The 57,671-nt window shown below is 73.0% G+C and carries 49 protein-coding genes (2 of these 49 cut by a window edge); 30 read left to right on the top strand and 19 right to left on the bottom strand.

The genetic code is table 11. The features are described 5' to 3' along the window. The 4 genes in view from AB0J40_RS04000 to AB0J40_RS03985 are tightly spaced (at most 14 nt apart) and all read right to left on the bottom strand, a layout consistent with a single transcriptional unit that may run on beyond the window. Positions 1-1,198, bottom strand: partial view of an MFS transporter gene (locus tag AB0J40_RS04000; protein WP_364447130.1) — the 5' portion only. The gene continues 137 nt to the left of window position 1, outside the view; only the first 1,198 of its 1,335 coding nucleotides appear in the window; it begins with the start codon at positions 1,196-1,198; its stop codon lies off the left edge, out of view. A 13-nt stretch (positions 1,199-1,211) separates the two neighbouring features. Further along, positions 1,212-2,309 carry an FAD-binding oxidoreductase gene (locus AB0J40_RS03995; RefSeq protein ID WP_364447127.1) on the bottom strand — a complete coding sequence of 366 codons (1,098 nt, stop codon included), beginning with the start codon at positions 2,307-2,309 and terminating at the stop codon, positions 1,212-1,214. Beyond that, on the bottom strand, positions 2,306-3,946 hold the full coding sequence (locus AB0J40_RS03990; protein ID WP_364447124.1) for a hydantoinase B/oxoprolinase family protein: 1,641 nt from the start codon (positions 3,944-3,946) through the stop codon (positions 2,306-2,308). Before AB0J40_RS03990 ends, AB0J40_RS03995 begins: the two co-directional genes overlap by 4 nt. Positions 3,947-3,960: 14 nt before the next feature. After that, positions 3,961-6,009 (bottom strand): hydantoinase/oxoprolinase family protein, encoded by a 2,049-nt coding sequence (locus tag AB0J40_RS03985; protein WP_364447121.1) that lies wholly within the window; start codon positions 6,007-6,009, stop codon positions 3,961-3,963. Between the two features lie 126 nt (positions 6,010-6,135). On the opposite strand from AB0J40_RS03985, the gene AB0J40_RS03980 reads away from it, so the two are divergent. Next, entirely contained in the window at positions 6,136-7,185 is a 1,050-nt protein-coding gene (locus tag AB0J40_RS03980) for a LacI family DNA-binding transcriptional regulator (RefSeq protein WP_364447119.1), read from the top strand. A gap of 4 nt (positions 7,186-7,189) precedes the next feature. Here the strand turns inward: AB0J40_RS03980 and AB0J40_RS03975 are convergent, their stop codons facing one another. After that, positions 7,190-8,491, bottom strand: coding sequence for an MFS transporter (locus tag AB0J40_RS03975; RefSeq protein WP_364447116.1), 1,302 nt, complete (start codon positions 8,489-8,491; stop codon positions 7,190-7,192). 118 nt (positions 8,492-8,609) lie between these two features. Between AB0J40_RS03975 and AB0J40_RS03970 the strand changes: the two genes are divergently transcribed. The 3 genes from AB0J40_RS03970 to AB0J40_RS03960 all read left to right on the top strand — a co-directional run bounded on the left by AB0J40_RS03970 (position 8,610) and on the right by AB0J40_RS03960 (position 11,721). Next, positions 8,610-9,461, top strand: coding sequence for a PaaX family transcriptional regulator C-terminal domain-containing protein (locus tag AB0J40_RS03970; protein ID WP_364447113.1), 852 nt, complete (start codon positions 8,610-8,612; stop codon positions 9,459-9,461). Positions 9,462-9,491: 30 nt separating this feature from the next. Then, positions 9,492-10,076, top strand: a complete 585-nt coding sequence (gene mug / locus AB0J40_RS03965) for a G/U mismatch-specific DNA glycosylase (protein ID WP_364447110.1) — start codon at positions 9,492-9,494, stop codon at positions 10,074-10,076. A 73-nt stretch (positions 10,077-10,149) separates the two neighbouring features. Further along, the gene (locus AB0J40_RS03960; protein WP_364447107.1) at positions 10,150-11,721 is read left to right on the top strand and encodes a long-chain-fatty-acid--CoA ligase; all 1,572 of its coding nucleotides are present in this window, start codon (positions 10,150-10,152) and stop codon (positions 11,719-11,721) included. Between the two features lies 1 nt (position 11,722). On the opposite strand, the gene AB0J40_RS03955 is transcribed toward AB0J40_RS03960, so the two are convergent. From AB0J40_RS03955 to AB0J40_RS03945, 3 genes are all read right to left on the bottom strand, one after another. Next, positions 11,723-12,445, bottom strand: coding sequence for a haloacid dehalogenase type II (locus tag AB0J40_RS03955; protein WP_364447104.1), 723 nt, complete (start codon positions 12,443-12,445; stop codon positions 11,723-11,725). A 25-nt stretch (positions 12,446-12,470) separates the two neighbouring features. Continuing rightward, the gene (locus tag AB0J40_RS03950) at positions 12,471-13,106 is read right to left on the bottom strand and encodes a GntR family transcriptional regulator (RefSeq protein ID WP_364447101.1); all 636 of its coding nucleotides are present in this window, start codon (positions 13,104-13,106) and stop codon (positions 12,471-12,473) included. A gap of 72 nt (positions 13,107-13,178) precedes the next feature. Then, positions 13,179-15,119: an NPCBM/NEW2 domain-containing protein gene (locus AB0J40_RS03945; protein WP_364447098.1), complete on the bottom strand. Its 1,941-nt coding sequence runs from the start codon at positions 15,117-15,119 to the stop codon at positions 13,179-13,181. 317 nt (positions 15,120-15,436) lie between these two features. Here AB0J40_RS03945 and AB0J40_RS03940 point away from each other — a divergent pair, with 317 nt between their 5' ends. Genes AB0J40_RS03940 through AB0J40_RS03930 form a run of 3 tightly spaced genes read left to right on the top strand, consistent with a single transcriptional unit; the run spans position 15,437 to position 19,269 of the window. After that, entirely contained in the window at positions 15,437-16,210 is a 774-nt protein-coding gene (locus AB0J40_RS03940; RefSeq protein ID WP_364447312.1) for an ABC transporter ATP-binding protein, read from the top strand. Between the two features lie 21 nt (positions 16,211-16,231). After that, on the top strand, positions 16,232-17,209 hold the full coding sequence (locus AB0J40_RS03935) for an iron-siderophore ABC transporter substrate-binding protein (protein ID WP_364447096.1): 978 nt from the start codon (positions 16,232-16,234) through the stop codon (positions 17,207-17,209). Then, a complete protein-coding gene (locus AB0J40_RS03930; RefSeq protein WP_364447093.1) occupies positions 17,209-19,269 on the top strand; it encodes an iron ABC transporter permease in 2,061 nt (686 codons plus the stop codon). The genes AB0J40_RS03935 and AB0J40_RS03930 overlap by 1 nt, the downstream gene beginning before the upstream one ends. A gap of 1 nt (position 19,270) precedes the next feature. Here AB0J40_RS03930 and AB0J40_RS03925 read toward each other — a convergent pair whose 3' ends face one another. After that, complete coding sequence (locus AB0J40_RS03925; protein WP_364447091.1) at positions 19,271-20,470, bottom strand: FAD-dependent monooxygenase; 1,200 nt, start codon at positions 20,468-20,470, stop codon at positions 19,271-19,273. 189 nt (positions 20,471-20,659) lie between these two features. On the opposite strand from AB0J40_RS03925, the gene AB0J40_RS03920 reads away from it, so the two are divergent. From AB0J40_RS03920 to AB0J40_RS03900, 5 genes are all read left to right on the top strand, one after another. Then, the gene (locus tag AB0J40_RS03920) at positions 20,660-21,232 is read left to right on the top strand and encodes a VOC family protein (protein ID WP_364447088.1); all 573 of its coding nucleotides are present in this window, start codon (positions 20,660-20,662) and stop codon (positions 21,230-21,232) included. Positions 21,233-21,265: 33 nt separating this feature from the next. Then, a complete protein-coding gene (locus tag AB0J40_RS03915; RefSeq protein WP_364447085.1) occupies positions 21,266-21,727 on the top strand; it encodes a hypothetical protein in 462 nt (153 codons plus the stop codon). Between the two features lie 70 nt (positions 21,728-21,797). Beyond that, on the top strand, positions 21,798-24,560 hold the full coding sequence (locus AB0J40_RS03910) for an AAA family ATPase (protein ID WP_364447083.1): 2,763 nt from the start codon (positions 21,798-21,800) through the stop codon (positions 24,558-24,560). Positions 24,561-24,660: 100 nt separating this feature from the next. Beyond that, the gene (locus AB0J40_RS03905) at positions 24,661-25,758 is read left to right on the top strand and encodes a ferredoxin reductase (protein ID WP_364447080.1); all 1,098 of its coding nucleotides are present in this window, start codon (positions 24,661-24,663) and stop codon (positions 25,756-25,758) included. A gap of 19 nt (positions 25,759-25,777) precedes the next feature. Then, on the top strand, positions 25,778-27,037 hold the full coding sequence (locus AB0J40_RS03900; protein WP_364447076.1) for an acyl-CoA desaturase: 1,260 nt from the start codon (positions 25,778-25,780) through the stop codon (positions 27,035-27,037). Positions 27,038-27,134: 97 nt separating this feature from the next. Here AB0J40_RS03900 and AB0J40_RS03895 read toward each other — a convergent pair whose 3' ends face one another. From AB0J40_RS03895 to AB0J40_RS03875, 5 genes are all read right to left on the bottom strand, one after another. Next, positions 27,135-29,390 (bottom strand): protein kinase, encoded by a 2,256-nt coding sequence (locus tag AB0J40_RS03895; RefSeq protein WP_364447074.1) that lies wholly within the window; start codon positions 29,388-29,390, stop codon positions 27,135-27,137. Between the two features lie 121 nt (positions 29,391-29,511). Beyond that, positions 29,512-30,306: an IclR family transcriptional regulator gene (locus AB0J40_RS03890; RefSeq protein WP_364447071.1), complete on the bottom strand. Its 795-nt coding sequence runs from the start codon at positions 30,304-30,306 to the stop codon at positions 29,512-29,514. Between the two features lie 21 nt (positions 30,307-30,327). Next, positions 30,328-31,269, bottom strand: coding sequence for a PDR/VanB family oxidoreductase (locus tag AB0J40_RS03885; protein WP_364447068.1), 942 nt, complete (start codon positions 31,267-31,269; stop codon positions 30,328-30,330). Further along, positions 31,266-31,445, bottom strand: coding sequence for a hypothetical protein (locus tag AB0J40_RS03880; protein ID WP_364447065.1), 180 nt, complete (start codon positions 31,443-31,445; stop codon positions 31,266-31,268). The genes AB0J40_RS03885 and AB0J40_RS03880 overlap by 4 nt, the downstream gene beginning before the upstream one ends. Continuing rightward, positions 31,442-32,467 carry an aromatic ring-hydroxylating dioxygenase subunit alpha gene (locus AB0J40_RS03875; RefSeq protein WP_364447062.1) on the bottom strand — a complete coding sequence of 342 codons (1,026 nt, stop codon included), beginning with the start codon at positions 32,465-32,467 and terminating at the stop codon, positions 31,442-31,444. The genes AB0J40_RS03880 and AB0J40_RS03875 overlap by 4 nt, the downstream gene beginning before the upstream one ends. A gap of 190 nt (positions 32,468-32,657) precedes the next feature. Between AB0J40_RS03875 and AB0J40_RS03870 the strand changes: the two genes are divergently transcribed. From AB0J40_RS03870 to AB0J40_RS03830, 9 genes are all read left to right on the top strand, one after another. Beyond that, a complete protein-coding gene (locus AB0J40_RS03870; RefSeq protein WP_364447060.1) occupies positions 32,658-33,131 on the top strand; it encodes a winged helix DNA-binding protein in 474 nt (157 codons plus the stop codon). A 70-nt stretch (positions 33,132-33,201) separates the two neighbouring features. Further along, positions 33,202-34,593: an MFS transporter gene (locus tag AB0J40_RS03865; RefSeq protein ID WP_364447057.1), complete on the top strand. Its 1,392-nt coding sequence runs from the start codon at positions 33,202-33,204 to the stop codon at positions 34,591-34,593. 20 nt (positions 34,594-34,613) lie between these two features. Beyond that, entirely contained in the window at positions 34,614-35,753 is a 1,140-nt protein-coding gene (locus AB0J40_RS03860; RefSeq protein WP_364447054.1) for a Xaa-Pro peptidase family protein, read from the top strand. Beyond that, a complete protein-coding gene (locus AB0J40_RS03855; RefSeq protein ID WP_364447051.1) occupies positions 35,750-36,793 on the top strand; it encodes an aminopeptidase P family N-terminal domain-containing protein in 1,044 nt (347 codons plus the stop codon). The genes AB0J40_RS03860 and AB0J40_RS03855 overlap by 4 nt, the downstream gene beginning before the upstream one ends. Further along, a complete protein-coding gene (locus AB0J40_RS03850) occupies positions 36,790-37,869 on the top strand; it encodes an ornithine cyclodeaminase family protein (protein WP_364447049.1) in 1,080 nt (359 codons plus the stop codon). Before AB0J40_RS03855 ends, AB0J40_RS03850 begins: the two co-directional genes overlap by 4 nt. A 44-nt stretch (positions 37,870-37,913) precedes the next feature. Beyond that, positions 37,914-38,426: a 3-isopropylmalate dehydratase gene (locus tag AB0J40_RS03845; RefSeq protein ID WP_364447047.1), complete on the top strand. Its 513-nt coding sequence runs from the start codon at positions 37,914-37,916 to the stop codon at positions 38,424-38,426. Then, positions 38,423-39,703, top strand: a complete 1,281-nt coding sequence (locus AB0J40_RS03840; RefSeq protein WP_364447044.1) for an aconitase/3-isopropylmalate dehydratase large subunit family protein — start codon at positions 38,423-38,425, stop codon at positions 39,701-39,703. The genes AB0J40_RS03845 and AB0J40_RS03840 overlap by 4 nt, the downstream gene beginning before the upstream one ends. Then, the gene (locus tag AB0J40_RS03835) at positions 39,700-40,947 is read left to right on the top strand and encodes an aconitase family protein (protein WP_364447041.1); all 1,248 of its coding nucleotides are present in this window, start codon (positions 39,700-39,702) and stop codon (positions 40,945-40,947) included. Before AB0J40_RS03840 ends, AB0J40_RS03835 begins: the two co-directional genes overlap by 4 nt. Continuing rightward, positions 40,944-41,441, top strand: a complete 498-nt coding sequence (locus AB0J40_RS03830) for a 3-isopropylmalate dehydratase (protein WP_364447039.1) — start codon at positions 40,944-40,946, stop codon at positions 41,439-41,441. Before AB0J40_RS03835 ends, AB0J40_RS03830 begins: the two co-directional genes overlap by 4 nt. 30 nt (positions 41,442-41,471) lie before the next feature. On the opposite strand, the gene AB0J40_RS03825 is transcribed toward AB0J40_RS03830, so the two are convergent. From AB0J40_RS03825 to AB0J40_RS03815, 3 genes are read right to left on the bottom strand one after another with little or no spacing between them, the layout of a single operon-like run. Further along, on the bottom strand, positions 41,472-41,735 hold the full coding sequence (locus AB0J40_RS03825; RefSeq protein ID WP_364447036.1) for a DUF6510 family protein: 264 nt from the start codon (positions 41,733-41,735) through the stop codon (positions 41,472-41,474). A 1-nt stretch (position 41,736) separates the two neighbouring features. Further along, entirely contained in the window at positions 41,737-42,468 is a 732-nt protein-coding gene (locus AB0J40_RS03820; RefSeq protein WP_364447033.1) for a ferredoxin reductase, read from the bottom strand. After that, complete coding sequence (locus tag AB0J40_RS03815; protein ID WP_364447030.1) at positions 42,438-43,034, bottom strand: sulfite oxidase-like oxidoreductase; 597 nt, start codon at positions 43,032-43,034, stop codon at positions 42,438-42,440. The genes AB0J40_RS03820 and AB0J40_RS03815 overlap by 31 nt, the downstream gene beginning before the upstream one ends. 79 nt (positions 43,035-43,113) lie before the next feature. Here AB0J40_RS03815 and AB0J40_RS03810 point away from each other — a divergent pair, with 79 nt between their 5' ends. The 6 genes from AB0J40_RS03810 to AB0J40_RS03785 all read left to right on the top strand — a co-directional run bounded on the left by AB0J40_RS03810 (position 43,114) and on the right by AB0J40_RS03785 (position 50,131). Further along, positions 43,114-44,058, top strand: a complete 945-nt coding sequence (locus AB0J40_RS03810; protein WP_364447027.1) for a LysR family transcriptional regulator — start codon at positions 43,114-43,116, stop codon at positions 44,056-44,058. Between the two features lie 71 nt (positions 44,059-44,129). Beyond that, on the top strand, positions 44,130-45,419 hold the full coding sequence (locus AB0J40_RS03805; RefSeq protein WP_364447024.1) for an FAD-dependent oxidoreductase: 1,290 nt from the start codon (positions 44,130-44,132) through the stop codon (positions 45,417-45,419). A gap of 14 nt (positions 45,420-45,433) precedes the next feature. Then, entirely contained in the window at positions 45,434-47,080 is a 1,647-nt protein-coding gene (gene ilvD / locus AB0J40_RS03800; RefSeq protein ID WP_364447022.1) for a dihydroxy-acid dehydratase, read from the top strand. A gap of 23 nt (positions 47,081-47,103) precedes the next feature. Continuing rightward, positions 47,104-48,444 (top strand): MFS transporter, encoded by a 1,341-nt coding sequence (locus tag AB0J40_RS03795; protein ID WP_364447019.1) that lies wholly within the window; start codon positions 47,104-47,106, stop codon positions 48,442-48,444. Beyond that, entirely contained in the window at positions 48,441-49,718 is a 1,278-nt protein-coding gene (locus AB0J40_RS03790; RefSeq protein WP_364447016.1) for an aconitase X catalytic domain-containing protein, read from the top strand. Before AB0J40_RS03795 ends, AB0J40_RS03790 begins: the two co-directional genes overlap by 4 nt. Then, positions 49,715-50,131 carry a DUF126 domain-containing protein gene (locus AB0J40_RS03785; RefSeq protein ID WP_364447014.1) on the top strand — a complete coding sequence of 139 codons (417 nt, stop codon included), beginning with the start codon at positions 49,715-49,717 and terminating at the stop codon, positions 50,129-50,131. The genes AB0J40_RS03790 and AB0J40_RS03785 overlap by 4 nt, the downstream gene beginning before the upstream one ends. On the opposite strand, the gene AB0J40_RS03780 is transcribed toward AB0J40_RS03785, so the two are convergent. Together AB0J40_RS03780 and sigJ are read right to left on the bottom strand one after the other, a co-directional pair. Continuing rightward, positions 50,125-51,282, bottom strand: a complete 1,158-nt coding sequence (locus AB0J40_RS03780) for an FAD-dependent oxidoreductase (protein WP_364447011.1) — start codon at positions 51,280-51,282, stop codon at positions 50,125-50,127. The genes AB0J40_RS03785 and AB0J40_RS03780 overlap by 7 nt on opposite strands. A gap of 87 nt (positions 51,283-51,369) precedes the next feature. After that, on the bottom strand, positions 51,370-52,314 hold the full coding sequence (gene sigJ / locus AB0J40_RS03775) for an RNA polymerase sigma factor SigJ (protein ID WP_364447008.1): 945 nt from the start codon (positions 52,312-52,314) through the stop codon (positions 51,370-51,372). Between the two features lie 91 nt (positions 52,315-52,405). Between sigJ and AB0J40_RS03770 the strand changes: the two genes are divergently transcribed. From AB0J40_RS03770 to AB0J40_RS03760, 3 genes are all read left to right on the top strand, one after another. Then, on the top strand, positions 52,406-54,511 hold the full coding sequence (locus AB0J40_RS03770; protein WP_364447007.1) for a hypothetical protein: 2,106 nt from the start codon (positions 52,406-52,408) through the stop codon (positions 54,509-54,511). Positions 54,512-54,594: 83 nt separating this feature from the next. Beyond that, on the top strand, positions 54,595-56,733 hold the full coding sequence (locus AB0J40_RS03765; protein ID WP_364447004.1) for an FUSC family protein: 2,139 nt from the start codon (positions 54,595-54,597) through the stop codon (positions 56,731-56,733). 144 nt (positions 56,734-56,877) lie between these two features. Further along, a protein-coding gene (locus AB0J40_RS03760; RefSeq protein ID WP_364447001.1) for a S8 family serine peptidase crosses the window boundary here: on the top strand, positions 56,878-57,671 show its 5' portion. The gene runs 2,902 nt beyond the window's last position; only the first 794 of its 3,696 coding nucleotides appear in the window; it begins with the start codon at positions 56,878-56,880; its stop codon lies off the right edge, out of view.

The following is a 57,671-nucleotide window of genomic DNA, read 5'->3' as shown; positions in this document are numbered from 1 at the left end:
GCCACACCGCGATCAGGCCGGCCGTCGAGCCCAGCGCCGTCGTGCCGATGTTGTAGTTCAGCGCCGACGCGCTCGCCCGCACCTCCGCCGGGAAGCTCATCACGTAGGCCGTCGTCAGCGGCGCGCCGACGAAGTTGTTGATGAACGTGAACGCCACCACCGCGACCACCGCCAGCAGGAGCGACCCCGAGCCGATGGCCAGGAACGTCGGGACGGTCAGCAGCACGAACAGCCCGTAGCCGACGACGAGCGGGATGCGCGCGCCGTAGCGGTCGGCGAGCTTGCCGCCCCAGATCGCCGGGATCGGGCCGACGGCGTAGGTCAGGATCGAGGCCAGCAGCGCGTTGGACTCGGCGAACCCGGCCTTCACCATCGCGGTGACGAAGTAGGCCTGGATCACGAACGACCCGACCCGCTGGCCGGCGCCCAGGCCGATCGCGCGCAGCATCGCGCCCCAGTGCTCGCGCACCGCGGTGCGGAACGGCTTCTGCTTGACCTTGCTGCGCTCGGCGAGCTCGGCCATCTCCTGGAACTGCGGGGTCTCCTCGACGTGCCGCCGGATGTAGATGCCGATCAGCGCCATCGGGATCGCCAGCAGGAACGGGATCCGCCAGCCCCAGCTGTTGAACGTCTCCGCCGGCATCGCCGTGATCACCAGGTAGGACACCAGGGTCGCCAGCAGCGGACCGACCGAAGTGGACGCCACGCTGAGCCCGGCGAGGTAGTTGCGGCGGTTGCCGCGCTCGTGCTCGAAGATGAAGTTCGCCGCCGTCGTGTACTCGACGCTGGCCCCGATCCCTTGCAGGATCCGGCAGAACAGCAGCACGATCGGGGCGGCGATGCCGATCGCGGCGTAGGTGGGCAGCAGGCCGATGCCCGCGGTGCCCACGCTCATCACGGCGATGGTGAGCAGCAGGACGAACCGCCGTCCTCTCAGGTCGGCGAGCGGCCCGAGGAACATCGCCGCCAGCGGCCGCAGCGCGTAGGAGAGCACGACGCCGGCGTAGGTCGACAGCAGCCCGGCCGTCGTGTCCCCGGCGGGGAAGAACTGCCGGGAGATGATCACGGCGAGGGTGCCGTAGAGGCCGAAGTCGTAGTACTCCACGACGTTGCCGAGCATCGCGGACAGGAGCACCCGCCGCCGGGACCGCAGGTCCGCCCCGGGCTCCGTCGTCCGGTGCACATCGTTACTGGTCACGGGTTCTCCTCGGTCAGGGCCGGAACCGGTCCGGGCGGAACGGCTCGAGCATCGGGTGCCGGGCACCGGTGCGGATTTCGTGGGACAGCAGTTCCCCGGCGATGAGCCCGAGCGTGGCGCCGGAGTGGGTGAAGCCGACGAAGCAGCCGGGGACCTCGGCGAGCTCGCCGAAGACCGGTTCGCCGTCGCCGGGAACCGGTTTGCGGCCGAGCTTCCAGGACGCCGCGGTCAGCTCGACGTCCCCGGCCAGGAGCGCCGCGGCCTCGGCGACCAGCTCCTTCACGACCGACTCGTCGATCGCGAACTCGCCGTCCGCGGTCTCGGAAATCCGGTCCTCGTACCAGGAGTGGTCCAGCGCCAGCGCGCCGCCGGGGTGCGGGCGCAGCGCGACGCGCGGGGTGTTCAGCACGCTCTTCACCCGCTGCCCGGCCGGTTCGGTCAGCACCAGCATGGCGGGCGGCGAGGCGTCCGGGATGTGCACGCCGAGCTCCGCGACGACCGCGGAGGTCGCCGCGCCGCACGCCAGGACGACGACGTCCGCGTCGAACCGGCGGCCGCCGTCGGTGACGACACCGGTGGCCCGGCCGCCCTCGACGACGACGTGGGCCCGCCCGGCCCCGGTGACGATCCGACCGGTGAGCTCGGCGGCGAGGTGCTCGATCAGGTGCGGCAGCGAAACCCAGCCCTCGCCCGGGTTGTGCACCGCGGGACCGGCGACGGCCTCCGCGGTGATCCCCGGCTCCCGGTCCGCCGCCTCGGCCGGGGTGAGGAGGTGGGACTCGTAGCCGTGCGCGATCTCGGCCCGGTGCCGTTCCGCCACTGTGGACCCGGTGGCCCAGTGCAGCCCGCCGTCGAAGCGCAGCCAGTCCCGGCCGGGATCGGCGGCGAAGAGCGTGCGGTAGCGGTCGATCCCGGCGACGCGGAGTGCGTGGTAGGCCGCGGATCGCGACCCGGCCGAGTTGAGCCAGGCCAGCGACCGCCCGGACGCGCCGTCCGCGAGCTCGCCCTCGGTCACCAGCACGACGTCGGCACCGTCGCGCCGCAGGTGGGCGGCGGTCGACACGCCGAGCACGCCCCCGCCCACCACGACGACCCGCTTGTCCGTGGTCATCGGTTCGACTCCCCTTCCAGATAGATCTCGCGGGCGCGCTCGGCGGAGATCCGGCCCTCGGCGACGTCGCGGCGCACCCGCTCCGGGTCGCGTTCGGACGGTGGTCCGTAGCCGCCCGCTCCCGCCGTCAGGATCGACACGCGATCGCCGGGCTGCAGCCGCGTATAACCGTGCGAAATCGGTTGCGCCCCTTCGGATAGCTCCACACCCGCCGACGCCCCCGGTCCGCCGCCGAACAGGCCCCACGGCCGGCTGCGCTGCCGCGAGGTGTCGAGCCAGAAGTGGACGTCGGAGTCCTCGACGCGGACCGTGCGCCGGATGCCCATCCCGCCGCGGGTGCGGCCGTCGCCGCCGGAGCCGTCGATGAGCGCGTACTCCTCGACCACCAGCGGGTACTCGGTCTCCAGGGCCTCGACCGGCAGGTTGCTGGTGTTGGTCATGTGCACCTGGACGCCGTCCAGGCCGTCCTTGCCGAGCCGGGCGCCGCAGCCGCCGCCGATCGTCTCCAGGTACACGAAGTACCGGCCGGTGCGGGAATCGACGCCGGAGAAGTGGACGCCGGTGTTGGCGCCGTTGCTCGCCGCGGTCACCGTCTCCGGCACGGCTTCGGCGAGCGCGCCGTGGATGAGGTCGACCACGCGCTGGCACGTTTCGCTGCGGCCGTTGACGGCGGCGGGCTCGGCGCAGTTGAGCACCGACGCCTCCGGCGCGGTGATGGTCACCGGCCGGTGCAGGCCGGCGTTGGCGATGATGTCCGGGTCCACCAGCGTCTTCAGCGAGTAGTAGACGGCGGCGTACAACGCCGTCCAGACCACGTTGACGCTCGCCCGCACCTGCGGCGGCGCGGTGAAGGCGAACGCGACCTCGTCGCCGCGCACGGTCACCGTGACGCCCAGGGTGAGTTCGTCGTCCAGTTCCGGGCAGTCGAAGCGGTCGGTGAACTCGTACACCCCGTCCGGCACCTTCGCGATGGCCGCGCGCGTCCGGCGTTCGGTGTAGTCCAGCAGCGCCTCCCCCGCGGCGACGAGGGTCTCCCGGCCGTACCGCCCGGCCAGCTCGGTGTACCGCGTGACGGCCAGCCGGTTGGCCGCGATCTGCGCCCGCAGGTCGGCCCGCCGCTCGTGCGGGACCTGGCAGTTGAGCAGGATCAGCTCGAACAGGTCCTGCTGCAGCTCGCCGCGGCGCAGCAGCCGCACCGGCGGGATGCGCAGGCCCTCCTGGAAGATGTGCGCGTGGCCGCGGTCGCCGAAGTCGGCGTGGTGCGCCAGGTTCGCGACCCACGCGGTGATCTCGCCGTCGAGGAACACCGGCGAAACCAGCACGATGTCCGGCAGGTGCGAACCGCCGCCGGTGAAGGGGTCGTTGCCGATGAAGGTGTCGCCTTCGTCGATCGTCCCGGCCGGGTACCGGCGGGTGATCTCGTCGACGACGCCCATCAGCGAACCGAGGTGCAGCGGCGAGCCGCCTTCGTCCTGCGCCAGCATCCGGCCCGCCGCGTCGAACACCGAAGCCGTGCAGTCACGGCGTTCCTTGATGTTCGTCGAGTAGGCGGCGCGCACCAGCGTCTCGCCCATCTCCTCCACGATGGACGACAGCGCGGAGCCGATCACCTCGATCAGCACGGGGTCCTGCGTCATGCGCTCCTCCTGGTTCATCGGCCGACCGCCACCACGAGGTTGCGGAGGCCGTCGACGGTCGCGACGTCGCCGGGCAGCAGCAGCGTGGTCGTGTCCATCTGCTCGATCACCGCCGGGCCCTCGACGCGGTGGCCGGGTTCGAGCCGGGCGCGGTCGTAGACCGGGCAGGGGGTGAACCCGCCGCTTTCCGGCAGGTAGACGTCCCGGGTGGCGCGCACGGCCGCGGCCGGGTCGGCGTCCCCGAGCGGCGCGCGGTGCAGCTCCGCCCGCGCGACCTCGCCGATCGCGCGCAGCCGGAAGGTGACGATCTGCACCTCCTCTTCGTGCGCCGAGTAGCCGTAGAGGCGTTCGTGCTCGGCGGCGAACAGCTTGGCCAGCTGGGCGACGGTCCCCGCGGTCACGCGGCCGTCGGGCACCTGGACCGGGAGTTCGTAGTTCTGGCCCGCGTACCGCATCTCCACCCACCGTTCGAGCCGGCGGCGCTCGGCGGGCACGTTCTCCTCGGCCAGCCAGGCTTCGGCGGCTTCGGTCAGTTCGGCGAACGCGTCCGCGACCGCTCGTTCCCCCGCCAGGCCCGTCATCCGGGTGCGCACGAAGTCCGCCCGGATGTCGGTCATCAGCAGGCCGGCGGCGCACTGCGCGCCCGGGGTCTCGGGGACCAGCACCGTGCGCATCCCGAGTTCCCTGGCCAGCCGGACCGCGTGCAGCGGGCCGGCCCCGCCGAAGGGCACCAGCGCGTAGTCGCGGGGGTCGTAGCCGCGCTGCACCGAGATGACCCGGATCGCGCGTGCCATGTTCGCGGTGATCACCCGGACGATGCCCTGCGCGGCGTCGAGCACGCTCATGCCGAGCGGATCGGCCACAGTGGACACCGCGCGGGCGGCCGCTGCGGCGTCGATCTTCATCTGCCCGTCCAGCAGGTGTTCGGGGTTCAGCACGCGCAGCACGACATTGGCGTCGGTGACCGTCGGCTCGGTGCCGCGCCCGTAGCACGCCGGCCCGGGGTCCGCGCCGGCGCTGCCCGGCCCGACCTTGAGCGCGCCGCCGGCGTCGATCCACGCGATCGAACCGCCGCCGGCGCCCACGGTGTGGATGTCGAGCATCGGCGCCCGGACCGGCCGGCCGTCGATCTCGGTGCCGTTGGCGATCTTCGGGACGCCGTCGCGCACCAGCGAGACGTCCGACGACGTACCGCCGACGTCGAAGGTGATGATGTCCGGGTAGCCCGCGGCGCGCGCGATCTCCGCCGCGCCGACGACGCCGGTGCTGGGTCCGGACAGGACCATGCGCGAGGGCATCCGCTCGGCCGCCTCGAACGGGATGATGCCGCCGTTGGACTGGGTCACGTACGGCGTCGCCGCCAGCCCGAGCCCGGCGAGCGTGCCGCGCAGCCGCGCGAGGTAGCGGGAGACGACCGGCCCGAGGTAGGCGTTGATGACCACTGTGGACAGCCGCTCGTACTCGCGGAACTCCGGGAGCACCGCCGAGGACACCGAAACGTGCACGCCGGGCAGTTCCTCGGCGAGGATCCCGGCCACGACCCGCTCGTGTTCCGGGTGCACGAAGCTGTAGAGCAGGCAGACCGCCACCGCCTCGACCCGCTGCTCCCGCAGCCGCCGCGCGAGCGCGCGGACCTGGGCCGGATCGATGGCCTTCTCGATCCGGCCGTCGTGCCGGACGCGCTCGTCGACGTCGAGCCGCAGGTCGCGGGGTACCAGCGGGGCGGGCTTGTCGGCCTGCAGGTCGTAGAGCGAAGGCCGCCGGCCGCGCCCGAGCTCCAGCAGGTCGCGGAAGCCCGCGGTGGTGAGCAGCCCGGTGCGGGCGCCGCGGTGCGTGAGCAGCGCGTTAGTGCCGACCGTGGTGCCGTGGGCGAAGTAGCCGACTTCGCCGAGGCCGCGGCCGCCGAGGTCGTCGAGCAGCCGCGACACGCCGGTCACGATCGCCCGGCCCGGGTCGTCGGGCGTGCTGGAGACCTTGCGGACGTGGAGCCTGCCGGTCCGCTCGTCGAGGGCGCAGACGTCGGTGAACGTGCCACCGGTGTCGACGCCGATCCGGAGTGTCATGTGCGGGACCTCGCCAGGGTAGTGAGAACGTTCTCGGTAAGCGGTCGATGAGAAGGTTCTCAGGCGGGAGTACGCTCGTCAAGACATCGCCGGAAAAGGGCGCGCGGAGCAGGGGGAGGCCGGGACGTGACAGGCAACGGACCGTCGCTGATCGACGTGGCCCGCGCGGCCGGCGTGGCCACGGCGACCGCCGGGCGGGCGCTCGGCGGGTACGGGCAGGTCAGCGCCCGCACCCGGGAACGGGTCCTGGCGGCCGCGGCGGAGCTGGGCTACCGCACGAACGGGCTGGCGCGCAGCATGATCACCGGCAGCACGCAGACGATCGGCGTGGTGGTCACCGACGTGGCGAACCCCTTCTTCGCGACGGCCCTGCGCGGCATCACCGACGTCACCCACCCGGCCGGCTTCGAGGTGCTGCTGGCCAACACCGGCGGCGACCTCGACGCCGAACGGCGGGCGATCACGGTCATGTCGGAGAAGCGGGTCGACGGGGTGATCGTCGCGGCGGCCCAGCCCGGCGAAGGCGCGCACCTCAAGAACGCGATCGGCGCCGGGGTGCCGGTGGTGCTGATCGACCGGCTGGTGCGCGGCGTGCCGGAGGCCGACACGGTGACGATCGACAACGAGCGGGCCGCGGCCGAGGCCGTCGCGCACCTGCTCGAGCTGGGCCACCGGCGGATCGGCGTGATCACCGAGGCGGGCGCGCCCGTCCGCGGTCCGCGCCGGCGCGGCCTGTTCCCCAGCGCCGTCCGCCTGCGCGGCTACGCCGACGCCCTCCGCGAGGCGGGCATCGAGCCCGACGAGGCACTGATCGGCGTGGCCCGCTACGACCGCGAGTCGGCTTACGACGCGACGCTCCGGCTGCTCGCGACGCCGGAGCCGCCGACGGCGGTGCTGTGCACGGACAACGTCCTCGCCACCGGCGCCTACCGCGCGGCCCAGGACCGCGGCCTGCGGATGCCGGAGGAGCTGTCCCTGATCGGCTTCGACGACGAGCCGTGGACGACGCTGGTCCGGCCGGAGCTCACGGTCGTCGAGCAGCCGACCTACGAGCTGGGCACCCGCGCGGGGCAGCAGCTGCTGGACCGGATCGCGGACGGGTCCGGAACGCGCCGGCCCCACCACGTGGAGCTGCGCGCGAAGCTCGTCGCGCGCGGCTCGACGCTCCCCCGCTGAGTCCTCAGCGTTCCGCCTTCACCGCAGGCACCTCCGCCGGCTCCGCGAGGTCGGCCCGGTGGCTCTCCCGCAGGATCAGCACGCACGCCACCGTGACCAGGCAGCACCCCGCGATCACCGCCGAGATCACGCCCGTCCCCGCGCCGGCGATCGAGGCGAACACCACCGGGCCGAGGCCCGCGCCGAGACCCGCGATCTGGTACCCCAGCGACGCTCCCGTGTAGCGGGTGCGCGTCGAGAACAGCTCGGTGTACAGCGCCGCGAGCGGCCCGTACATCGCCGGGTGCGCCACCGACTGGCCCAGCACCACCGCCAGCGTCAGCAGCGCCGCGTTGCCGGTGTCGATCAGCGGGAACAGCAGGAAGGCGACCACGCCGGTGGCCAGCGCTCCCGCGATGACGACCGGACGGCGCCCGATCCGGTCGGACAGCGCCGAGTAGCCGATGATGGCGACCACCGCGCCGACCGAGGACACCGTGATCGCGTTGAGCACGGTCTGGCGCGAGAACCCCGCGTGCACGGCGTAGGAAAGGACGTACGTCGTGAGCGTGCCCTGCGCGACGAACGCGCCGAACCCCACGCCGATCGCCAGCAGCAGGTTCTTCGGGTGGCGGCGCAGGACCTCCAGCAGCGGCGCGCCGGAGCGCTCTCCGGCGGCGGCGAACACCGGCGTCTCGTCGACCTTCAAGCGGATGAACAGGCCGATCGCGAGCAGCACGACGCTGAGCAGGAACGGCACGCGCCAGCCCCACGCGAGGAACTGCGCGTCGGTGGTCACCGCGCCCATCAGCGTCAGCAGCAGCGTCGAGACCACCATCCCGCTGGGTGCCCCGGCGTTGGTGAAGCTCGCCCACAGCCCGCGGCGGCTGGTCGCGTGCTCGGCCGACATCAGCACGGCGCCACCCCACTCGCCGCCGACCGCGATGCCCTGCAGCACCCGCAGGACGACCAGCAGGACCGGCGCCCACCCGCCGATCTGGGCGTAGGTCGGCAGGACGCCGATCAGCGTGCTCGCGACGCCCATCATCGTCATCGTGATGACGAGCATCCGCTTGCGCCCCAGCCGGTCGCCGAAGTGCCCGAAGATGATCCCGCCGATCGGCCGCGCCAGGTAGCCGGTGGTGAACGTGCCGAGGCTGGCGATCGTGCCGAGCACCGGGTCGAGGTTGGAGAAGAAGACCTTGGTGAACACCACGGCCGACGCCGTGGCGTAGAGCAGGAAGTCGTAGTACTCGATCACGCTGCCGAAGTAGCTGGAGAGCACCGCGCGGCGCAGTTGCGCCCGCGAGCGGAGGTTTTCTGCCATCGCGTCCTGCCTCGTCGCCGACCGCGCGTGACCCGCGTCACGCCGCGACGAACGTTAAGCACTTTGGTGACCACCGTCAAGACATTGCCCAATATCGGGCGGGGCCTATGCTCGCGCCGTGAGCGATCTGGCCGTCTCCGCCGCCGAGGGCATCGGCGCCGACACCCCGCGTCCGCAGACGCTGCTGCTCACGTTCTTCGGCGGCCACCTCCTCGACCGCGGGATCCACGTCGCCACCGCGAGCGTGCTCGACGTGCTCGACCGCGTCGGCGTCTCCGAGCACGCCACCCGGTCGACGCTGAGCCGGATGGCCCGGCGCGGCCTGCTCCACCGGGTGCGCCGCGGGCGGCACGTCTACGTCGGCCTCACCGAGCGGTCGCGGGCGATCCTGCACGACGGCGAGCGGCGCATCTGGCGGGCCGGGGCGGTCAACCGGCAGTGGGACGGCACCTGGACGCTGCTCGGGTTCTCGATGCCCGAGTCGTGGCAGCGCCAGCGGCACGCCCTGCGCTCCCGGCTGCTGTGGGCCGGCTTCGGCAGCCTGCAGGGCGGCCTGTGGATCGCACCGGGCGAGGTCGACCCGGTCCCGCTGCTCGACGGCCTCGGCGCCGACGGTCACGTCAAGGTCTTCCAGGCTCGCGCGCTGCCGCCGACCGAGGTCGCCGGGATCGTCCGGGAGGCGTGGGACATCGACCGCGTGGCCGGGCACTACCGGGCGTTCCTGGCCCGCTGGCAGGACCCGGCGGCCCAGGCACCGGACAGCCTCGCCCGCGACCTGCTCCTGGAGTCCGACTGGCTGCAGACCATCCGCACCGACCCGCGGCTGCCGCGGGAGCACCTGCCGGCGGACTGGCCGGCCGAACCGGCCCAGGAGCTGTTCTACGCCTTGAGCAGCGAACTGCGGCTTGCGGCCCGCGCCATCACCGCCGACCTGCTCGACTCGATCACCGACGAGCAGGCCGACGGCTGACGGCTCGCCGCGGCGGTGTTCGATGACGGGGTGCGAAAACCGGAACCGGGCGCCGTCCTGCCGGACGTGGTCGCCGAGGGGCTGCGGGTCCTGTTCGTCGGCATCAACCCCGGCCTCTCCTCGGCGGCGGCCGGCCACAGCTTCGCCACGCCGGGCAACCGGTTCTGGCCCGCCCTGCACCGCTCCGGGTTCACACCCCGAAGACTGAGCGCAGAGGAGGAAGGGCTGCTGCCCGGCTGGGGACTGGGCATCACCAGCATCGTGCGCCGCCCCACGGCCCGCGCCGCGCAGCTGACGCGTGAGGAGCTGGTGGCCGGCGGCCGGGACCTGGCCGAGCGGGTCCGGGCCCTCCGGCCGGACTGGCTGGCGATGCTGGGCGTCACCGGGTACCGGGCGGCGTTCGGGGCTCCCCGCGCCAGGCTCGGTCCCCAGGCCGGGACGATCGGCGGCGCCCGCGTGTGGATCGTGCCCAACCCCAGCGGCTTGAACGCGCACTACCCACCCGAAGCCCTCGCCGTCGAGTTCGCCCGGATGCGCGTCGCCGCCGGCGTCCCCGACCGCTCCGGCCTCCTCGGCGACGGCCCGTTCCCGGACCCCGCGATCGACGGCCCCTGACCCCTGGACCCGGCGGCGCGCACCGTGCTAGAAGTAGAACGTGTTTCACTTCTGACCGCATGGAGGTGCGCGGATGAGCGTCCCGACCGTGACCGAGCTCCTCCTGGCCCGCGCCGGCGACGACCGCCCCGGCCTGCGGTTCGAGGACGAAACCCGGTCGTGGGCCGAGCACGTCCGGGCTTCGGCGCGCTGCGCGGCCGGCCTCCGGGACGCGCTGGACCGGGAGAAACCCCCGCACGTCGGCGTGCTGGCCGACAACGTCCCCGCGTTCTCCGTCCTCCTGGGCGCCTGCGCGTTTGCCGGAGCGGTGCTCGTCGGGCTCAACCCCACCCGGCGCGGCGCGGCGCTCGCGCGGGACGTCCGGCTCGCCGACTGCCAGGTCGTCCTCGCCGAACCGAAGTACCGGCCCCTCCTGGCCGGGCTGGACCTCGGCGGGATCCCCGTGCGGGACCTGGGATCGTGGCCGCCGCCGGGCGATCCGATCGAGCCCGTCCCCGCCTCACCCGACGACCTGCTCATGCTGATCTTCACCTCCGGCACCAGCGGCGACCCGAAGGCCGTCCGCTGCACCCACGGCAAGATCGCCTTCCCCGGCGCGATGCTCGCCGAGCGCTTCCGGCTGTCCACATCGGACACCGTGTACGTCGCGATGCCGATGTTCCACTCCAACGCCATCATGGCCGGGTGGGCGGTCGGGCTCGCGGCGGGCGCGACAATCGCCCTGCGGCGCCGGTTCTCCGCGTCCGGCTTCCTGCCCGACGTGCGGAAGTTCGGCGTCACCTACGCGAACTACGTGGGCAAGCCACTGTCCTATGTGGTCGCCACGCCGCCGCGGCCGGACGACGCCGACAACCCCCTGCGTCTCGTCTACGGCAACGAAGGGGCCGCCGCCGACCTCGCCGCGTTCGAGCGGCGCTTCGGCTGCAAGGTCGTCGACGCGTTCGGCTCCACCGAAGGCGGCATCGGGTTCGCGCGCACCGACGACACCCCGCCCGGCTCGCTCGGCCGGCCGACGCCCGACGTCGCCATCCTGCACCCGCACACCGGACGCCCGTGCCCTCCGGCCGAATTCGACGCCGACGGCCGGCTGGTCAACGCCGGGGAAGCCGTCGGCGAGCTGGTCAACACCGCGGGCGCCGGCTGGTTCGCCGGGTACTACCGGGACCCCGAAGCCGACGCGGAGCGCCTGCGCGACGGCCGGTTCCACACCGGCGACCTCGCCTACGCCGACGCCGACGGGTTCTGCTACTTCGCCGGCCGGCTGGGCGACTGGCTCCGCGTCGACGGGGAGAACCTCGGCACGGCCCCGATCGAGCGGATCCTGCTGCGGCACCCCGCGATCACCGATGCCGCCGTCTACGCGGTGCCCGACCCGGTGACCGGAGACCAGGTGATGGCCGCCATCGTCACCGGCGGCACTCCCCTGGACCCCGCCGGGTTCGGCCGCTTCCTCGCCGGCCAGCCCGACCTCGGACCCAAGCAGGTGCCCAGGTACGTGCGCACGGTGCGGGAACTGCCGCGGACGTCGACGTTCAAGGTCCTCAAGCGGCGGCTTTCCGCCGAAGGCTTGGACTGTCCCGACATCGTGTGGGAGCGCACCGGACCGGACATCGCCTACACCGCTCTGTCCACTGTGGTCCGCTAGCTCAGGCGAAAGCCTTGTCGACGGCGTCCGCGAAGGCGCCCATCGACGGGAACTCCAGGTCGTACGACCAGTCGCCGCCCGGCTCGGGGGTGGCGCCCCAGCCCGGCCGGTCGTGGCGGCGGTTGATCCACACCGACGGCAGCCCTTCGCGCTTCGCGGGAACGTGGTCGTGGAACAGGCTTTGCGCCACGTGCAGCAGTTCCGCGCGGGCCACTCCCAAGGACGGCAAGGTCTCCTCCAGCGCGCGGAAGTGGTTCCCGGCCGGCTTGTAGGCGCCGACGTCCTCGGCCGTGATGATCGCGGCGAACCGGCCCCGCAGCCGCTTGTTGCTGCCCGCGAAGCCGTCGCGGTGCACATTGGACAGGATGATCAGCCGGTAGTGCTCGGCGAGCCGCGCCAGCGCGCCGGCCGAATCCGGGAACGCGGGCCAGTCCGGCACCGACTCGCCCAGGCGGCGGGCCCAGTCGTCGCTCACGCCCGCCCCGAGACCGGCTCCGGTGCGGCGGAACGCCTCCGCCAGCACCTCCGGGTACCGCGTCGCCGGCGCTTCCCGCTCGACAGCGGCCTCGTTGCCGGCGTAGGCGACCAGCAGGTCCTCGCCGGACACGTCGAGGCCGCGTTCTTCGGCCCACGGCGACAGGACGGCCGCGATGCCCGCCTCCCAGTCGATCAGGGTGCCGTAGCAGTCGAAGCTGAGCGCCTTGAAGCTCGTCAGGTCCGTCATGTGTATGACAGTATAACAATGGCCGTCAGCCGACCAGCCCGTCCAGCGCGTGCGCAAGGTGCTCGCGCATCGCCGTGACCGCGCGGTCCTCGTCGCCGGAGCGCACGGCGTCCAGCAGCGCCCGGTGCTCCGCCGCGAGGTCGCCCGCCCGCGGGTAGGAGTCGCTGAGCTGGGCCAGGCAGAGCTGCATCTCCTCCTGCATCGCCGGGTAGATCCGGTCGAGCCGCGGGCTGCCGGCGCAGCCGATCAGCGCGACGTGGAACTTCGTGTGCGCGTCGACCCGGTCGCCCCAGCTCGCGCTCGGCGCCAAGGCCTCCATCGCGGCGAGACCCGCTTCGGCGGCGTCGACCGGACGCCGCTCGGCGACGATGCGCCGGACCGCCTCCAGCTCGAGCGGCGTGCGGACGAAGAACAGGTCCCGGACGTCGTCCGCGGTGAACACCGGGACGCGCAGCGAGCGCCCCGCCGACCGCTCGGCGAGGTGCCGGGCCAGCAGCTCCTGCAGGGCCGAGCGCACGGTCGGGCGCGCGACGCCGAACATGCTCGCCAGGCCTACCTCGGTGAGCGGCTCCCCCGGCTTGAGATCGCCGCCGAGGATGTGCCGCCGGATCTCCGCGACGAGGGCGTCGCGCGTGCTGATGCCACGCAGAGGCACGGTCACGCGGTCCCCTTCCCAGTGCCGGGCCGAACAGGCCACCAGTCTGGCACGCGCCCGCCGGCCCGGCCGGGAAGGTCAGCAGGTGAGGTACGGCGACAGCCAGTCGCCCCAGTCGCCGGCCGAGCCGTCGCTGCCGTCGTCCACGGCGAGCGCCAGCACCTGCACGCCCGTCACCGGCACGACGAGGTGCTGCGCGGCGTCGCCGTGCCGCAGGTCGCCGGTCGCCTCCAGTTCGACGCCGTCGCCGATGACCCGGAACCCGAGTGTCCCGTTCGGACCGCGGTCGTCGACGCCGACGGTCGCGGTGAACTGCTTGCACTTGCCGCCGAGGTAGTACCGCACGACCGACGGCGCGTGCGTGCCCAGCCCGCCGTGCGCGTCGGTCTTGCCGTTGATCGTGAGCGGGTGGCCGTTGTCGATGCTGTCGCGCTCGACCGGGCCGAGGCCGTTCTCGGTGGAGATCCACGGCTGCGTGTTGAGCAATCCGTTGGTGTAGGGCGGATTCGGCGCGAGCATGAGCGGCGCCTCGGCCGACGCGGTCGCGGTCCGCGCGCCTTGCCCGGTCGTGTAGGTCACGGTCGCCGGCATCTTGAACGGCTGGGTGGCGGTCGAAACCGGGTGCAGCGTCACCTCCGTTTCCCAGGTGGCACCGGGTTCGACGGTGCCGGTGGTCGCCTCGGCGGCGCCGTCGAACTGCCATTCCGCCGGCGCGGTCAGCCGCAGGTGCGCGCCGGTGACCGGCGTCGAACCGGCGTTGGTGAACTTGACCGTGGCGGTCACCGGCTGGGCCGGCGGCACGGAGTCGGGCAGCTCGACGGTCAGCGACGTCCGCGGTGCGGCGGCCGCGGCGGTGGGCCACACGCGCAGCATGGTGGCGGCGTGCCGCCCGACGGTCCCGCCGAGCGCGCCGGTCGTCTCGGTCTCGTCGCCGGTCCAGAGGTCGCGCACGCGGTACCCGGCCGCGGCGGGGAGCCCGGCGTCGGCGACGGACGTCGTGATCGGCGCGGCCAGTTCGCCGCGGTTGAACAGGACGAGCACGGCCGAGCCGTCGGACATCGGCTTCGTCCACACCTCGGTCCAGCCGGTGTCGCGGACCTTGTGGCCGCCGACGCCCGCCCAGTCCCGGTCGACGGCGACGATGTCGGGGTTGTTCAGTTCGGCCGGGAGCGTGGCGTCGGCGGCCAGCGCCATGTCGGCCACCAGGGGCGCGTTGAGCACCGCCCACAGGCCGAGCTTGGCCTGGCGCTCGGCGGGGTCGAGGTAGCTGAAGGTGAAGGAGCCGGGCATGTTCCAGCCGCCCGGGCCGTTGTAGCCCTCCAGGCCGTACTGCTTGTCGAGGCTGCCGGCGGAGTAGCCGAAGTTGAAGGTGGCGTTCTTGTACGTGCGCCAGACCTGCGCGCCGGACGCCCGCGCCCACAGCCACGGGCTCTGGTTGCGGTCGTAGTCGTCGACCTCGAGCGTGATCTGCCGGCCGGTGCGCTTGAGCGCGTCGGCCATCTTCTTCACGCGCGCGGGCGCGTCGCCGTTGACGCTGTAACAGGTGTCGTAGCGCAGGTAATCCGCGCCCCAGGCCGCGAAGGTCCGGGCGTCGAGGTCCTCGTGGTCGAGCGAGCCGGCCGCCGGGTAGGCACTGCAGGTCTTCGCGCCGGTGCCGCTGTAGAACCCGATCTTGAGCCCGCGCTGGTGGATGTAGGCGACCAGCGCCGGGATGTCGGCGGAGAAGCCGGGGCGGGGCGTGAGCTTGCCGTCGGCGTCCCGCTGGGCGGCCTGCCAGCAGTCCCCGAGCATGACGTACTCGTAGCCGGCGTCCCGCAGCCCGGAGGAGACGAGCTGATCGGCGGCGGCCTTCACGGCGTCCTCGCCGAGCTGGTAGAGGCAGTAGGGATCCCCGGTGGCCCAGGTGATCCCCAGCGGAGGTCTTTCCCCGGGAACCGGATCCGGCGGCGTATCGGCCCGCGCGGGCACGGCGGTGACCGTCAGCAAAAGGGCGCAGAGGAGCACGAGGAGCCGTCGCATTTGTTCCCCCTCCGGGAAAAGCGGACAAGACTCCCAGGATTGCCTTGGTGGACGACGGAGGTCAAGACGGGCAAAAGTACCCTCCCCGAGCACGGGAGCAGGCCGGCGCGCCGAGGGGGAGGGGCGCGCCGGCCTGCTGCGGAGACGCTAACCCGGCCACGGCCGCTCCGCGCGTTGACCGCGCCGATGTGCTGTCCGCCACCTTGTTGGTTAGGTAAGCCTGCCCTTATCGTTCTCCCGTGTCCGTCGTCCCCCGCCGCGCCGATGCCGGTGTCCACGCCCGCGAGGTCGATGTCGCCTACGGGAGCGATGTCGTCGTGCGTGCCGCGTCCGTCTCCCTGCTCGCCGGGACCGTCACCGCGCTGATCGGGCCGAACGGCAGCGGGAAGTCGACGCTGCTGCGGGCACTCGCCCGGCTGCACCCGCCGGTCGCCGGGTCGGTCACCTTCGCCGACGGCGCCGACCTGCGGGCACTGTCCGGAAAGGACATCGCCAAGCGGATCACCCTGCTGTCGCAGCACCGGACCGCTCCCGGCGGGGTCAGCGTGCGGGAGCTGGTCGAGTTCGGCAGGCACCCGCACCGGTCCCGCTGGGGCGGCCGCGATCCCGACGGCCCCGCCGCCGTCGAACGGGCGCTGGCGCTGACGGGCCTCACGGCCCTCGCCGACCGGCCGGTGCAGGCCCTCTCCGGCGGGCAGGCGCAGCGCGTGTGGCTCGCGAGCTGCCTGGCCCAGGACACCGCGCTGCTGCTGCTCGACGAACCCACGACCTTCCTCGACCTGCGCTACCAGGTGGAGATCCTCGACGTCGTCCGCGACCTCGCCGACCGGCACGGCGTCGGGGTCGGCGTCGTGCTGCACGACCTCGACCAGGCCGCCGCGGTCGCCGATCGGGTGCTGCTGCTGGAGGACGGCCGGGTCACCGCCGACGGCTCCCCCGCCGACGTCCTGACCTCGGCGAACCTCAGCCGGGCCTACGGCATCCGCGTGGACGTCGCGGCCGACCCGGCCGACGGCCGGATCCACACCCGCGCCATCGGCCGCTTCAACGCCACCACGCCGGGCCGCTCCAACGACACAGCGCCGGTCTGACCCAGCGAAAACAGGAGAACCATGCGGATCACCAGGATGCTCCTCGGCCTGTCCGCGGCCGCCACGTTCTTCGTGGCCGCCTGCGGCACCACCGAGGAACCCGCCGGCGACACCGCCGCCCCGAGCGGCGGCGGCCCCGTCACGGTCGTCGACTCGCGGGGCAAGGAAGTGCAGCTGCCCCACCCGGCCAAGCGCGTCGCGGCGACCGAGTGGAACGCCGTCGAGCACCTGGTTTCGCTCGGCGTCATGCCGGTCGGCGTGGCCGACATCAAGGGCTACGGCCAGTGGGTGAGCGCCGCCCCGCTCGACGGCACCCCGAAGGACATCGGCACCCGCGGCGAACCCAGCCTCGACACGCTCGGCTCCCTCGGGCTGGACCTCGTGGTCGTCACCGACAGCGTGACCGAAGGGGCGCTCGAGCAGATCGAGGCGAAGGTGCCCGTCATCGTCATCACCGGCGGCGACGCCAAGGACCCGATCGCCGGGATGTACGCCGGCCTGGACGTCATCGCGAAGGCCACCGGCACCGAAACCCGGGCCGCGCAGCTGAAGTCCGAGTTCGAGCAGAAGCTCACCGCGGGCAAGGCCGAAGTGGCGAAGCTCGGCGCCGCCGGCCAGAAGGTCGCGTTCTCCGACGCCTACGTCACTTCCGGTTCGGTCGGTATCCGGCCTTACACCAAGGGTGCGCTGGTGTCGGCGGTGTTCGGGCGGCTCGGCCTGGAAACCGCGTGGACGATGGACGGCGACCCCGCCTACGGGCTCGCGCAGGCCGACGTCGAGGGCCTGACCCAGCTGCCCGACGTGCGGTTCTGGTACCTGGCCAACGACGCCGAGGGCGACCCCTACCAGCAGCAGCTGGCCGGCAACGCGATCTGGCGGAACCTCTCGTTCGTCAAGAGCGGCAAGGTGCACCGCTTCCCGGACTCCCTGTGGATGTTCGGCGGCCCGAAGTCCATGGCGCAGTTCGCCGACGCGGCCGTCGCCGCGCTGAAGGGCTAGTGGCCACCCTGACCGAGCCGCCCGCGGTCGCCGTCCGGCGGCCCGGGCGGCTCGCGCTGCTGGGCATCGGGCTCGCCGTCCTGCTCCTGCTGGGCTCGGCGGTGCACCTGACGCAGGGCACCGCGAACCTGGACCCGCTCGACGTGCTGCGGCTGGTGTTCGGCGGCGCGACGGGCGACACGACAGCCGTGGTCGTCGAGTCGCGGTTGCCGCGCCTGCTCGCGGCGCTGGTCGTCGGGGCCGCGCTCGGCGTGGCCGGTGCGGTGCTGCAGTCGGTCTCCCGCAACACCTTGGCGTCGCCGGACACCCTCGCCGTCAACGCGGGCGCGCACCTGGCGGTGGTCGCCGTCGCGGCGTTCGGCGTCTCGCTGCCGCTGCTCGGCGCGACCGGGGTCGCGTTCGCGGGCGGCCTCGCCGCGGCCGTGGTCGTGCTCGCGCTGGCCGGCACCGGCGGCACCGGGATCGTGCGGCTGGTGCTGGCGGGCACCGCGATCGCGCTGGCGCTGGTCTCGGTGACCCAGGTCCTGGTGTTGCTGTACGCGCAGGAAACCCGCGGCCTGTTCGCCTGGGGCGAGGGATCGCTGGAGCAGAACGGGCTCGGCGGCGTCCGCACGCTCGGTCCGGTCGTCGGCGTGGCGCTGGCCGCGCTGCTCCTGATGGCCCGGCGGCTCGACCTGATCCACGTCGGCGACGACCACGCCAGGACCCTCGGTGTCCACATCGGACGGACCCGCGGCGCGGCGATCGGGCTCGCCGTGCTCCTCGCCGCGGCGGCGGTGACCCTGGCGGGTCCCATCGGGTTCGTCGGCCTCGCCGCGCCGGCACTGGCCCGGCTGTCGGCGTCGGTGGTGCCGGGTCTGCACCGGCACCACGCGCTGCTCCCGTTCTCCGCGGCGCTGGGCGCGACGCTCCTGCTGGGCGCCGACGTGCTGCTCCGCACGATCGTCAGCCCGCAGCGAGCCCTGGAAGTGCCGTCGGGCGTGGTGACGACCATCCTCGGCGCACTGTTCCTCGTGGTCCTGGCCCGCGGCGCCCGGATCACCTCCGCGACCGCCGAACCCCCGGCGGCCGGAGCGCCCGCGCTCCGGTACGGCGTGGTCCTCGGCGTGCTGGCGCTCGTGGCGGTCGGCGTCGCCGTGGGAGCGGTGCTGCTCGGGGACGCGAAGCTGCTGCTGGGCGACGTCGTCAACTGGGTCACCGGTCAGGCGGGCCCGATCGTGTCCGGCGTGCTGGACACCCGCGTCCCCCGCGTGGTGGCCGCGCTCCTGGCGGGCGCGGCGCTGGCGCTGGGCGGCGCGCTCACCCAGGCGGTCGCCCGCAACCCGCTGGCCGAACCCGGGATGATCGGGGTCGTCGGCGGGGCGGGGCTCGGCGCGGTCACCGTGCTCACGCTGGTGTCCGGGGCCGGGTTCTGGACCCTCGCCGGGTCCGCGGGCCTGGGTGCCGCCGTGGCGATGGCCGTGGTCTTCGCCGTGGCCGCCCGCGGCGGGTTCACCAGCGAACGCCTGGTGCTGATCGGCTTCGGGGTGCACGCGGCGTCACAGGCGCTGGTGACGCTGCTGATCACGCTGACCGACCCGTGGAACGAAACCAAGGCGCTGACCTGGCTGGGCGGCTCCACCTACGGCCGCACGTTCACGCACCTGGTGCCGATGGCGCTGGCGGTGCTGCTGGTGGCGCCGGTGCTGGTCCGCCTGCGGCGCGAGCTCGACCTGCTGTCCCTGGACGAGGAGACACCGCGGGTGCTGGGCGTGCCGGTGGCGCGGTCGCGGTTGCTGCTGCTGTCGTGCGCTGTGCTCCTGACCGGCGCGGCGGTCGCGGGGATCGGGGTGCTGAGCTTCGTCGGCCTGGTCGCCCCGCACGCGGCCCGCGCGATCGTGGGCACCAGGCACGCCCGGCTGCTGCCGGCGGCAGCGCTGCTGGGCGCGATCCTGGTCTGCACGGCGGACACCGCGGGCCGCACGGTGATCGCCCCGGGCCAGCTCCCGGCCGGCCTGATGACGGCGATCATCGGAGCGCCGTACTTCGGGTGGCTCCTGTACCGGCACCGGACGCGGTGACCTACGAGGTGACCCGGGCTCCCGAGTCCGGCACCCCCGCGTAGTCCGGCAGCTCGACGCCGTTGATCGCGCGCTCGACCAGCGCCGTCAGCGCTTCCATGTCGGGCTCCGGGCTCGGCTCCGCGTCCGGGCCGGGGGCCCCGCGCATCCGCGCGTGCAGCCGGCCGATCTCCTGGTTCGCCTCGACGAACGGGCGCATCCGGCTCTCGTACGCGGCGAACGCCGGCCCGGGATCCCACCCGGCGGTGGCCAGCTCGCCGGCCAGCAGGTAGGCGCCGACCAGGGCCAGGCCGGTGCCCTGCCCGGACAGCGGCGACGAGCTGAACGCCGCGTCCCCGAGCAGCGCCACCCGGCCGCTCGACCAGCGGTCCAGCACCACCTGGGCGACCTGGTCGAGGTAGAAGTCGGGCGTGTCGTCCAGGTGCGCGAGGATCCGCGGCGTCAGCCAGCCCAGGCCGGCCACCCGCTCGCGCAGCAGGCGCTTCTGCCCCTCGACGTCCCGGTGGTCGACGGCGAAATCGGGCGAGACGAACGAGAACATGGCCATCGCCCGGGAGGCGTCCCCGATCGGTCGCAGCATCGCCGAGCGCCCCGGCTCCTGGTGCTCGATCAGCCAGCGGTCGAGCCCGAACTCGTTGGGCACGCTGTAGAAGGCCAGCACGTGCCCGAGGTGGCGGACGCACTCCTCGTGCGGCCCGAACACCATCGCCCGCAGCGCCGAGTGCAGCCCGTCCGCGCCGACCACGAGGTCGAAGCGCCGCCGGTCGCCGCCCGCGAAGACCACGTCGACGCCGTCGGCGTCCTGGGCGAGTTCGGCGATCCGGTCGCCGAAGACGTACTCGACACCGTCGCGGGTGTCGTCGTAGAGCACCCGGGAGAGGTCCCCGCGCAGGATCTCGATCTCCGAGATGTAGCCGTCGCCGCCGTCGTCCTCGGCGCGGAAGGTCTCCAGCACGGTCCCGTCCGCGGCCACGGTGTGCGCCCCGGCGGTCTCGGTGCGGGCCGCGCGCACGGCCGCGTCCAGCCCCATCCGCCGGATGACCTCCCTGGTCACACCGCGTGCGTCCACCGCCTGCCCACCGGGCCGCAGCCCGGGCGCCCGTTCCACGACGGTCACCTCGGCCCCGCGCCGCCGCAGCCAGTGGGCCAGCGCGGGTCCCGCGATGCTCGCTCCGGCCACCAACACCCTGGTCCCGCTCACTGCGCCCCCCCCTGCTCACCGGTCCTGCTCCGTGCCCGGATCGTAGCGGGACCCGGGGGCCCGGGGAGGGCGTTCCGGCGACCCGGGGGTCGGCCAGGGTGTCTCCCTGGGGCGACGGGGACCCGTGCGGAGCACTGTGGGTCCCAGAGCGGCGAACCCCGCCGCCCCCGCACCCCAGGAGTTCCGATCATGGACATGAAGCTCGAGGTCGTGGTCCTGCCCGTCACCGACGTCGACCGGACCAAGCACTTCTACAAGACCCTCGGCTGGCGCGAAGACGCCGACATCGACTTCGGCGCCTCCCGCGTCGTGCAGCTCACCCCGCCGGGCTCGGCGGCCTCGGTCCACTTCGGCACCGGCCTCACCGACGCCGCACCCGGGTCGGTCCGCGGCACCTACCTCGTCGTCGACGACATCGAAGCCGCCCGCAAGGAACTGACCGGCCACGGCGTCGACGTCAGCGAGGTCTTCCACCGCGACGACACCGGCGCCTTCGCCCCGGGCGTGCACCCCGACCGCGGCACCTACGGCTCGTTCGCCTCCTTCCACGACCCCGACGGCAACACCTGGCTGCTGCAGGAGATCACCACCCGCTTCCCCGGCCGCGTCGACGGCGTCGCCTACGGCACGACGCAGCAGCTCGAGCAGGCCCTGCGCGAAGCCGCCGCCGCGCACGGCGAACACGAGAAGGAAACCGGGCAGTACGACGAGAACTGGCCGGTCTGGTACGCGCGGTACATGACCGACCACCAAGGCGCCTGAAACCCCCTGCGAACCACCGAGGAGACCCCGAAGATGTCCACGATCCACCTCCGCCAGCCGACCACCGTGTCCCCCGAGCAGTTCGTCGCCGGGCTGACGGACTTCGGTCCGGAGCGCGAAAAGCTCTTCGGCCGCAGCGCGAACGAGTACCTGAAGGTGCACGACCGGGGCCCCGGCCACGCCGACGTCACCGAAGGATCCGGCGGCATCTGGGAGCGGCTGAGCTACGACTGGTCCGACCCCACCCGGGTGGTGATGCGGACGACCGACTCCAACACCTGGGGCGGCGCCTCGGGCCACACCTACACCTTCACCCGGCTGCCGGACGGCACCACCCAGGTCGACGCCGTGGTGGTGCGGGAAGGCAAGAACCTCAAGGGCCGGGTGCTCGGCGGCCTGCTCGGCGTGCTGGGCAAGCGGGTCCTCGGCGGGGAACTGGCGAAGACCGCCAAGGCCATCGAAGCGCGGTACGCGGGCACCCACGACGACGCGTGACGCGCCGGCCGGCTGCGCTAGGGTTCGGTGACCCGGCACGGTCGTCGCCGGCCGGTCGTGGGAGGTTCGCATGCCGGGGCGTGGGCCGGCGCTGATCGGCAGGCACAGCGAATGCGCCGCGCTCGACCGCCTTCTCGCCGGGGCCCGCGCGGGGCAGGGCCAGGTGCTCGTCCTGCGCGGCGAGGCCGGGATCGGCAAGACCGCGCTGCTGGAGTACGCGCACGCGCAGGCCCCGGGGTTCCGGGTCGCGCGCGCCGCCGGTGTCGAATCCGAGCAGGTGCTGGCCTACGCCGGGCTCCACCAGCTGTGCGCGCCGTTCTTCGACCGGCTCGACCGCCTGCCCGAGCCCCAGCGCGACGCGCTCGCCACGGCCTTCGGGCTGAGTGCCGGCGCGCGGCCGACCCGCTTCCTGGTCGGGCTGGCGGTGCTCACGCTGCTCGCCGACGTGGCCGAGGAGCAGCCGCTGCTCTGCCTGGTCGACGACGCGCAGTGGCTCGACCGGATGTCGGCGCTGGTCCTCGCCTTCGCGGCCCGCCGGCTCCTCGCCGAGCGGATCGCCGTGGTCTTCGCGGTGCGGGAACCCGGCCGCGAGCCCGACCTGGCCGGGCTGCCGGAGCTCCCGATCGGCGGCCTGGGCGAGGCCGACTCCGAAGCGCTGCTGGCCTCGGTGCTCAAGGGACCGGTGGACAGCCGCGTCCGCGCCCGGATCGTCGCCGAAACCCACGGCAACCCGCTGGCGCTGCTGGAGCTGCCCCGCGCCTGGACGGCCGATGGGCCGGCCGACGGTCTCGCCCCGCCCGGGGCGACGCCGCTCGCCGGGCGCATCGAGCAGTACTACGTCCAGCAGCTGGAGCCGCTGCCCGCCGACACGCGGCGGCTCCTGCTCATCGCCGCCGCCGAACCCCTCGGCGACGCCACCCTGCTGTGGGCCGCGGCCGGCGAGCTGGGGCTCGGCGCCGACCCCGCGGCCGCGGCCGAGGCGACCGGGCTGATCGAGTTCGGCCGCCGGATCCGGTTCCGCCACCCGCTGGTGCGGTCGGCGGTCTACCGGTCGGCCCCGCCCCAGGACCGCCAGGACGTGCACCGGGCACTGGCGGACGTGACCGACCCGGACCGCGACCCCGACCGCCGGGCCTGGCACCGCGGGCAGGCGACCGTCTCCCCCGACGAAGACGTCGCGGCCGACCTCGAACGCTCGGCCGGCCGGGCCCGGGCCCGCGGCGGCCTGGTCGCGGCGGCCGCGTTCCTCGAGCAGGCGGCGCTCCTGACCCCCGAACCCGACCGGCGCGCGCACCGCGAACTCGCGGCGGCCGCCGTCAAGCGCGACGCCGGCGCCCTGGAAGCGGCGCTCGGCCTCCTGGACTCGGTGGCGGCCGGACCGCCGGACGCCGGGCGCGCCGCCGAAGCCGAGCACCTGCGCGGGCAGATCGCGTTCGACCGGCGACGCGGCGGCGACGCGGCCCGGCTGCTGCTCCGCGCGGCCGAGCGGCTCTCCCCGCTCGACGCGAACCGGGCGCGCGAGACGTACCTGGAGGCGCTGGCGGCGGCTCTGTGGGCCGGTTCGGACCGGGCCGATCTCGTGGCGGTGGCCCAGGCGACCCGCGCCGCGCCCTCGGCGCCGGTACCGCCGCGCGCCGTCGACCTCGTCCTGGACGCGCTGGCCACCCGGCTCACCGGCGGTTACCCGGCCGCGGCGCCGCTGCTGGCCAAGGCGGTGGCGGCGGTCCACGCGCTGGACGTCGGCACCGAGGAGACCGGGCGGCTGCTCTGGCTGCTGGGCAACCGGGCCGGCGGCATGGTCGCCACCGAAGCGGCGGACTTCGCGGCGGCACGGGCGTTCGCCGCGCGCCAGGTCCAGCTCGCGCGGGACGCCGGCGCGCTCGTGCAGCTGCAGTTCGCGCTCAACTTCCTCGCCGTCAACGAGCTGCTCGCGGGCGAGCTGACCGCGGCGGCGGCCTCGGCCGAGGAGGACGGCGCGATCGCGGGCGCGACCGGCGACGCGCCGGTCGGCTACGCCGCGATGCTGCTCGCCGCGTTCCGCGGCCGGGAGACGCCGGCGGCGGAGCTGTTCGAGGACACCGCGCGGGACGCGTCGGCCCGCGGCCAGCTCCGGCTGGTGACCTTCGCCGACTACGGACGGGCGGTGCTGTACAACGGCCTCGGCCGCCACGACGCCGCGCTGGCCGCCGCCCGCCGGGTGTTCGACCACGACGTGGTGGGGTTCCAGGGCCTCGTCACCGCCGAGCTGGCCGAGGCGGCCTCCCGGACCGGGGACGAGGAGCGGCTCCGGGCCGCGGCCGCCCGGTCGGCGGAGCGCGCTTCGGCGGCCCGGACGGCCGAAGCGCTGGGGCTCGACGCCCGCGTGCGGGCGTTGTGCGCCACCGGGGCGGACGCCGACCGCGGCTACCGCGAGTCGATCGAGTACCTCGACGGGACCCCGCTGCGCGTGGACCTCGCCCGCGGCCACCTGCTCTACGGCGAATGGCTGCGCCGGGAAGGCCGCCGCGCGGACGCCCGCGCGCACCTGCACACGGCCCACGAGCAGTTGTCGGCCATGGGACTGGAGGCGTTCGCCGACCGGGCCCGGCGCGAGCTGCAGGCCACCGGGGAGACCGCGCGGAAGCGCACGGTGGAAACCACGGGCGAGCTGACCGCGCAGGAGTTCCGGATCGCCCGGCTCGCCGGGGAAGGCTATTCGAACCCCGAGATCGGCACCCGGCTGTTCCTCAGCCCGCGCACGGTCGAATGGCACCTGCGCAAGATCTTCACGAAGCTGGGCATCAGCTCCCGCCGCCAGCTGCGCGACGTCGTCCTCGCCGGCGCCGGCACCTGAGTTCCGGCTTCATCCTGCAAGTTGAGTGCACGCCCGTACACTCAATGGGCATGGTCACCTTCGAAGCCGGCGCCCCCTGTCGTCCGCGGGGTGGTGCGTGATGGCCGAAGTGGGGATGCGCCCCCCGGCGTCGCCGCTGCGGCGCCGGGCACTGCGCGCGCTGCGCTGGCTGTTCACGCCCCTGCGGCCGGACGACTACCTCGACCTGATCAACCCGCTGTGGTCGACGCGCGAGCTGCGCGGGCGCGTCGAGCGGGTCGAGCCCGAACGGGGTGGCGCGGCCACCGTGCTCATCCGGCCGGGCTACGACTGGGTCGGGCACCGGCCCGGGCAGTACGTGCGGCTGGGCGTGGTCATCGACGGCGTCCACCACTGGCGCGCGTACTCGCTGACGTCGAGCCCCGACCGCGCCGACGGGCTCATCTCGGTCACCCCCAAGAAGGTCGACGGCGGTGTCGTCTCGCCGTACCTGGTCGAGCGGGCCCGCCCCGGCGAGCTCGTCCGGCTCGGCGAGGTCGAAGGGTCGTTCACCCTGCCGGACACCCTCGAGCGCGGCCTGCTGTTCGTCACGGCCGGCAGCGGCATCACGCCGGTCATGAGCATGCTGCGGCACCTGGCGCCGGGTCCCGGTCTGCGCGACGTCGTGCACGTCCACTCGGCGCGGGAGGCCGGCAGCGTCATCTTCGGCGACGAGCTGGCCGAGCTCGAGGCGCGCCACGAGGGTTTCCGGCTCGAACTGCGCATCACCGGCCGGGACGGCCGGTTCACCCCGGCCGAGCTGGACGCGCTGTGCCCGGACTGGCCGGAGCGGGAGACCTACGCCTGCGGTCCCGGTGAGCTCCTCGACGCGTTGCGGGAGCACTGGAAGCGCCACGGTGACGTCGACCGGCTGCACCACGAGCGGTTCCAGCCCATCGTCGGCGGCGAAGGCGCCGACGGGGACGGCGGGACGGTGCACTTCGCGCACCGCAACGTCGACGCCGAGTGCCCGCCCGGCACCCCGATCCTCGTCGCCGGCGAAGAAGCGGGCGTCGACATGCCGTTCGGCTGCCGGGTCGGGGTCTGCCACACGTGCGTGCTGCCGATCCGCGAGGGCCGGATCCGCGACCTGCGCACGAACGTCGTCAGCGAGAAGCACAACGAGATCGTGCGCACCTGCGTGCACGGCGCCGAAGGCCGGGTCACGGTCGAACTCTGAAGCTCCGGAAGGGGAAAACATGACACCGACGCACCCGTTCGCCCACCTGAGCGCGGACCGGCTTGCCGAGCTCGCCCGCGAGTTCGACGCCATCCACGACGACGTGCGCGCCGACCTCGGCGAGCGCGACCGCCGCTACATCAAGGGCGTCATCCGGCTGCACCGGCAGATCGCGGTGGCCGGCCGGGTCCTGCTGCTCGGTTCCCGGTCCAAAGCGGCCTGGGCGGCGGGCACCGGCTGCCTGGCGGTCGCGAAGATCCTGGAGAACATGGAGATCGGGCACAACGTCCTGCACGGCCAGTGGGACTGGATGAACGACCCGTACATCCATTCGTCCACTTGGGACTGGGACACGGCGTCGACCGCGGCGGCGTGGAAGCACTCGCACAACTACATCCACCACACGTACACGAACATCCGCGGCAAGGACAAGGATCTCGGCTACGAGATCATGCGCATCGACCCGCACCAGAAGTGGCACCCCGCCTACCTGGCGCAGCCGGTGTACAACCTGCTGCTGATGGCCTTCTTCGAATGGGGCGTCGCGGTCCACGACCTCGACATCGAGGCGATCCGCGCCGGCGAGAAGCCGCTGAAGGACGTGTGGCACGACATCAAGGGCATCTCGGGCAAGGCCCGCGACCAGATCCTGAAGGACTACGTCGGCTGGCCGCTGGTGAGCGCCCTCGCCGCGACCGCCGTCGGACGGCTCGTGCGCCCCGAACCCCGGTCCCGGCGCCGGGTTCTGGCCGACCGCGTCCGCGGCAAGCGGTTCAAGCGCGCGGTCCGCGCCCAGCTCGCGGCCGTCCGCAAGGAGGGCGGCGGGACGTTCGCCGCGACGTTCTGGGCGGACTTCACCGCGAACATCATCCGCAACGTGTGGGCGCACTCGATCATCTTCTGCGGCCACTTCCCCGACCAGACCTACACGTTCAGCCAGGAGGAGGTCCGCGACGAGACCCGCGGCGGCTGGTACGTCCGCCAGCTCGTCGGCGCGGCGAACATCACCGGCTCGCCGCTGTTCCACCTCATGAGCGGCAACCTCGGCTACCAGGTCGAACACCACCTGTTCCCCGACATGCCCAGCAGCCGCTACGCCGAGATCGCCCCGCGGGTCAAGGACATCTGCCGGCGCTACGGCCTGCCCTACAACACCGGGCCGCTGTCCCGCCAGCTCGGCACGGTGCACCGCACGATCCTGCGCCTGGCGTTCCCCGGCGGCAAGCCCCGCCCGAAGCCCGGCCCCTACCGCGGCGAGGAGCCGGCCCGCGCCGCCTGAGCTCAGGCTCCGCTGCCACTGGCCCCCCGTGACGCTCACCGCGGCGACCGCCCGCGGTCCCCCACCGGAAGCCGTCCCGAACATGCGCGGCGAGCGATCAGTGCGGCCGGGAGAGATCGCCGGGCTCGAAGCCTTCCACGGTGTCCGTGACGGGCTGGTCGAGCTCCGCCTTGTGCGCGGCCGGGTAGACCCAGCGCAGCCCGGCCGCCGACCCGGCCCCGATGGCCTCGTGCTCGTAGAAGATCTTGCCGTCACCCTGGAAGCCGGACACCGTGTAGCCGTTCTTGTCGGCGGAGCGGAACGTCACCCGGCCGCCGTCCCCCTCCACCGACGCGATCACCTCGGCCAGCTTCTCCGCCGGCCGCAGGCCCGCCGCGTTGGTCCCCCACACCGTCAGCGTCGCGCCGAGGGCGGCGTCGGTGAACCGCCTCCCCTCGCCGTCCTGCGGGACCCACGCCGACGCCGTGTAGCCCGGCGGCACCGGCGTGCTGAACCCGAACCGGGCGTTCGTGTACGTGGCCCCGGCATCGGGTTGCTCCGAAGACGGGGGCGCGGTCGTCGTCGACGGAGCGGCCGTCTTGCCCAGCATCGCCAGGACCTTCGGCTGCAGCAGGTCGCCGAGCTCGTCGTAGGGCAGCACCACGGACTCGGTGCCGGCCGCCGTGGCGCAGCCGAGCTCGTACCAGCGGATCTCGAACTCGGCGCCGGCGTCGGTGAACCCGAACGTCGCCGCCGGCACGTGGTCACCGCCGCCGGCGCGCTCGGCGGCGTCCATGCCGACCCGCCGCTCCGGGTAGCCGACGACCGTGGGCACGGTGCAGAACCCGTTCTTCGTGTGCGGGCTCAGCCGCTGGGTCAGCGTCCGCATGCCCGCGGCCGTCAGCATTTCCGGCCGGAAGACGTCCTTCGGACCCAGTGCCTGCCCGGTCGCGAGGTCGACGGAGAGCGCTTCGGGGAACCGCCAGGTGGGGTGGGACAGCACGGCCGAGTCGAGATCGTGGTCGTAGCGCACGGAAAGCAGCCCCGGCGTCTGTCGCAGGACGCGCGCGGACGAGTGCACCCGGACCGTCTCGCCCTCCTGCCGGACGCGCTCGAGCGTGCTCGGTTCGGCGACGCCGTCGTGGAGGGCCTTGAGCCGCTGGTCGACCGGTGCCCGCAGCGCGTCGTTGACCCGCTGCCGGACCGCGGCGTCGGCGCCGCCGGACACCTGCGGGTACTGGAGCTCGTAGCCGATCGGCAGCGCCGGGTCCCGGCCGGACATCGTCTGCAGGGCGACCGTCAGCGACGCCGGCGCGGCGGGCGGGTCGTCCCCCTTCGGGATGAGCAGCACCCCGCCGGCGACCAGCCCGCCGACGATCGCGACGGCGGCGGCGATCTTGCCCGCCACCGCCGCGGTCAGCCCGGTCCCGGTGCCCGTGGCCGTCGCCCCGGCCCCGGCGGCCGCGGCGACCGGCGCGGCCGCCGTGCCCGCGGTCGTCAGGAGCGCCAGCGGCGTCAAGGCCGTCAGCGCCGCGGCGGAGGTGGCCAGCCGCTTCCAGCCACGCTTCTCCCAGTTCTTCCCGTAGGCCTTGCGCGCGACGGCTTCCAGTTCGGTGACGAAGGCCCCCGCGGTCGCCGGCCGCCACGACGGGTCCTTCGCCATGCCCCGCGCGATCAGCGGACGCAGCGCCTCGGGCACCGCGTCCATCGGCACGGGTGCTCCGCCGTGCAGGACGCGCAGCTGCTCGCGCGTGTCCGCCTCGAACGGCCGCTGCCCGGTGACGCACTGGTAGAACACACACGTGGCCGCGTACACGTCGGTGGCGGGCACGCCCGGCTGCCCCGCCCACTGCTCCGGCGCCATGTAGGACGGGGAGCCGGCGGTCAGTCCGTTGTGTCCGTCCAAAGTGGCCAGTCCGAAGTCGACCAGCTTCGACTCGCCGTCCCGCGACACCAGCACGTTGCCCGGCTTGTAGTCCCGGTGGACGACGCCGGCCGCGTGGGCATCGGCGAGGCCGAGCAACGAGCCCTTGAGGATCGCCAGCGCGGCCTCGGGCGCCAGGACGTTCTCGGCCACCAGCAGAGCGCGCAGCGAAACACCGGGCACCGCCTCCATGACCAGGGCGGCGCCGTGGGGTGTCTCGACGAAGTCGAAGAGCCGGACGACGTGCGGGCTCCGCACGCCGGACAGCAGCCAGGCCTCCCGCCGGAAGCCGTCGGCGATCCGCGGGTCGGCGAGGAACTCCGCGCGCAGGTACTTGATCGCCGCCAGCCGCCCGGAAGTCTCGTGCTTGGCCAGCACGACCCGCCCGAAGCCGCCGCTGCCGAGCACGTCCACTTCGGCGTACCCGGGCACGCTCCAGGTGTCGTTCATCCCCGCCGCTTCCCCTCGACTGTGTCCGCTCGCGGAGGCAGACGATAGCCCGGCCGGGTCCCCCTTCGTGGCAATTCACGCAAAAGTGTCACTCATGCCTGGTCGCGGCGCCGGCCTCGGCCTACCTCGGCCGCCCGGCGGGGAACACCCGGGGCGACCCGCCTGCCAACGTCCGGCCGATCCCCCGCGCCGCCGCCATCACCAACGGCGCCAACGCGCTCGGCTGGGCACTCCCGGTCCGCACCACGAGGGAGACCGCGGCCGCGACCGTGCCGTCGGCGGCGAAAACCGGCGCGCCGACGGAGAGGGCGTCGACGGTCACCTGGCCGTCGCTCACCGAGTAGCCGAGCTTGCGGACGTCGGCCAGCATGCGGCGCAGCCGGGCGGGATCGGAGACCGTCTTCGGGGTGTAGGTCCGCAGGTCCCCGCCCAGCACCTCCTCCTGCACCGCCACCGGCGCGTGGGCCAGCAGGACGAGCCCGACCCCGGTGGCGTGCAGGGCGAACCGGCCGCCGACGCGGGTCCAGACCGGAACCGCGTCGCGGCCGGCGATGCGTTCGACGAACACGACCTCCAGGCCTTCGCGCACGGCCAGCTGGACGTTCTCGTGCGTCACCTCGTACAGGTCTTCGAGGAACGGCATGGCCGCGTCGCGCAGCCCCAGCCCGCGCGGCGCGAGCGACGCGACCTCCCACAGCCGCAGCCCGACGCGGTAGCGGCCCGCCGCGTCGCGCTCCAGCGCGCCCCACTCCACGAGCTCGGCCGCGCGGCGGTGCGCGGTGGCGAGGGAGACGCCCGAGCGGCGGGCCAGCTCGCTCAGGCTGAGCGCGGTGGCCTCCGGCGTGAACGCCTCGAGCAGCGCCAGCACCTTGCTCGTCACCGAGGTGCCAGCGCCGTGCTCGGCTCGCCGGGTCATCGCCTCACGCTACCCGGCGCGTCACAGGTCCAGCACCAGCCGCGGGCCGGCGCAGCGCGACACGCAGATCATCATCACGTCGCCGGCCTCCTGCTCGGCCGGGGTGAGCACGGCGTCGCGGTGGTCGGGCACGCCCGCCAGGACCCCCGTCTCGCACGTCCCGCACGTGCCTTCCCGGCACGACGACAGGACCTGGACACCGGACTCCTCCACGACCTCGAGCACCGACCGGTCCGGCGGCACGGAAAGGGTGCGTCCCGACTGCGCCAGTTCGACCTCGAACGCGGTTTTCGCCCCGCTGTCGGGTTTGGCCGTGAACCGCTCCACGTGCAGTGTGCCGGGCGCGCACCGCTCCTCCATCGCCGCCAGCAGCGGCTCCGGCCCGCAGCAGTACACCGCCGCCCCCGGCTCGGCGGCCAGTGCCGCGTCGAGGTCGAGCAGACCGCGCTCGTCCTGCGGCACCAGCTCGACGCGGTCGCCGTAGCGGTCCTTCAGCTCGGCGGCGAACGCCATCGACGCGCGGGTGCGCCCGCCGTACAGCAGCCGCCAGCGCGCGCCCGCCGCCTCGGCCGCGGCGATCATCGGCACGAGCGGCGTGATGCCGATCCCGCCCGCGACGAACAGGTAGCGCGGCGCCGGTTCGAGCGCGAAGTGGTTGCGCGGGCCGCGCACGCGCAGGGTCTCGCCGTCCGTCAGCCGCTCGTGGACGTGCGCCGACCCGCCGCGGCCGTCCGGTTCCCGCAGCACGGCCACCTGCAGCACGGACCGGTCGGCCGGGTCGCCGCACAGCGAGTACTGCCGCAAGAGGTCGGGGCCCAGCACCAGGTCCAGGTGCGCGCCCGGCTCCCACGTGGGCAGCGCGCCGCCGTCCGGGGCGCGCAGGGTCAGCCGCACGACGTCGTCGGCGACGCGCTCCTTGGCCGCCAGCACCACGTCCAGCTCCAGGTCGGGCGAGCCGCTCATCGGTCCCGCCCGCCGTGACCGTCGGGGTGGGCCAGCAGCCACTCCCACAGCTCCACCGGATCCTCGGATTCGTGCTCGGCGCCGCAGTGGCAGACCCCGACGAGCACGTCGGTGCCGAGCTTCCAGTGGATGCGGACCACCGCGTCCCCGGACAGCATCGCCACGCGGGTGCTCACGAGGCCGCCAGCTTGGCGAGGATGCGCCGCGCGGCCAGTCCCCCCGTGTCGATGTTGACCGAAAGCTCCTGGTAGCCCTCGGGTTCGGTGGCGATGACGCGTTCGAGGATGTCGAGCGCGCGCACGTCCTGCAGCACCACCGTGCGGTTGTTCTCGGCCAGGAAGTCGGACACGCCCTGGTCTTCGAGCGCGAAGTCCCGGGCCACGGCCCAGAAGTCGTGCGTGCTGTGCTCGGTCTCCGGGGTGATGGCGTAGACGACCTCGACGTGGAAGCCGTCGGGGTCGGTGCCGTCGTCGTTCGGCAGCACGCCGACCGGCGCGATCCGGCTGTGTAGCAGGTAAAGGCACGGCGGGTGGTACTCGATGTCCTGCCAGCGCGTGATCCGGCCTTCGATGCCGGTGGACTTCGCGTAGAACGTCGGGCATTCCGCGTCGGCCATGTGCCTGCTGACGTAGATGATGCCGCGGGCTTCGTCGACCTCCGTGGTGATGGGCGTTTCCGCCACTTCCGGCGTCCCGATGTAGCCGCCGTGCAGGTAGGTCTCGTGGGAGAGGTCGAGCAGGTTGTCCACGAGCAGCTCGTAGCGCGCGGCGAGCGGTTCCATGCCGCTCACGGTGGTGTACGCCGGATCGGCGAGCCACGGCGCGCGCGGGATCGCGGCCGGGTCGGCCAGGTCGCGGTCGCCGATCCAGACCCAGACGAACGAGTCCTGCTCGACCACGGGGTAGGACGGAACCCGCGCGGTGCGGGGGATGCGCTTCTGGCCGGGGACGGCCACGCACGAGCCGGCGCGGTCGTAGGTGAAGCCGTGGTAGCCGCAGATGATCCGGTCGCCGTCGAGGCGGCTCTCGGACAGCGGGTAGCGGCGGTGCACGCAGCGGTCGGCGAGCGCGGTGACTTCGCCTGATTCGGTGCGGTAGAACACGATCGGCTCACCGAGCACCGTGCGGGCGAAGAGTTCCCGCCCCACCTCGCGGCCGTACGCGGCGACGTACCACTGGTTGCGGGCGAACGCTGCCATCACGCCTCAGAGCTCCTTCGGTCGGGGGTCGCCACCCGAAGTTCCCATCCCGGCCGCCGCGGCGGCCATCCACGTTTTCACTGGCTGAAAAACTCGGCCGGTCACGAAATCGGCCCTTCCCAGCAGGCGGTTCGCGGACGTACAGTCGGCGCCGACGTTATTTCGGGTACCGGAACGTACGGGGACCAAAGTGACAACTCGCGACACCGAAACCTTCGACGAGCTGGGGCCGGACGCCTCCCTGGGCGAGGTCCTGCTGGCCCTCGGCGGGCGGCTGACCCGGCTCCAGACGGAACTGCTGGCGGGCCTCGAGCAGCCGCTCACCATCCGGCAGTACCGGATCCTGTCGCGGGTCGGGGCCGGGCACACCTCGCTCACCGCGCTGTGCAAGCTCGCGCACCGCAACCCCTCGACCATGTCCGAAAGCGTCGACAAGCTGGTCAACCAGGGATTCCTGTCCCGGCAGCCGTCGGCCAAGAGCCGGCGCACCATGCAGCTCGAGCTCACCGCCAAAGGGGTGGAGGCGCGGGACGCCGCGCGGCGCGCGCTCGACAAGTTCACCGCCGAGCTGACCGCGGGCCTCACCCCCGAGGTCCGCGAGCAGCTCCTGCCCGCGCTCTCCGGGCTCTACCACCGCGTCCAGGGCAACCTCGACGACCGGTAGCAGGGAAGAACCCCGGGGGGGTCCGCAGAGCGCACAACCGCTGGTCCATGCCACAGAGAGGTGGCCCGCCATGCCCCCGTCCCCCACCGCCTCCGCCCGCGCGCTGCTCGCCCGGCTCGACGAGTCGGCGTTCACCGCGCGGCACGTGAAGATCTACACCACCGTCCTGTTGGGACACTTCCTGTGCGGGTTCGTCATCAACCTCACCGGGGTCGTCCTGCCGGGTGTCATCAAGACGTTCCACCTCACCAGCGAATCGGCCGGGGCGTTCTCCTCGGTCCTGTTCGCCGGCATGCTCGTCGGCGCCGCCGTCGCCGGCACCGTGTCCGACCGGTTCGGCCGGAAGGTCCCGCTGGCCGTCACGATCATGGTCTACGCGCTGTTCTCGCTGGCCGCCGTGTTCGCGCCCAGCTTCGGCGCGCTGGTCATCTTCCGCGCGCTGCAAGGGATCGGGCTCGGCGCGGAGATCGCCGTGGCCCTGCCCTACATCGCGGAGTTCGTGCCGTCCCGCCACCGCGGGCCGCTCGTCACCGCGGCCACGGCCGCCTGGCTGATCGGCCTGCCGACGGCGGCCGCGGTCGGCACCGCGGTGGTGCCGGTGTGGGGCTGGCGCGCGATGTTCGCGATCGCCACCGTGCCGGTGCTCGTCGGCGCGGTCATGCTGGCCACTCTGCCGGAGTCGGTGCGCTACCTGCTGCGCCGCGGCCGGCTCGCCGCCGGCACGGCGATCGTCGACACCCTCTGCCGCGGCACCGGCGCGGCCGCACCCGCCGAGCACCACGAGGCGCCCGAGACCCGGGGCACCGTGCGCACGCTCGTCGCCCGGCGCTACCTCCGCTACACGATCGCCCTCTGGTTCATGGAGGTCTGCGCCGGCGCGTTCCTCTACGGGCTTTCGAGCTGGTTGCCCTCGGTCCTCGAAAAGCAGGGTGTCGGCCTGCTCAAGAGCTTCGGCTACACGGCAATCATCACCACCGCCGGCGTGGTCGGCGCGATCCTGGCCGGGCAGCTGATCGACCGGATCGGCCGCCGCGTGGTGCTCGGTGCCGGGTTCGTCCTCAGTGGACTGCTGTGCCTGGCCTGGGGCACGACGTCCGCGGCGGGCGCGGTGATCCTGCTCGGCTCGCTGGCGACGTTCTTCGGCAGCGGCCTCGCGGGTAGCACGCTCTTCGCCTACGCCAGCGAGCTCTACCCGACCGCGAGCCGCGCGACCGGGCTCGGCTGGGCCGCGGCGTGGCAGAAGGTCGGCGGGCTGGTCATGCCGGCGCTGGTCGGGTTCGTCCTGGCCATGCACACCACGCAGTTCGTGTTCTTCCTGCTCTTCGGGGTCATCTCGGTCCTCGCCGGGATCGCCGCATTGGTGGCGACCTTCGAGACCCGCGGCCGCACCGTCGAGCAGATCACCCGGGAGATCACCGGGACGTCGGCGGCGGAGGCCACGCCGACGATGGCCCGCTCCTGACCCACTCCGTGGAGGAACCCATGACGATGTCACCCGACGACCAGGCGGAGCTGCGCCTGCGGCAGCGCAAGGTCCGCGCCGCGATGGCCGAGCAGGACCTCGACGTCGTGCTCGCCTACGGCCCGGCCTGGCGGCGCGAGAACATCCGCTACTTCACCGACGTGACCCCGGCGGGCAGCGCCGCGCTCGTCGTCTTCCCGGCCGAGGGCGGAGCCGTCGCCTTCTCGACCCGGCCGTCGGACCTCCCGGCGTTCACGGCGCAGGGCTGGGTCGGCGACGCCCGCCGCCTCGACCCGGCGAATCCGGCGGAGCTGGGCGTGGTCCTGAAGGAGCTGGCGCCGCGGCGCATCGGGATCGCGCTCCACGAGCTCGTGCCGCTCGTGCTCATGGAGACGATCCGCGCCGCGGCGCCGGGCGCCGAAGTCGTCTCGGCGACGAAGCTGCTCGACACCGCCCGGCTCGTGAAGAGCGAGTGGGAGCTGGCCCGGATGCGCCGCAGCGCCGTCGTGTGCGCCGCGGGCTGGGACGCGTTCGTCGACGTGCTCGAACCCGGCCTGCCGGAGTACCGGATCGTCGCCGAGGTCGAGGCCCGGGTGAAGAACCTCGGTGCCGAGGACAACTTCATGCTCATCGCCTCGGGCCGTGACGAGGTCCGCGGCATGACCCCGCCCGGTGACCGGCGGCTCGAAGCCGGTGACCTGGTGCGCACCGAGCTGACGCCCAAAATGGCCGGTTACTGGCTGCAGATCTGCCGCTCCGCCGTGGTGGGCAAGGCCGACGACGGGCAGCGCAGGTCGTTCGACCTCTTCAACGAAGCCGTCGAGGCGGGCATCTCCGTGGTGCGGCCCGGCATCACCGCGCACGAGGTCGCCGTGGCGCAGAATGACGTGTTCCGCAAATACGGCTACGGCGAGTACTGCACGAGCGAGTACACCCGCGTGCGCGGCCACGGCCACGGCCTGCACCTCGACGAGACGCCGATCATCGAGGGCAACCACACGGTGCTGCCGGAAAACTCCGTGTTCATCATCCACCCCAACACCTACACGCCGCTGGCCGGCTACCACGTGCTCGGCGACCCCGTGCGCGTCACCGCCGACGGCGTCGAAGTGCTGATCACGACCGAACGCAAGCTGTTCGAGACAGGAGACGTGGCGTGAAACGAGGGTTGCACGTACTCGATTCCGCGGAGATCCCCGACCGGGAGTGGCACGACCGCGTCGCCGGGCTGCAGCGCGCCATGGCCGCCGAAGGTGTCGACGTCGCGCTCGTCTATGCCGACGTGTCGCGGTCGGACGACCTGGCCTACCTGACCAACCTGTGCCTCTACTGGAACGAGGGCGTGCTGGCGATCCCCGCCGACGGGCCCGTGACGTTCCTGACGAAGCTTTCGCTGCGGGTGCAGAACTGGATGCGGCGCTCGTCGACGGTCACGGAGTTCGGCAGTGGCAAGAACTTCGCCGACCTCGTCGCGAAGTACCTGCTCGACCGGCCGGCCGGGACCGTCGGCCTGGTCGATGCCGCGCTGTGGCCCGCCGAGGTGGCCGGCGAAATCGTCGACGCGGTCCCCGGCTGGCAGGTCCGCCGCCTCGGCGGGCTGGTGCGCGAGCGGCGGCTGGTGCCGTCGGCGGCCGAGACCGAGCTGCTGCGGGCGGCGGGCCGGATCCTGGACGACGCCGCGGCGAAGGCGACGGTCGCGGGCAGCACGGCGGGCAGCCGGGTCGAGACCGTGGAACGCGCCTTGCGCGGCGGCGGGTTCCTCGACCTGTACCCGACCTCCCTGTCCACTTCGGACGGTGTGACGTCCTTCGCCGTCACCGGCCAGTACCGCACGAACTGGGTGCACACCAGCCGCGTGCTCGACAACGGCGGCTGGCCCGACACCCTGAAGGAGGCCCTCGCGCAGGCGATCGGCGCGGCTCGGGCCGGGGCCACCGTCGGTGCCCTCGCCGAGGCCGCCGCACCCGCGCTGGCGAAGCTGCCCGACGGCGCCCAAACCGAAGTCCGCTGGGTCAACCAAGCCGACTTGTCCACCGCGGGCGAATTCCGCGCCCGGGACCCCGAAACCGTGCTGGCCGACGGTGAAGCCGGCGCGGTGTCCGTGGAGGTCGCCTTCTCCGACGGCGGCACCGCGGCCGTGGCCGAAACCGTTCGCGTCACCGACGGCGAACCCGAACACCTGACAGGAGCACACCGGTGAGGATCCTTTCCAACGGCGACATCGAGCAGGTGCTCACCGCCGGCGAGACGCTCGACGCGCTGGAAACCGCGTACCAGGAACTGAACTCCGGCCAGGGCGCCAACCGGCCGCGCAATCACACGTACTTCCCGGTCGAGGACAGCCGCCACCCCGGCTTCCGCTTCCGGTTCAAGTCCCAGGAAGGCGGCAACGTCTCCAGCGGCGTGTGGGCGCTGCGGATCACCTCCGACATCGCCGGCGTCGAAACGCTGCCGAGCGGCGTGCAGCGGCGGCGGCTCATCCCGGCCGCGCCCGGCGGCCGGTACGTCGGGCTCGTCACGCTCTACAGCCTGACCTCGCTCGAACCGCTGGCCATCATGCACGACAGCTTCATCCAGAAGATGCGCGTCGGCGCCACCTCCGCGCTCGGCATCCGTGAACTGTCCAATCCGGACGCCACGGTCGCCGGGATGTTCGGCTCCGGCTGGCAGGCCGAAGCCCACCTCGAGTGCCTCCTCATGGTGCGGCCGGGCATCGAAGAGGTCCGCGTGTACAGCCCGACGGCCGAGCACCGCGAGGAGTTCGCCCGCGTGTGGAGCGAGAAGACCGGCCGCAAGATCGTGGCCGTCGACGACCGGCGCGACGCGGTGGCGGGCTGCCAGATCGTCACCTGCGCCACCGCCGCCATGGAGCCGTGCTTCGACGGCGCCTGGCTCGACCCCGGCACGCACGTCACGGCGATCACCTCGCCGGACGGCACGGCCACCCGCCGGGAACTCGACGACACGACGTTCGACCGCGCGGCGCGCATCACCGTGCTCTCGCGCGAGCAGGTGCACCACGACAAGCAGTACGACATCCTCGGGCCGGTCGAGCGCGGCCTGATGCGGTGGGACGACATCCGCGAACTCGGCGACCTGCTGCTCGGCGACGCGCCCGGCCGCACCAGCCCCGACGACATCACCGTGTTCGCCAACAACACCGGCATGGGCATCCAGTTCGCGGCGGTCTGCGCGCGGGCGCTCGCCCTCGCCGAGCGGCGCGACCTCGGGAACACCGTGCCGACCGACTGGTTCCTGGAGGAGACCAGCCCCTGACCGGGCGCGCGGCCACCACCGGAACTTCGAGCGGAGACGCAACCATGGGCAGTGCACATCGCGTCGGAGGCAAGGTCATCACCTTCGGCGAAAACGTCAACACCGACGTCATCATCCCCGGCCGCTACCTCGTGAGCATCGACCCGGCGGAACTCGCCGAGCACGCTTTCGAGCCGCTGGGGCCGGAAACCCAACAGCGGCTGCGGGCCAGCGACGTCGTCGTCGCCGGCCGCAACTTCGGCTGCGGCAGCGCGCGGGAGCAGGCCGCCACGTGCCTGATCGGCGCCGGGATCAAGGCGGTCGTCGCGGCCTCCTTCTCCCGCGTGTTCTTCCGCAACGCGATCAACACCGGGCTCGTCGCGGTCGAGTCGCCCGCCGCGGCGGAAGCGGCCGCCGACGGCGGCGAGCTGTGGGTCGACTACGACGCGGGCACGGTCGAAACGGGTGGGCGGACCTTCCCGTTCAGCCCGTACCCGCCCGTGTTGCGGGAGATCATGGCCGACGGCGGCCTGATCCCGCACCTGATGGCGAGCTTCGCGGCGGGAGGAACGAAATGACCGGCAAGACCTTCGCGCAGAAGGCGATCGAGCGCGCGTCCGCGGTCGCGGACCTCGTGCCAGGGCAGATCGTCGACGCGTACCCGGACCTGTACATGAGCCACACCGCGAGCTGGCGGTGCATCCGGACACTGGAGAAGATGGGCGTCGAGCGGCTCTTCGACGTCGACCGCGTGGCGATGGTGATGGACCACCTCTCCCCCGCCATGAACGCGAAGACGGCCGCCGACCACGCGCTGTGCCGCGAGTTCGCGAAGAAGATGGGCGTGAAGAACTTCTTCGACGTCGACAGCGGGATCGCGCACATCGTCCTGATGGAACACGGTCTCGTGCGGCCCGGGCAGTTCATCATCGGCACCGACTCGCACTCCACGATCTACGGTGCGCTGGGCGCCTTCGGCACCGGCGTCGGGTTCAGCGAGATCACCGCCGCGTGGGTCACCGGCAAGCTGTGGGTCAAGGTGCCCGAGTCGGTCCGCGTGGTCATCGACGGCGACCTCGCCCCCGGCGTGTACGCCAAGGACGTGATGCTCAAGCTCATCGGCGACCTCGGCGCCGACGGGCTCACCTACGACTCGGCCGAGTTCTCCGGCTCCTACGTCGCGGGCATGTCCGTGTCGGAGCGCATGACGTTCTGCAACCTGGCCATGGAGATGGGCGCCAAGAACGCCTACGTGGCCCCGGACGCCACGACGCTCGCCTACCTCGACGAGGCCGGAGTGCCCCGCGACGAGCTGGACATCCTGCTGCCGGACGAAGACGCGACCTACCGAGCGACGGTGTCCCTCGACGGTCCGACGCTGGCCCCGCAGATCGCCGTGCCGCACACCGTCGACAACGTCGTCGGCGTCGGCGACGTCGCCGGGACCAAGCTCGACCAGGTGTTCATCGGCTCGTGCGCCAACGCCAAGTACGACGACCTGGTGATCGCGGCCGACGTGCTCGCCGGTCACCGCGTCGCGCCGGGTCTCCGGCTCATCGTGACGCCGGCGTCGGCGAAGATCATGGCGAAGGCGGCGGAGAACGGCGTGCTCACGAAGCTCATCAACGCGGGGGCGATGATCACGAACCCGGGCTGCGGCGCCTGCGCGGGCAACGGCGGCGCGATGGCCGACGGTGAGACGACGCTGTCGACGGCCAACCGCAACTTCCAGGGCCGCATGGGCAGTTACGACGCGAAGATCTTCCTGTCCAGCCCGGCAACGGCCGCGGCGTCGGCGATCCGCGGGGTCATCACCGACCCGCGTGAGGTCGTCGCGACGGCGGTGGTCGCGTGAACCTCGTCGAGAAGATCCTCGCCCGCGCGAGCGGCCGCGAGTCGGTGGAGCCCGGCGAGATCGTCGTCGCGAAGGTCGACCGGCTGATCATGCACGACCTGTCCGGGTACTTGACGTCGCAGGTGTACGAGAAGCGGGTCAACGTGCCCATCCCGGACCCCGAGCGGGCCGTCATGGTGTTCGACCACCACTTCGCCCCGCCCACCGAGCAGCAGGCGAACGTGCTGCGGCACAACCGGGAATGGGCCCGCAAGCACGGCCTGACGCTCTACGACTGCGGCAACGGCAACCTGCACCACGCGGCCGTCCGCAATGGACACATCAAGCCGGGCATGATCGTGGTGGGGTCCGACAGCCACACTCCCGTGCACGGGACGCTGGGCGCGCTCGCCGTGGCGCTGGGCAACGACTCGCACGCCGGAACCGTGCTGCCGTACGGGAAGGCCTGGTTCAAGGTGCCCGAGACGACCCGCGTGCACCTCGAAGGCACGCCGGAGCCGGGCGTGACACCGCGCGACGTCGCGCTGTGGCTCGTCGGCCGCATCGGCGAGGGCGAGCTGAACTACCGGGCCGTCGAGTTCGGCGGGCCGTACGTGCGCGGACTGTCCTTTTGGGACCGCTGGCTGTTCCCGTTGCTGTGCGTGGACCTCGGGGCGAAGTGCAGCTTCGTCGAGCCGGACGAGGTGACCGAGGCGTTCGTGCGGACGCTGCCGGGCGGCGGAGGAGACCTGCTGGTGCGCGGCGACGGCGAAGAGGCGGCGCAGGTGGTGCGTTTCGACGTCGGCGAGGTCGCCCCGCAGGTCGCCTGCCCGCCGACCGTCGGCAACGTCAAGCCGGTCGCGGAGGTCGCGGGCACGCCGGTCCAGTACGCCGAGCTGGGTGGGCACGGCGGCGGCCGGCTCGAGGACTTCCGTGCGGCGGCCACGGTGCTGGCCGGGCGCGGGGTCCACCCGGACGTCCGGTTCCACCTCGTGCCGTCCAGCCGCGAGGTGTTCGCCGAGGCGGCGCGGGAGGGCCTCGTGCTCGCGCTGCACGAGGCGGGTGCGACGTGGTTCCCGCCGAGCACGGGCTCGAACCAGGCGTACAACATGGGCGCGCTGGCCGCGGACGAGGCGATGATCTCCACGCACGCCCGCAACTTCCCGGGCCGCAACGGAAGCCCGGACGCGGCGATGTACCTGGCGTCGTCGGAGACCGTCGCCGCGTCGGCCGTGGCGGGCGTCATCGCAGGGAGGACCGCGTGAAGTTCGAAGGCCGCTGCTGGCGGTTCGGGGACAACATCCCGACCGACCGGCTCGTGAAGACGCAGTACGTGTTCGAACCCATGGACGTGCTGGTGCGGCACGTGCTCGAGGACCTCAACCCGGAGTTCCCGAAGAAGGTGCGGCCGGGCGACATCGTGTTCGCGGGCAAGCACTTCGGCCAGTCGTCGGGCCGCGCGATCGCCACGAAGGCGTTGCAGGCGACCGGGATCGGCTGCGTGGTGGCGGAGACGTTCGCGCGGACGTTCTACCGCAACTGCTTCGAGATCGGCTTGCCGGCGCTGGAGATCGGGCTCAACCCGGACCTGGCGGACGACGGCGACCGGGTCCGCGTCGACCTCACCACCGGCGAGTTCACCAACCTCACGACGGGCACGAGCGTCCGCGGCGCGGCGGCCGACCCGTTCCTGGTCGAGATGCTCGACGCCGGCGGGTTGATCGCCTTCGCGAAGAAGCGGCCGGAGGTGTTCCAGTAGGACGATGTTTAAAGGACGGAGTCCCGCCGGTCAGCCCGTCGTCAGGCGCAGGGTGGCGATCCCGCGCATGTCGAGCGTGGCCCCGGCGGGGACTTCGGCGTACCGCAACAACACCTGGTCACAACCGGGGCACCGGGCGACGTAGCCCATCGGGGCGCCGTACACCGCCGCCGCGGCGAGGCGGTCGGATCGGCCGCAGCCGGCGCACACCGCCGTCGCGCTCGTGACGTCGGCGGTGAACACGCTGCTCAGTGGGCCCGCCAGGACGTTCCCGTCGATGTGTGCGTCCGTCATTTCACCCTCCGCTCGCTCCGAACCGCTCCGCGCGCACGCGGCCGGGGTCGTGCCCGGCGTCGACCAGCAACCCGGTGACCGTCTCGACGAACGGCGTCGGCCCGCACACGTAGCAGGTCGGCGCGTCGTCCGGGGACAGCCCGTACGCCTTCAGGTCGGCCGCGTCGATCCGGTGCGGTGCGCGCTCGACGCCGTCGGGTGCTTCCCGTGTGTACAACACGACCGTCTCGGGACCGCCCAGTTCGCCGGCGAAGTACACGTCGGCCGGGGTCCGGGCCGAGTACAACAGCCGGAAGGGCGGTTTCCCCGCCGAACGGGCCCGCACCATCGCCATCAGCGGGGCGACCCCGGAGCCGCCGCCGATCAGCAGCACCGGCTCGGGCTGTTCCGGCCGCCACACGAACCAGCCGCCCAGCGGGCCGAGCACCTCGACGACGTCGCCGACCTCGATGTCGCGCACGAGGTAGGGCGAGACCTCCCCGTCGGGTACCAATTGGACGGTCACCTCGATGAACTCGCCGTCGGCGGGCGCGGACAGCGAATAGCTGCGCTGCGCGGTGTAGCCGTCCTCGGCGGTGAGCCGGAGGTCGACGTGCTGCCCGGCGAGGTGGCCCGGCCAGTCCGGTACGGCGAACCGGAGGGTGCGCGCGGTGGCCGTCTCGTCGCGGGTCCCGACGAGCCGGGCGGTGAGGCGGCGCCGGCCTAGTCGCCGTCGTAGCGTTGTTCCCGCCACGGGTCTCCGTAGTTGTGGTAGCCGAGCTCTTCCCAGAACCCGGGCTCGTCGTCGGGCAGCAGCTCCAGGCCGCTGACCCACTTGGCGGACTTCCAGAAGTACAGGTGCGGCACGAGCAGCCGCGCGGGGCCGCCGTGCACCGGTTCGAGGGGCTCGCCGTCGAACTCGTAGGCGATCCACGCCTGGCCGTCGAGCAGGTCGTCCAGCGGGAGGTTCGTGGTGTAGCCCCCGGAGCTGTGCACCATCGCGTAGTCGGCGGCGGTCTCGACGTCGGCGAGCAGCACGTCGAACGACACACCGCGCCAGGTGGTGCCGAGCTTCGACCAGCGGGTCACGCAGTGGATGTCGACGGTCGGTTCCTCGGCGGGCAGCGCCATCAGGTCGGCCCAGCTCCACGACGTCCGCACGCCGGCTTCCGTGGTGACCGTGAACGACCAGTCCTCGGTCGTCACCGGCGGGGTCGGTCCCGCCGAGAGGACGGGGAAGTCGTCGGTGAGGTACTGACCCGGCGGCAGGGTGACGTCGCGCTCGCGGCGCCCCTGGAACCCCCGGCTGAACACGGCCAAGGCACTCCCCTCTCGTCGGGCGCTCACCCTAACCCGCCGCGGGCCCGCGAGGGGTGTCAGCCTGATTTATAGTTCGATCGTGGCGAGGCACTCCGCGGTGCACCTGGCGAACCTGGACCTCAACCTGCTGGTGGTCCTGCGCGAGCTGCTCGGCGAGCGGAACGTCACCCGCGCGGCGGCCCGGCTCGGGGTGTCGCAGCCCGCGGCGAGTGCCGCGCTCGCCCGGCTGCGACGGCACTTCGGCGACGAGCTGCTGGTCCGGTCCGGGAACGGCTACGTGCTGTCCGCGCTGGCCACGCAGCTGGCCGACCAGGTCGAGGCCGTGTGCACCGGCGCGGAGCGGCTCTTCGGCACCGGCCACGACTTCGACCCTGGCACGTCCGCCCGCGAGTTCACCCTGGTCATGGCGGACTACACGATCGAGGTACTCGGCTCCCGGCTGTCGGCCTTGCTCGCGGACCAGGCGCCGGACGTCCAGCTGCACGTCCGGCTGGTCCGAGAGGCCTTCGCCAGCGACATCACCGACACGATCCGGCTGATCGACGGCATGGTGGCGCCCCCGGTCAGCCGGTTCGAGCTCCCCGACGTGCGGTCGGTCGCGTTGTTCACCGACCGCTGGGTCTGCGTCGTCGACGCGGCGAACCCGGCGGTGCGGGGTGCCGAGCTCGGCCTCGAGCAGCTCGCCGCGCTGCCGTGGGTCGCGCCGTTCCAGCCGGACCGCGGGTTCCCGCCCGCCGCGCCGATGGGCCGCCAGCTCGCGCTCTTCGGCATCCAGCCGCGCATCCGGGTCCGCGTCGAGAGCTACCAGGCCGTGCCCCACTTCGTCGCGGGCACCGACCGCGTCGCGCTGCTGCAGGAACGCCTCGCGACGCGCGTCGCCGACCGGCTCGGCCTGCGGATCCTGCCGTGCCCCGGCGATCCGGAGCCGATCGTCGAACGGTTCTGGTGGCACGCCGGCTACGACGGCGACCCGGCCCACCGCTGGTTCCGGACCGTGCTGACCGACCTCGCCCGCCAGGTATAACCCATCCTGATACTCCCGCAGCGCGATTCTCTATTTCCGGGGGCGCGGGCGCCCGACCTAGCGTGTGAGCCATGCCGCACCCCCTCACCGAGCTGAAGGTCCGCACCGTCCGCAAGCCCGCCGGTTCCCCCGCCCACCAGGTCTCCGCCGACGTCTGCGTCGTCGGCGCCGGCATCGCCGGGCTGTCCGCGGCGATCGAGTCCGCCCGGCTCGGCCGCGACGTCGTGCTCGTCGACGCGCTGCCGGTGCTCGGCGGCCAGATGGTCAACTCGCTGATCGGGTTGTTCTGCGGGGTCTTCGGCAACGCCCCGGACTACCGCCAGCTGACGCACGGGATCTTCGACGACATCTTCCGCGACCTGGGCGCCACGGACGACCTGTTCCGGCAGCGGCGGCACACGCTCACCGTCGGCTACGACGAAGTCGTGCTCGGCCGGTGGGTCGAAGACACCGTGCGGGAACACGGGATCCGGGTGATCACCGGCGCCGCGATCACCGGCGTCGTCCGCGGTGGCGACCGCATCGAGTCCGTCACCTTCGCCACCCGCTACGGCGCCGTGGACGTCGACGCCACCGGCTTCGTCGACGCGAGCGGGGACGCCGCCCTGATCTGGGAAGCGGGGTTGCCGTGCCGCCTGCCGGAGCGGGAGATCTACGGCTCGCAGCAGCTCGTCGTCGAGCACGTCGCCGAGGAGGCCGCGCCCGGGCCGGACGAGCTGGCCGAGCGCGTCGGCGCGAAAGCCGGGCAGTACGGCCTGCGCCGCCACGACGGGCTGGCCTTCCACTTCCCCGGCCGGGGCACCGCGGTGCTGAACATGACCCACATCGAGGCGCCCCTCGAACCGATCGCCGCGGCCCGGGCCCAGCTCGAAGGCAAGGCCCAGGCCGACCGGGTGGTGGCGTTCCTGCGCGCGGAGTTCCCCGAGGCGTTCGGGCGCATCCGGGTCCGGGCGTACGGGCTGCCCGGACGGCGGCAAACCCGGTGGGCGCAGGGGGTGCACCAGCTGACCATCGACGAGGTGCGGGCCGGAACGCGCTTTCCGGACGCCGTCGCACGGACCGCCTGGCCGGTGGAACTGCACGACAGCCCCGAAGGCTACGTGTGGGAGACGTTCGGCCCCGACCACGTCCACTACGTCCCCCTGCGCTCGATGACTCCCCCGGACGTCCACAACGTCCTGGTCGCCGGCCGCTGCGTCGACGGCGACGCGGCCGCGCTGTCGAGCGTGCGCGTCATGGGCCCGTGCGGGGCGATGGGCATGGCCGCGGCGCACGCACTGGACATCGCCGGGAAGGACAGCGTGCACGACGTCGACCACGGCGAGCTGGCCGGCCGCCTGGCCCGCAACCTCGAGTCCTGAACGGAGGAAAAGCGATGGTCCGCAGCGACTTCCCGCCCGGCACGGTCCGCTGGGCCACCCGGCGCGCCCAGTGGCGGGCACTCGGGCTCACCGACGAAGACCTGGCCAAGCCGAAGATCGCCGTCGTCAACTCCTCGTCGGACCTGGCGATCTGCTTCAGCCACCTCGACCCCATCGCGGCCCGGATCAAGAAGGGCATCGCCGCCGCCGGCGGGCTCGCGTTCGAGGTGCGCACGACGGCGCCGAGCGACTTCATCCACTCGGCCGGGCACGGCGGCGGGTACATCCTCTCCGCGCGCGACCTCATCGTGAACGACATCGAGGTCGGCGTCGAAGGTGCGCAGCTGGACGGGATGGTGTGCCTGGCCAGCTGCGACAAGACCGCACCCGCGCAGCTGATGGCCGCCGGGCGGCTGAACATCCCGACCCTGCTCGTCGCCTGCGGCTACCAGCCCAGCGGCTGCTTCCGGGGCGGCCACTGCGACATCGAGGACGTCTTCCTCCACGCCTGCGGGACGTCCACTGCGGACGAACTCGCCGAGATGAGCGAGAACGCCGTCGGCGGACCCGGCGTCTGCCCGGGCATGGGCACCGCGAACTCCATGCACGTCGTCGCCGAAGCACTCGGCATGGCGCTGCCCGGCACCACGCCCGTCGCGGCGAACTCGCCGTCGATGTGGGCCGCGGCCGACGCCGCCGCGGCCCGGATCGTGCGGATGGTGGCCGAGGACCTGCGCCCGCGCCGGATCATGACGGCCGCCGCGTTCGGCAACGCCGTCCGAGTCGCGCTGGCGGTGGGTGCCTCGATCAACACCGTGAAGCACCTCCAAGCGGTGGCCCAGGAGTCCGATGTGGACGTCGACGTTCTCGGTCTGTACGCCGAGTTCGGCCGGGACACCCCGGTGGTGTCGGCGGTCCGGCCGAACGGGCCGCACCTCATCGAGCAGTTCGAGGCCGCGGGTGGCGCGCGGGCGGTGCTGAAACAGCTCGGCGACCTGATCGACCCGGCGCCGATGACCGTGAGCGGCGGTTCGGTGGGCGACAACCTGTCCACGGCCGAAGTCGCGGATCCCGAAGTCATCCGCCCCGCCGACCGTCCCTTCGCGACAGAGCCGCTGATCATGGTCCTGCGCGGATCACTGACCCCCGACGGCGGCATCGTCAAGCTCGCGGTCGGCGACGAGCGCCCGGCCGCCTTCACCGGTCCGGCCCGCTGCTTCGAAAGCCAGGAGGCCGCGGTCGCCGCCCTGGCGGACGGGACCATCACCGCGGGCGACGTCGTGGTCGTCCGCGGGCTCGGGCCGCGCGGACGGCCCGGCATGGGGATGGCGTCGCAGATCGTCTTCGCCCTCGACCGCGCCGGGCTCACCGGCGAGGTCGCGGTGGTCACCGACGGCCAGCTGTCCGGGCTCGTCAACCGCGGCATCGTGGTCGGCGAGGTCCGCCCCGAAGCCGCCGACGGCGGTCCATTGTCGCTCGTCCGCGACGGCGACACCGTCCACATCGACCTGCCGGGGCGGGTGTGCGACCTGCGCGTCGACGCGGCCGACCTCGCCGCGAGGACTCCGGAACCTGTTGCGGATCACCACGAAACCGGCTGGTTGTCGGTCTACCGGCGCACCGTGCGCCCGCTCGGCCAGGGAGCCGTGCTCCGCCCCTAGACACCCACGATCAGGAGGCCGCAATGGCGCTGCCCGACGTCCCCCCGTCCACCGTCATCACCGAAGCCGACGAACGGCGCTCCGCCCGCGGTGGCGCGTTCTCGATGTTCGTCGACAGCTTCGACGTGTACCTCCCGGCGCTCGTGCTGCCGGCCGCCATGGCGTACTTCATGCCGTCGAACCTGTCGCCGACGATCCGCGCGACGTTCACGACCCTGCTGTTCACGGTCGGGCTGCTCGCGCGGCCGATCGGCAGCGTGATCTTCGGCAACCTGTCCGACCGGATCGGGCGCAAGCCGGTCACCATGATCAGCGGCTGGGGCTTCACGATCGTCACCCTGCTCATCGGCCTGCTGCCCGGCTTCGCGACGTGGAACTACGGCGCGATCGCGGTGTTCGCCGTGCTGCGGCTGATCGGCGGGATCTTCCTCGCCGGCGGGTACGCCGCCCCGATGCCGCTCGCGCTGGAGCAGGCGAAGCCCGCGCGGCGCGGCCGGGTCGGCGGGCTCATCGGCGTGGGCGCGCCCGGGTCGTTCCTGGTGATCAACCTGCTCCTGCTCGGCTTGCTCGACGTGCTGCCCCACGGCGGTTTCCTGGCCTGGGGCTGGCGGATCCCGTTCTTCCTCGGGTTCGTGCTCGGCCTGGTCTACCTGTGGCACTACCGCGGCGTGAAGGAGGACGACTCGGTGTTCCGGCGACGTCGCACGGGGCGCCAGCCGGTGGCCGAGCTGTTCACCACGCACCGCGCGCTGTTCTTCAGCGTCTTCCTGTTCACCTGCGGGTACTGGTTCGCCACCCAGATGTCGGTGTCGTTCCTGCCGACCCTGCTGGTGCAGGTGCTGGACCAGAGCCCGCGGCTGTCGTCCACGGTGGAGATCATCAGTTCGTGCCTCACGATCGTGCTGATCCTGGTGCTCGCCGCGGTCGGCCAGCGGATCGGCAGGCGCGCGCTGCTGATGCGCTGGGCGCTGGTGCTCACGTTCGTCGTGGGCGGCGCGTTCGCGGTGCTCGCGGTGGCCGGCCGGGCCGGGGCGCCCGCGTGGCTGATCGCGCTGATCGCCGTGGTGGCGAAGGTGCTGCCGTCCGCGCCGCTCGGCGTCATCCTCGTGTACCTCAACGAGCGGTTCCCGGCGTCCGTGCGGGCCAGCGGCTACGGCATCGGCTACATGTTCGGCCTGATCCTGCCCGGCCTCTACACGTTCTGGCTGCTGGCGCTCAGCTCGATCATGCCGTACGAGTTCACCCCGATCGCGCTGATCGTCTTCGGCGGCCTGCTGATGTTCGAGGCCGTGCGGCGGGGTCCGGAGACCAACGGCGTCACCGACCCGGTCCCGGCGGTCTCGCCGCAGGAGGTCGCGCGGTGATCCTCACCGACGACGAGAAGGCCATGCGGGACGGCGCCGACGGGCCCGCGGTCGCGGCGGCCATGGACTTGCTCATCCGCTACGGCGAAGCGCTGGGCGCGGAAAAGCTGTGCGACACCCGCAACGTCGCCGGCACGAGCACCCAGCCGTCGCCGGTGAAGGCGAAGCTGGTGGCCGAGGGCGGCTGGAACAAGGCGTTCGCGGTGCTCAACCTCGACTGCGACGACGCCGTCGAGATCCCCGACATGCGGGTGCCGACCTGCCAGCTGCAACAGGGCTTCGGCCCGGACTCGCTCGGCGTGGTGCCCTACCCGAAGGAGTTCGTCGAGCTGCAGAGCGACGCCGAAGCGTTCTACGGGCGGCGCGGGGTGAACATCCTCGCGACCTGCACGCCGTACCAGGTCGGCAACCTCCCGGTCCGCGGCGAGCACTGCGCGTGGATGGAGTCGTCGGCGGTCGTGTACGCCAACTCCGTGCTCGGCGCCCGGACCAACTGCGAAGGCGGGACGTCGACCGGGGCGGCGTCGCTCACCGGCAAGATTCCCTGCTGGGGCAACCACCTTCCGGAGAACCGGTTCGGCACGCACCTCGTGGAGGTGGACGCGGGCGTCCGCGACTTCATGGACTGGGGCATGCTCGGCTACTTCGCGGGCGGGCTGGTCCAGGACGAACGCCCGGTGGTCACCGGGGCGTTCCCGCGTCCCGATCTGGTCGAGCTCAAGCACTTCGGCGCGGCCGCGGCCTCCTCCGGCGGGGTCGAGCTGTACCACCTGCCGGGGATCACGCCGGAGGCGCCGACGGTCGAAGCGGCCTTCCGCGGCCGCGCGCCTTCGGCCGTCCACTATGGACTCCGTGAGCGGCGTGCGGTCTACGACACGCTGAACGACCAGGGCCGCTCGACCGACGTCGACTTCGTGCTGCTGGGCTGCCCGCACGCGTCGATCGACCAGATCCGCGCCGCCGCCCGCGCTTTGGACGGCAAGCGGCTGCACTCCGGGACGCAGCTGTGGATCATGGCGCCCCGGGCGCTGAAGGCGGTGGCCGACCGCAGCGGCTACACCGCGGTGATCGAGGCCGCGGGCGGGCGGCTGCTCGCCGACTCGTGCCCGGCGATGTCCCGCGTCGCACCGCCGGGCACCCGCGTCTTCGCCACCGACTCGGCGAAGCAGGCGCACTACCTGCCCGCGATCCTCGGGATCGAAGCGTGGTTCGGGTCCCTGGAGGACTGCGTCGACGCCGCGGTCACCGGGCGCTGGCGCGGTGACCTGCGATGACGGTCCTGCGCGGGCGGACGATCGTCCCCGGCATCGTCGAGGGCGAGGCGCTGGTCTCGCACGAGACGATCTCGGGCTGGGGCGGCATCGACCCGGCCACCGGGACGATCATCGAACGCCGCCACGAGCTGCACGGAGTGTGCTTCACGGGGAAGATCCTCGTGTTCCCCGGCGCGAAGGGCTCGTCGGGCTGGTCGGGGTTCTTCCAGTCGACCCGCCTGCTCGGCACGGCGCCGCTGGGCATGGTCTTCACGGTGGTGACGACGAAGGCGGCACTGGGCGCGGTGGTGACCCGGGTACCGGCGCTCAGCGACCTCGACGACGACCCGGTGGCGGTGATCCACACCGGCGACCACCTCCGCCTCGACGCCGACCACGGGTTCGTCGAAATCCTGGGGAGGCGGCTTCAGTAGTTCGCCAGGACGGGCAGCTGGACGGTGCGCCGCCGGCGCACCGGGAGCAGCGACGTCGGGTGGGAGACGCTCCAAGCCGCGGCCGAGCAGATCACTTCCTTGAGCCGCGCGGCCGTCCGGCCCGTCAGCGCCGACGGCTTGGGCCGGTCGTCCGGCGTCACCCACTGCACGATCGCGTCGCGGCGGCCCAGGCTGATGCACTGCGCGGTGTAGCCGATCTTGTTCTGCGGCAGCCCGCGGCCGGTCAGGCGGGCGGCGATCGCGTCCGCCGCCTGGTGAGCCGTCGGGACTCCCGACGCGCACGACATCCGCAGCGGGGCGCCGTTCGCGCCCGGGGCGAGCGCGGCGTCCCCGACCGCGTAGACGTCCGGGTGCGAGACCGACCGCATCGTTTCGTCGACGACGATCTGGCCCGTCTCGGAAACCGAGAGCGTCGTCGCGGCGGCGATGGGGTGCACGGCGAACCCGGCCGTCCAGACCGTCACCCGCGCCGGGAGCACGCGGCCGTCCGCGGTCACCGCGCGGTCCGGCTCGACGCCCGCGATGTCCGTGTGCTCGTGCGCGGTGATGCCGAGCCGGTTGAACGTCGTGCGCAGGTGACGCTGGGCCTTCTCGCTCAGCCAGTCGCCGAGCCCGCCGCGGGCGGCGAGGGCGACGTCGAGGTCCGGGCGCGCTTCGGCGATCTCGGTGACGGCTTCGATCCCCGTGAGGCCGCCACCGACGACGAGCACCGGTTCGCCCGCGGCGAGCCCGGTCAGCCGCTCGCGCAGCCGCAGCGCCTGCTGCTTGCCCGCGAGGAAGTGCGCGTGCTCGGCGACACCGGCGTCGGCGGCCGTGCTGCCGAGGGCGTAGACGAGCGTGTCGTAAGCGAGTTCGCCGTCGTCGAGGGCGACGGTCTTGCGGTCGGCGTCCACGGCGGCGACCCGGGCGATCCGCACCCGCACGCCGGTGCCCGCGAAGAGATCGGCGAGGGCGCGCGGCCGCAGGTCCTGGCCGGTCGCGAGCTGGTGCATGCGGACGCGCTCGACGAACTCGGGGTCGGCGTTGACGAGCGTGATCTCGGTGTCGGCGGGGTGCAGCCGCTTGGCCAGCCGCCCGGCCGCGTTGGCCCCGGCGTACCCGGCCCCGAGGACGACGATGCGGTGCTTCATGGTTTCCCTCATTCCTGTCCGGCTGGTGGGTCGCTCCCTGAACCGGGCAGCGGCGCGAAACCTGACAGCAGTGAGGTGTGATCCGGGTCACCAGACGCCGGCGAGTGGCTCCCCGTGGTCGGCGGTGGCCCACTGGCGCGCCGCGCGGTCGAGCTTGGCCGGGTTCACCTGGGCATGGACGGCCGCGATGCCCTCGGCGGTGACGTCCAGCGAGACGACGCCGGCGACCCGGTCGCCGACCACCAGCACCAGGGCGGGCACGCCGTTGGTGACCTCGGCGTACAGGTCGGGCTTGCCGCCGATCAGGTCCCACTTGGCCGCGCTGGGCGCGAACAGCCCGCGCAGGAACCGCGCCACCCGCACCGCGCCGGTGACCGGCCGCGGCAGCGAGAAGAGCACGCCGCCGCCGTCGCCGACGCTGGTCGCGTCGTCGGTCAGCAGCTTGACCAGCGAGTCGGTCCGGCCGCTGAGCGCCGCGGCGAGGAACTCCTCGACGATCTTGCGGGCCGCGCCCGCGTCGACCGCCACCCGGCGCCGGTCGGTGGCCAGATGCTGCTTGGCGCGCCGGTGGATCTGCTGGCAGTTCGCCTCGGTCAGGTCGAGCACCTCGGCGATCTCGCCGTGCGAGTAGCCGAACGCCTCGCGCAGCACGTACACGACACGCTCCCGGGCCGAAAGCCGTTCCATCAGCGTGAGCATCGCGATCGAGACCGATTCACGCTGCTCGACGGTGTCCGACGGACCCAGCATCCGGTCGCCGGCGAAGACGGGCTCGGGCAGCCACTGGCCCACGTAGGTCTCCCGCTTGGCGCGCGCGGAGGTGAGCCGGTTGAGGCAGAGGTTGGTGAGCACCTTCGTCAGCCAGGCCTCGGGCGTCTCGATGAGCTCCCGGTCGGCGGACTGCCAGCGCAGGAAGGTGTCCTGCACGGCGTCCTCGGCATCGGTCGCCGACCCGAGCAGGCGGTACGCGATCGCCTCCAACCGCGGCCTTGCCCCCTCGAACACCGCGACTTCGTCCGCGCCCACCAGCATGGTGCCAAGCTAACACCGGAACGGGCCCGGCTTCGGTGCAGACACCCGTCCCGGCACTAACACCCCTGCGCCGCCGAGCGATGCGAGAGACGTGGCTACCACGGCAGACGATGAGTCGCTGACCTCGGCCGACCGAGCGCTGGTCGACCACGTGCGAACCGGCGAAATGCTCGACCTCGCGGTCTACGGTCCGCTCGACGACGCGGCGATGTCGGCGTGGGACGACACCCACACCATCTCCGCCACCGTGATCCGGGACATCCTGCGGGGCCGGCACGTCGACGACCCCGATCCGCACGGACTACGGCTCCGCGGAGCACGGGTGGCCGGCCGGCTCGACCTGGAGAACATCAGCAGCGTCCTCGAGCTCGAACTCGTCGACTGCCTGCTCGACGGTGGCATAACCGCGCGCGACGCCACGCTCGGCGCGCTCAGCTTGGTCGGATGCCGGCTCAGCCACCCGACCGAGCCGCCCCTCGACGGCGCCCGCTTGACGGCTGCCGTCGTCCACCTCGGCCGCACCAGCCTCGACGCACACTGCCGCGAGGGCGCCCTGCACCTTCCCGAGGCACGCCTCGGTGTGCTGAATTGCGACGGCGTGCGGTTGGTCAACGACTCCGGGCCGGCCTTGACCGCCGACGGTATGCGGGTCGAACGGAGCGCGTTCCTGCACAACGGGTCCACGGCCACCGGGTCGGGCAAGCCGGGCGCGGTCCGGGTACCGGGTGCCGAAATCGGCGTGCAACTCAACTGCTCGGGGTCGCGGCTGGTCGGCAACTCCGGACCCGCGCTGGTCGCCGACGGCCTGCAGGTGGGCCAGGACCTGATCCTCGGCTACGGATTCGAGGCCACCGGTTCCGGCGAAGACGGCGCGATCCGGCTGCCGGGCGCCCAGGTCGGCGGACAGCTCACCTTGTCCGGCGCGCGACTGTCCAATGCGTCCGGCCCCGCCCTGACCGCCGATCGCCTGCGCGTCGACGAGTACGTGCGCTTGGACGGGGGATTCGCGGCCTCCGGATCGGGCGGATACGGCGCGGTCCGGATGCTCGGTGCCCACGTCGCCGGGCTCGACTGCGCCGGCGCGCGGTTCGTCAACGACTCAGGGCCCGCCCTCGGCGCCGACCGTCTGCGCGTCGACGAGGACCTGCGTCTGAACGACGGCTTCGAAGCCATCGGGTCCGGCGAACTGGGCGCGGTCCGGATGCTCGGTGCGCACCTCGGCGAATTCGACTGCGCCGGCGCGCGGTTCGTCAACGACTCGGGGCCGGCCCTGTGGGTCGACAACCTGCGAGTCGACCAGAACACGCGTTTCGGCGACGGGTTCGAAGCCAGCGGATCCGGCGAAGAAGGTGCGATCCGGATGCGCGGCGGCCACTTCGGGGGAGGATTCATCCTCACGGGTGCGCGGCTGTCCAACAGCTCCGGACCGGCCCTGTCCGCGGACAGCCTGCGGGTCGACCAGAACCTGTACATCGGCTTCGGGTTCGAAGCCACCGGATCCGGCGAAGACGAAGTCGTGATCGACCTGAGTTACGCGACCGTCCGCGGCGCACTGGTGTTCGCCCCGGACAAGCTGGAGCACCTCACCGTCCCGGAGCAACTGGTCAGTATCGACGGCCTCACCTACACCGGCCTGCCGTTGGGCGTCCCGCCGGAGGAGTGGTTGACGCTGCTTCGCCACGGCACACCGGAGTATGCCGCCCAGCCGTACCAGCACCTGGCTGCCGCGTTTCGCGCGGCGGGCCACGACCGCGAAGCCCGCCGCGTCCTCATCGCCCAACGCCACGACCAAATCAAGCGCCGGGCCCTCACCGGCCGCGCCGAGCGCACGTGGGCCCGCGTCACCGGCCTGCTGCTCGGCTACGGCTACAAACCCTGGCGTGCGCTCATCGCCCTCACCGCGGTCCTCACCGCCGCCGTCCTGGCTGCGCTGGTCATCGGCGGTCACGGTGCGCTCGCCCAGGTCCGCACCCCGCCCCCGGCGACACCGGCACCCTGTGCCTGGATCGACGAAATCGGCGTCGGCCTCGACATCGGCACCCCGCTGATCAGCACCGGCGCCCGCACCCGGTGCGACACCACCGACACCCCGGCCGGTCACGCCCTCACTCTGATCGGCTGGGCGCTACGCCTCTTGGCCTGGGCGTTCGCCACGCTGTTCATCGCGGGATTCACCGGCGCCGTCCGCAAGACCTGACGATCGCCGTCCAATCCGGACAGCTCCCGGCAGGACGTCGTCAACCCGCTGTTCGCGGCGTCGCCGCCGACTATGCTCGCCCGGTGGCGATCGACTCCCCCGCCCGGCCGGCCCGCCGGGTGGCACTTCGAGCGTGGGTTCCCCAGTGGTCGACGGCGGCGGCCCTGCGCGCCGTCCGTGCCACGCTGGTGGTGCCCGCCCTGTTCGCGTTCAGCATCACCGTGCTCGGCGACCTGCAGGTGGCGACCTTCGCGGCGTTCGGCGGGTTCGCCACGCTCGTCATGGCCTCGTTCGGCGGCGATCGGCTCGACAAGCTGCGCGCGCACTTCGGGCTCGCCGTCGTGGGCAGTGTCCTGCTGGTCGTCGGCACCGCCGCCAGCGCGTCGCTGCCGCTGGCCGCGGTCGTCACGCTGGTCGTGGCCTTCCTGGTGCTGTTCGGCGGGGTCGCGGGACCGAACGCGGCCGCCGGGGGCACCGCCGCACTGCTCGCCTACGTCCTCCCCGCCGCCTCCCCCGGTGCCATGAGCATGGTGCCCGCCCGCCTCGGCGGCTGGTGGCTGGCGTCGGTGGTCGGCACCGCGGCCGTCCTGCTGCTGTCCCCCCGCTCGCCCGCCACGACCCTGCGTGACGCGGCGGCCCGGGCGGCCGGCGCGATGGCCGACTACCTGGACGCGGCCCTGCGCGGCGCCCCGGACGTCGGCACCGCCCACGAAGCAGTGGTCGAGGCCAAGCACCACCTGATCGACGAGTTCACCGCGACGCCGTACCGCCAGACCGGGCTGGCCGCCGAAGACCAGGCCCTCGACAACCTGGTGGGCCTGCTCGAGTGGTGCGGTTCGGTCATCGCCGACACCCTCGGCGAATACCCGGACCTCGGCGGCGCGCCGGAAGTCGAACGGCAGCTCCTCGCCGAAACCGCCGCCTGTCTGCGCACGGTCACGCGGCTGGTGTCCGGCCGGGCAGCCTCGTTCGACGCGGACGAACTGGACCGCCGGATCGAGGCGAGCGTGGCGTGGCTGCGCGACCTCGATTCCGGCGACCCGGGTTACGCCGACGCGGTGCACCTGTCCTTCCACGCCCGCACCGCCGCGTTCGCCGTCCGCGCCGCGGCTGTCGAAGCGAGTGCCGCGACACCGGGCGGCCGGCGTCCGCGCGGGCTGTCACTGGCGTCGCTGACGCGGGTCGCGTCCCCCCACACGAGCCTGCGGTCGGTGTGGTTCGTCAACAGCCTCCGCGGCGCGGTGGCCCTGACCGCCGCGGTCGTGGTCGCCGGCGTCAGCGGGGTCGAGCACGGGTTCTGGGTGGTTCTCGGCACTCTGTCGGTGCTGCGCGGCAACGCGGCGGCAACCGGGTCGACCGCGCTCCGGGCACTGCTCGGCACCGCACTCGGCGTCGTCGTCGGCGCGCTGTTGCTGCTGGTGATCGGCACCAGCGCGCCCGCCTTGTGGATCGCCCTCCCGATCGCGGTGCTGGTCGCCGCCTACGCGCCCGGCGCCCTGCCCTTCACCGCCGGCCAGGCCGCTTTCACGGTGACGGTGTCCGTGCTGTTCAACCTGCTCGCACCGGCCGGCTGGCGGATCGGGGTGGTGCGGATCGAAGACGTCGCGATCGGCTGCGCGGTGTGCCTGGTGGCGGGCGCGCTGTTCTGGCCGCGCGGCGCCCGGGCTGTCGTCGCCGACGACCTCGCCGACGCGTTCCGCACGGGCGGCGCGTACCTGGCCGCGGCGGCGAACTGGGCCCTCGGCCTCCGCCACGACTCGCCGGCCCCGGCCGCGGCGACCGCGGCCGGAGCCCGCCTCGACGACGCGCTCCGCGGGTTCCTCAGCGAGCAGGGCACCAAGCACGTGCCCAAACCCGACCTGTGGCGGCTGGTCATGGGCACGGTCCGCTCGCGGCTGACCGCGCAGTCACTGGCCGGCCTCCCGAACCCGCACGTCGAGCCGGACCCGTTCCGCCGGCTCCTCGGCGACCAAGCGGGCCAGCTCGCCGCCTGGTACGACCACCTCGCATCCCGCCTGGACCGCACCGACCACGGCGACGTACCGATCCTCGCCCCGCCCACGTTCCCGGACCTCCTCCAGCAACCCGGCGCTTCGGTGCGCGACCTGGCGTGCGCGCTGTGGGTCCACGAACACATCAAGCACCTCGCGGCACGGCTCGCGGAACTCGTCGAGCCGGCGAACGTCGTGGCGGCCCAACGCCATCGCCCTTGGTGGCGTTAGGCCTCCCGCTCCCGGTCGAGCAACGGCTCGCCCCGACCGGCGCTGTCGGCGGCCACTTGCCTCCGCTGACGAAGATGCGACGTGTCGTGATTCGGACGCCGCCGCCCTAGTGACGGATCGCGGCGGCCGGGCGAGCCTGGTGCGATGCACTGGAGATCATCTGTTCTGGTCCTGACCTGCGTCGGCACCCTCGCCGCGGGCACCGCCGGAGCCGCGGGCGCGGTCCCCGGCCCGACGGCGGCACCGTCACCCGCGGCCGCCGAACGGCACTCGGTCACCCTGCTCACCGGGGACGTCGTCCAGGTCGAACGGCAGCCCGGCGGCAAGCAGGCCGCCACCGTCCAGCCCTCGCCGGGCCGGGAGAAGATCCGGTTCCACCAGCAGGAGGTCGACGGCCACCTCAGCGTCTTCCCCGAGGACGTCACCCCGCGGCTGGCCGCGAAGCAGGTCGACCGGACCCTCTTCGACGTCACCGAGCTGATCGCCGAGGGCTACGCCGACGAGCAGTCGGCGACCCTCCCGCTGATCCTCACCTACGGCAAGGGCACCGACCTCCGGAAAACGACCGCGAAAGCCGACCTCGGCGCGACGCTGACCAGTGTCAACGGCCGGTCCGCGCGGGCGAGCAAGGCGAACGCCGCCGCGTTCTGGGCCTCGTCGGGCGACGTCGAGCGGATCTCCCTCGACCGCAAGGTCCGGGCCTCCCTCGACCGGAGCGTGCCGCAGATCGGCGCCCCGGAGGCGTGGGCGGCGGGCTACGACGGCACCGGCACCACGGTCGCCGTCCTCGACACGGGTTACGACCCCACCCACCCCGACCTGGCCGGGCGCGTGAGCGAGGCGGTCAACTTCACGACCAGCCCCGACACGACCGACCACTTCGGCCACGGCACGCACGTCGCCTCGACGATCGCGGGCTCCGGCGCCGCCTCGGGCGG

This window comes from Amycolatopsis sp. NPDC049691, from assembly GCF_040675005.1.
Lineage (GTDB): Bacteria > Actinomycetota > Actinomycetes > Mycobacteriales > Pseudonocardiaceae > Amycolatopsis.
The sequence above is the reverse complement of the archived record's forward strand: the minus strand, read 5'-3'. Positions and strand labels throughout refer to the sequence as shown.

What these genes read in the sequence shown, in the direction of transcription:
- AB0J40_RS03780 (WP_364447011.1), bottom strand. Translation starts at nt 51,282, where the DNA reads ATGAAGCACCGCATCGTCGTCCTCGGGGCCGGGTACGCCGGGGCCAAC.
- AB0J40_RS03905 (WP_364447080.1), top strand. Translation starts at nt 24,661, where the DNA reads ATGGCCGAAGTGGGGATGCGCCCCCCGGCGTCGCCGCTGCGGCGCCGG.
- AB0J40_RS03990 (WP_364447124.1), bottom strand. Translation starts at nt 3,946, where the DNA reads ATGACGCAGGACCCCGTGCTGATCGAGGTGATCGGCTCCGCGCTGTCG.
- AB0J40_RS03885 (WP_364447068.1), bottom strand. Translation starts at nt 31,269, where the DNA reads ATGAGCGGCTCGCCCGACCTGGAGCTGGACGTGGTGCTGGCGGCCAAG.
- AB0J40_RS03860 (WP_364447054.1), top strand. Translation starts at nt 34,614, where the DNA reads ATGACGATGTCACCCGACGACCAGGCGGAGCTGCGCCTGCGGCAGCGC.
- AB0J40_RS03805 (WP_364447024.1), top strand. Translation starts at nt 44,130, where the DNA reads ATGCCGCACCCCCTCACCGAGCTGAAGGTCCGCACCGTCCGCAAGCCC.
- sigJ (WP_364447008.1), bottom strand. Translation starts at nt 52,314, where the DNA reads ATGCTGGTGGGCGCGGACGAAGTCGCGGTGTTCGAGGGGGCAAGGCCG.
- AB0J40_RS03900 (WP_364447076.1), top strand. Translation starts at nt 25,778, where the DNA reads ATGACACCGACGCACCCGTTCGCCCACCTGAGCGCGGACCGGCTTGCC.
- AB0J40_RS03985 (WP_364447121.1), bottom strand. Translation starts at nt 6,009, where the DNA reads ATGACACTCCGGATCGGCGTCGACACCGGTGGCACGTTCACCGACGTC.
- AB0J40_RS03825 (WP_364447036.1), bottom strand. Translation starts at nt 41,735, where the DNA reads ATGACGGACGCACACATCGACGGGAACGTCCTGGCGGGCCCACTGAGC.
- AB0J40_RS03960 (WP_364447107.1), top strand. Translation starts at nt 10,150, where the DNA reads ATGAGCGTCCCGACCGTGACCGAGCTCCTCCTGGCCCGCGCCGGCGAC.
- AB0J40_RS03945 (WP_364447098.1), bottom strand. Translation starts at nt 15,119, where the DNA reads ATGCGACGGCTCCTCGTGCTCCTCTGCGCCCTTTTGCTGACGGTCACC.
- AB0J40_RS03915 (WP_364447085.1), top strand. Translation starts at nt 21,266, where the DNA reads ATGTCCACGATCCACCTCCGCCAGCCGACCACCGTGTCCCCCGAGCAG.
- AB0J40_RS03995 (WP_364447127.1), bottom strand. Translation starts at nt 2,309, where the DNA reads ATGACCACGGACAAGCGGGTCGTCGTGGTGGGCGGGGGCGTGCTCGGC.
- AB0J40_RS03845 (WP_364447047.1), top strand. Translation starts at nt 37,914, where the DNA reads ATGGGCAGTGCACATCGCGTCGGAGGCAAGGTCATCACCTTCGGCGAA.
- ilvD (WP_364447022.1), top strand. Translation starts at nt 45,434, where the DNA reads ATGGTCCGCAGCGACTTCCCGCCCGGCACGGTCCGCTGGGCCACCCGG.
- AB0J40_RS03890 (WP_364447071.1), bottom strand. Translation starts at nt 30,306, where the DNA reads ATGACCCGGCGAGCCGAGCACGGCGCTGGCACCTCGGTGACGAGCAAG.
- AB0J40_RS03785 (WP_364447014.1), top strand. Translation starts at nt 49,715, where the DNA reads ATGACGGTCCTGCGCGGGCGGACGATCGTCCCCGGCATCGTCGAGGGC.
- AB0J40_RS03865 (WP_364447057.1), top strand. Translation starts at nt 33,202, where the DNA reads ATGCCCCCGTCCCCCACCGCCTCCGCCCGCGCGCTGCTCGCCCGGCTC.
- AB0J40_RS03895 (WP_364447074.1), bottom strand. Translation starts at nt 29,390, where the DNA reads ATGAACGACACCTGGAGCGTGCCCGGGTACGCCGAAGTGGACGTGCTC.
- AB0J40_RS03795 (WP_364447019.1), top strand. Translation starts at nt 47,104, where the DNA reads ATGGCGCTGCCCGACGTCCCCCCGTCCACCGTCATCACCGAAGCCGAC.
- AB0J40_RS03875 (WP_364447062.1), bottom strand. Translation starts at nt 32,467, where the DNA reads ATGGCAGCGTTCGCCCGCAACCAGTGGTACGTCGCCGCGTACGGCCGC.
- AB0J40_RS03910 (WP_364447083.1), top strand. Translation starts at nt 21,798, where the DNA reads ATGCCGGGGCGTGGGCCGGCGCTGATCGGCAGGCACAGCGAATGCGCC.
- AB0J40_RS03975 (WP_364447116.1), bottom strand. Translation starts at nt 8,491, where the DNA reads ATGGCAGAAAACCTCCGCTCGCGGGCGCAACTGCGCCGCGCGGTGCTC.
- AB0J40_RS03840 (WP_364447044.1), top strand. Translation starts at nt 38,423, where the DNA reads ATGACCGGCAAGACCTTCGCGCAGAAGGCGATCGAGCGCGCGTCCGCG.
- AB0J40_RS03955 (WP_364447104.1), bottom strand. Translation starts at nt 12,445, where the DNA reads ATGACGGACCTGACGAGCTTCAAGGCGCTCAGCTTCGACTGCTACGGC.
- AB0J40_RS03920 (WP_364447088.1), top strand. Translation starts at nt 20,660, where the DNA reads ATGGACATGAAGCTCGAGGTCGTGGTCCTGCCCGTCACCGACGTCGAC.
- AB0J40_RS03935 (WP_364447096.1), top strand. Translation starts at nt 16,232, where the DNA reads ATGCGGATCACCAGGATGCTCCTCGGCCTGTCCGCGGCCGCCACGTTC.